Source organism: Kitasatospora sp. NPDC030952 (assembly GCF_055571335.1).
Map to the genome: position 1 here is coordinate 1 of NZ_JBVIFM010000024.1, position 56,291 is coordinate 56,291.

The window sequence follows — 56,291 nt, forward strand, 5'->3', positions numbered from 1 at the left end:
TCCCCGCTCGCGATGGTCGCGATCCGGGAGCCCTCGACGGCGAGGCGCCCGCCCTCGACGACGCCGCCGGGCAGGACGAGCCGGGCGCCGGACAGCGTGATGCGGTCGGTGGCGATCGCGGCCTCCTCGAAGAATGCTCATACGTGATCGAAGCTGGGCGATTATAAGCATGATTGAGCATGATGCATCAGTCCTGGTGCACGGATGAACGACTCGGCATCGTCTCCCGCCGGTCCCGCTGCCCGGACCCGGACCCGGACCCGACCCCGGACCCGGACTCGTATCCGACCCCGACCCCGGCCCCGGCCCCGAACTCGCCCGCCCGGCCGAGCAGGGCGAGGGCCTGCTCGGAGGCGGAACCGGCCGGGGCGGTGTGGACGACGAGCACCTGGCCCGGCGAGCGGGCGATCGACAGCATCTGCTGGGTCACCGCCAGGGTGCCGACCACCGGATGGTGCAGCTGGTGGGCGTCGGTGTCGCAGGGCGCCACCCGGTGGTCGGCCCACAGGGCGACGAACTCCGGGCTGTTCATGGTCAGTTCGCCGATCAGCTCGGCGAGCAGCCGGTCCTCCGGGTGCCGGCCGACGGCGGTGCGCAGGTTCCCGACCACGGTACGGGCCTTGCGCGGCCAGTCCGCGTACAGCTCCCGGGTGTGGGCGTCCAGGAACAGCATCCGGCTCAGGTTCGGTCGCCGCGCCGGGTCCTCCGGGCCGTGCCGGTCCAGGTGGCCGGCCAGCAGCGCGTGCCCGAGGGCGTTCCAGGCCAGCACGTCCGTACGGCGGCCGAGCACCAGCGCCGGGACGCCGGCCACGGCGCGCAGCAGGTCACGGGTCTCCTCCGCGAGATGCTCGGGACGGGGGCGGCGCATCCGGGGTGCGTGGCGGGCGGCGCCGGCGAGCCGGTCGAGGTGCTCGCGCTCATGGCCGCCGAGCAGGAGGGCGCGGGCGATCGCGTCCAGTACCTCGGCCGAGGCGCCGCGGGACAGCCCCTGTTCCAGCCGGGTGTAGTAGGAGACGCTGACGCCCGCCAGCTGGGCCACCTCCTCCCGGCGGAGCCCGGACACCCTTCTGCGGGGCCCGAGTTCGCGCAGGCCGACGTCCGCGGGCCGCAGCCGCGTCCGCCGGGCCCGGAGGAAGGTGCCGAGAGGTCCTGGTCCGTTCATCACCCCAGTATTCGGCGGGCGACCGGCTCCAGCCACACCCTGCGAGGGGTACGAACGGCCGGGTCTGGCCCCCGTCGGCCGGAGCGCCGAGGCTCGGTCCCAGTCGGCCGCCCGCCCCGGGGAGTGCCCCGGACCGCAGGACGGACCCCATGGATCGCAACCCGGAACAGCTCACCCTCGGCGACGTCACCGTCACCCGGGTCAAGGAGTACTACGGCCCGGCCGGGCTGACCCCCGGGCAGTTCTTCCCGGACAGCCCCGACGGCGCGTGGCAGCGGCACCGCGACTGGCTGGCGCCCGACTTCTGGGACCCGGCCACCGACCAGTGCCGCACCGCGATCCAGACCTGGCTGCTGCGCAGCGAGGGCCGTACGATCCTGGTCGACACCGGGGTGGGCAACCACAAGGAGCGGCCGCACGCGCCGGTGTGGCACCGGCTGGACACCGACTACCTCGACAACCTGGCCGCCGCCGGGGTGCGGCCCGAGGACGTCGACCTGGTCGTCAACACCCACCTGCACATCGACCACGTCGGCTGGAACACCCGCCTCGACGGCCGGGACTGGGTGCCGACCTTCCCCAACGCCGACTACCTGATGCCCCGCCGGGACTTCGAGTTCTGGGACCCGGCCAACGGACACCGGAGCGTGCTGGGCGAGGGGAACCGGAACGTCTTCGAGGACAGCGTCGCGCCGGTCCACCGCGCCGGGCAGGTGCGGCTCTGGGAGGGCGGCCACCGGATCGACCGGAACCTGCGGCTCGACCCGGCACCCGGGCACACCCCCGGATCGTCCGTGCTCACCCTGGACTCCGGCGGCGAACGGGCCCTGTTCGTCGGGGACTTGGTGCACACCGCGCTCCAACTCGCCGAGCCGGACACCAACTCCTGCTTCTGCGAGGACCCGGCCCAGTCCCGCGCCACCCGGCACCGGCTGCTCGGCCGCGCCGTCGACCAGCACGCGCTGGTGTTCCCGGCGCACTTCGGCGGCAGCGGCGCCGTGGAGGTCGCGCGCCGCGGGTCGCGGTTCGCGGTCAAGGAGTGGGCGGGCTTTCCCCGCATCGCCTGACGCACCCCGACACCCGTACCCCCGACACCCGTACCCCCGACACCCGTACACCCGCACCCACACATCGATGGACCAGCCGAGAGGGATCGAGTCCCATGCCCCGACAGACAGAACCGGTCGTCGTCACCCCGGCCGGAGCCGTGCGCGGCCTCCGGGACGGCGCCGGCGAGCGCTACCGCGCCGTCCCCTACGCGGCGGCACCGAGCGGCGCCGCCCGCTTCGCCCCGCCCGCCCCGCACCCGGGCTGGTCCGGCGTCCGCGACGCCACCCGGCCCTCGGCCACGGCCCCGCAGCCGGCCCGCGCCTTCGCCCGGCTGAACGTGAGTCCCTACTTCGGGCCGGGCTGGGTGCCCGGCGAGGAGTACCTCACCGCCGACGTCCACACCCCCGCCGCCGACGCCGGCCGGCGCCCGGTGATGGTCTACGTGCACGGCGGCGGCTTCATCACGGGCTCCAACCGCGCCGCCCTCTACGACGGCCGCGCCTTCGCCCGGGACGGCGTCGTCCTGGTGACGGTGAACTACCGCCTCGGCATCCCCGGGTTCCTCGACCTGCCGGACGCCCCCGCCAACCGCGGCCTGCTGGACGTGCTCGCCGCGCTGCGCTGGGTGCGCGACACGATCGCGGCCTTCGGCGGCGACCCCGGGAACGTCACCGTGTTCGGGGAGTCCGCGGGCGCCACGCTCACCTGCGCGCTACTGGCGGCGCCGGAGGCCCGGGGTCTGTTCCGGCGGGCGATCGTCCAGAGCGGCAGCGGTACCGGCGCGTTCACCCCGGAACAGGCCCGGCGGGTCACCGCCGCCGCGGCCGCCGCGCTGGGCGTCGACCCGACCGCCGAGGCCTTCGCCGCCGTCCCGGACGAGCGCTTCCTGGCCGTGCTGCCCGCCCTCACCGGCCTCGATCTGCGCACCGCCACCGCCCAGGATCCGCTGGCCGGACTCAGCCCGCTCGGCCTGGTCCTGCCCGTCCAGCCCGCGGACGCCCTCGCCGACGGCCCGGCCCGGCACGTCGACCTGCTGATCGGCACCAACGCCGAGGAGGCGAACCTCTACCTGGTGCCGCGGGGCGAGCTGGAGTCCACCACCGAGGAGGGGCTGCGCGCGGCCGCTGCCGGGCTGCTGGCGGAGCCGGACGCCGTCCTCGCCGCCCTGCGCACGCAACGGCCGCACGCCACCCCGGGCGAACTGCGCTCCGCCGTACTCGCCCACGCCCTGTTCGAGGCCGGGACGGAGCGCCTCGCCCGGGCCCACGCCCGGATCTCCGGCGGCCGCACCCACCGCTACTCCTTCGGCTACCGCTCGACCGCCCTGGACGGACGCCTCGGCGCGGCCCACACCATCGAGCTGCCCTTCGTCTTCGACCTGGCCGACGAGCCCTGGTTGCACGGCCCCGACGGCCTGCTCGGTCCGGCCCCCGCCCCGGCCGGGCTGGCCGCCCGGGTGCACGGCGCGTGGACGGCGTTCGCCCGGACCGGCGACCCGGGCTGGCCCGCCTACGACCCCGAGCACCCGGCGGCGGAACCCCTCGGCGGCTGAGCGCCGGCTGACCGGGCTGAGGGCCGGCCGCCGCGCCCCGCACTGCGCCCCGCACTGCGCCCCGCACTGCGCCCCGCACCCGCGCCTCGCACCCGCACGCGGCCCGGTCCTACCCTGGACGGCATGGGTGCGCTCGCGACGACTCCCGGCGGCACGGCGGCCGATGCGGCCGGCCTGGCGGTGCTGGTGCGGCTGCTGGCCGGGCGGGGGGTGGTGGTGCTCAGCGGGGCCGGGTTGTCGACGGAGTCCGGCATCCCGGACTACCGGGGCGAGACGGGCAGTCGGCGGCGCGGGGTGCCGATGACCTTCCAGGAGTTCACCGGGAGCGCGGCGGCCCGGCAGCGGTACTGGGCGCGCAGCCACGTCGGGTGGCGGGCGATCGCGGGGGTCGAGCCCAATGCCGGGCACCGGGCGGTGGAGCGGCTGCGGCGCTCGGGGCACGTGTCGGCGGTGATCACCCAGAACGTGGACGGCCTGCACCGCGCGGCCGGTACCCGGACGGCGGTGGAACTGCACGGCGGGCTGCACCGGGTGGTGTGCCTGGGGTGCCGCCGGACCGGCTCACGGATGGAGCTGGACCGGCGGCTGGAGGAGCTGAACGCCGGTTTCCGGGACGGCGCGGCACGGGTCAACCCGGACGGCGACGCCGAGTTGGCGCCGGAGCTGGTGGCGAGATTCCGGGTGGCCGCCTGTGCGGTGTGCGGGGGAGTGCTCAAGCCGGACGTGGTCTTCTTCGGCGAGAGCGTGCCGAAGCCGCGCGTCCAGCACTGCTTCGAACTCGTGGACGCGGCACAGGCGTTGGTGGTGCTGGGCTCCTCGCTCACGGTGCTGTCGGGGCTGCGGTTCGTCCGCCGGGCGGCCCGCGCGGGCACGCCGGTGGTGATCGTCAACCAGGGCGCGACCCGTGGTGACGAGCTGGCCGTGGCGCGGATCGGCCTGCCGCTGGGTGCGGTGCTGACGGAGGCGGCCCGGCTGGTCAGGGCCGACTGGCGAGGGCGTGCAGGGAGGCCTTGAGGGCGGCGGTGAACCGGTCCTGGGTGGCCTGGTCGACCAGGTCGAGGGAGAGGTAGGGGTTGAGGTCCTCCAGTTCGACCAGGAGGAGTCCGCCCTCGGGGGTGCGGCAGGCGTCCACCCGCTGGATGCCGTGCTCGACGGTGTTCCAGGCGATGAAGCGCTGGGCGAACTCCAGGTCGGCGGCGCTGGGTCGGTACGGTTCGAGGCGCCAGCGCTGCTCGGGGTCGGGGGCGTGCAGGGCGTACTGGAAGGCGTCGTCGACGAAGTAGAACGAGACCTCGTAGGTGAACGGGATCAGCGGCTGGACCAGGACGTCCTCGCCGTACGCGACGGTGTCGAGCTGCTCGCGCGGTACGGTCCGCAGGCCGATGGAGTCGGCGCCGAGCTTCGGCTTGACGACGTACTCGGGCACCACGGGCAGCCGGTGGAGGTCCTCGGCGCGGTCGACGGTGGGGATGACGGGGTACCCGGCGGCGGTGAGGTCGAGCAGGTACTGCTTGCCGGCCATGTCGGCGCGCCCGGTCAGCTGGGTGTACACCCGCGCTCCGCGCTCCAGCGCCCGGCTGCGGAACTCCTCGTACTCGGCGCGGTAGTTGAGCACCGGGCCGCTGTTGCGGACGAGCACCACGTCGAAGGCGTCCAGCAGCCGGACGGCGTCCAGCGGGTGGCAGAGGGCGATGTCGAAGTCCTCGCGCAGGAGGGTGGAGAGCCGGATGTCCTCGTCGCAGTAGCGCCGGCCCCGCGCCTGGTAGGCGAGGTCGGTGACGAACAGGACGCGGGGACGGGTGCTGGTCATGACTCTCCTGAAGATCATCTGAGCAGCTCAGCCTACTGTGCGCCCGCCGTGGCGGCTCCGCCGCCCCGGGGCGGGTCCTCAGGTCGGGCGCACAGGTCGGGCACACAGGGCGGGCGCACAGGTCGGGTCCTCAGGTCGAGTCCTCAGGGCGCGGGCCCGCGCCCGTGCGGCGGGCGTGCGGCGGCCGGGGGGTGCGGGGGTGGTCCCGGCCGTCCGGCCGCCGGGTGGGTGCCTCCGCGACGGGGAGGCGGGGCAGGGCGTACGGGTGCTGGTCGCGCAGGTAGCCGATGAGGTGCTCGCGCAGCCGGCAGCGGAGTTCGAAGGCGTCGCTGCCGTCGGCGGCCGTCGCCAGCACCCGGACCACGATGGTGGTGGGGGTGGTGTCGACCACCTGGAGCGCGCTGCCCTGGCCGTCCCACAGCTCGCTCTTGGCCAGGTAGTCCTCGAACTCCCCGCGCAGCAGCCCGATCGGCGCGTGGTGGTCGAGGTGGAGCAGCGCGGTGCCGGTGATCCGGCTGGAGCGGCGGGACCAGTTCTCGAACGGGCGCCCGACGAAGTAGGACATCGGCATCATCAGCCGCCGCTGGTCCCAGGTCTCGATCACCACGGTGGTCAGGGTGATCTCCTCGACCGTCCCCCACTCGCCGGCCACCACCACGACGTCGCCGATCCGGGCGAGGTCCCCGAAGGCCAGCTGCACCCCGGCGAACAGGTTGGCGAGGGTGCTCTGCGCCGCCACGCCCGCCACCACGCCGACCAGTCCGGCGGAGGCCAGCAGGCTGGTGCCGACCCCGCGTACCGCGGGGAAGGTCATCAACACGGCGCCCAGCGTCACCACGGCCACCACCGCCTGGCAGATCCGCCCGAGCAGACTGGCCTGGGTACGGGCCCGGCCCGCCCAGGCCGGCTCGCGGCGGTACACGGCCAGCCGGGCGGCGCCGTCCACCACGATCGCCACCAGCCGGCCGCACAGCCAGCCGCCGGCGGTGATCGCCAGGATCACCGCCAGGTGCCGCAGCCCGTCGCGGACGGCGGGCGGGGCGGCTATCCACGGCTGGGCGGCGGAGAGCAGCAGGCAGGCGGTCAGCGCCAGCACCGGGTGGCGGCAGCGGCGCAGCACGTCCGGAACGTCGCCGGCGCCGCCCCACGGGACGGACAGCCGTCGGGCCACCAGCTGGACGGCCCGGTCGAGGCCGAAGGTGAGGAGGGCGGCCGCGACGCCGACGACGGCGAGGCGGAGCAGGCTCCACCACATGTCCTGCCGTCTCCTTTCCGCTTTCCGCTACGGGGGGTCGGGGGCCGGGGGCCGTCGAGGTGCTAGTCGGGCGGCTCGACCGGGTGGGGCCGGCCCGGGTGCGGGGTGGCCGGCTCGGGAACCGGTCCGGGGGCGGGCCGCGGGGCCGGCGGGGGCACCGGCGAGCCGGGCGGTGGCGGCGGGTCGGGCACCAGGGGCGGGCCGGACGGCTGGGCCGGGCGCGGCGGCGCCGGGGGCTCCGGGGCCGGGGGCGGCAGGCCGGGCTGGGCGGGGGCGGTGGTCATCGGGGAGCAATCCTCTCGGTGCGGTGCGGTGCGGTGCAGTTCGGTGCGCTGCGGTGCGGTGCGCTGCGGTGCGGTTCGGCGCGTGGTGCGGTTTCGCGTGCTGAGGTGACGCGGTGCGCGGTCACGCGGCCAGCAGTTCCTTCAGGCCGCGGTCCCAGTCGATCCGGTCGTGTTCCTGCCCCGGCGGGACGAGCCGCGTGGTGGCGGCCAGGAAGTCGGCGACCTCCTCGGTGGAGGCGGCGAGCAGGGCCACGCCCTCCTCGCCGGCGAGGGCTATCAGCACGCTGGTGTCGTCGAACGGCGTGACGTGGACGTCCCCCTCGCCGGCGGGCCCGTGCAGGCCGGCGAGCAGCAGGTCGCGGGAGAGCGACCACACCGCGTTCGGCTGGTAGGAGGTGAAGTCCAGCTCCGTCGCGTGGGGTTCGTCGGCGCGGTAGGACCAGTGGACGTCCAGGTCCCGGCTGCGTTCGTCGCCGGTCATCAGTCGCATGGTGATCCGGGTGGTGAGACGTTCCATGGAAGGGTTCCCCTTTCCCGGGTTCCTTCGGGCGGGGTCGGCCGCGGTCGTCCCCGCCCGTCCGTCTGTGCTGCCTCTGTGGTGCTTGTCGCTCTGTGCTGCCTGTCGGTCTGTCGGGTCCGGTCTCCCGGCGCGTCCTCCGGCTGCCCGGTCAGAGGATCCGGCCGCCGTAGAACGGGTCGTAGTAGGGCCCGAAGCGTCCGCGGGTGTCGGCCTCCTGGTCGTCCCCGCCGTCGTCGAGGTCGGGGCTGTGCTTGATCTCGTCCCTGGTCCGGTCGACGTAGACCTTGCGTTCGGCGATCTCGATGCGGGTCACGGTGCCGGCCGGGAGCAGGACCCGGCGGCCGAAGATCCACGGCCCGGTGTCGACGACCAGGTACTGCTCGTCGACCTCCTCGGACAGCTTGTCGACCTTGCCGATCGCGCCGTCGGTGGCCTCGACGTGGAAGCCGACGAGGTCGGTGCCGGCGGTGTGCCCGGCGGTCGTGCGGAACTCCCAGATGTTGTGGCGCTCGGTCATGACTGCCTCCGTTCGTCTCGTCCGTTCGTCTCGTCTGCTCGTTCGGTTCGTTCGTCTCGTCTGTTCTGCTCCGGTAACGGCTCGGCTGCCCCCGATGCCGGGGTTCATGCCCCCGGATCGGCGTCCGCTCCGCCGTTCCGCTCGACGTGGTGCTTGAAGTCGTTGAGGTCGTCGATGACCCGGCGGTCCACGAAGCCGAGCGCCTCGGCGAGGTGCGCCCAGAGCCCGTGGGGTTCGACCTCCAGCTGGAGCATCACCCGGGTGGTGCCGTCGTCGACGTGATGGAAGGTCACCACGCCGCTGTGCCGCACCGGGCCGCCCGCGCCGTCCCAGGCGACCCGCTCGTCCTCCACCACCTCCGTGGTCACGGCCCGGAACTCCCGTCGGCCGCCCGCGGTTTCGACCACCCAGCTGCTGTGGCCGCGGCTGGAGACGTCCACGCTGACCACGCCGCGCATGAACTGCGGGAAGTCCTCGCAGTGCACCCAGTGCCGGTAGACCTCGCCGAGCGGCGCGGCTATCTCGACCGATTCCTCGATCCGTCCCATCGTCCGGTTCTCCTTCTCCTCCTCGGCTCCGTCGTCCTGTACCGGCTTCGGGTGCCCCGATCCCGGCCCGGCATGCACGGCATGCACGACGTACGGCGGACGCGAGGCGGAAGGCGGCACCACGCCGCCGTCGGGGTCGTTCGTTCACGTAACCCTCACAAGGAGAACCGGCATGGAACCGACCACGGCGGGTACCCGGGGACGGACCGTACGCCGAGGGGAAAGGACCGACATGGCCACGACCAGTGACGAACTCCTCCACCGCGTGACAGCCCCGGCTCCGGACGAGGCCTCGACGGTCGACGCGTCCGGCGCCCACCGGGCCGCCGTCCAGGGGCACCAGGGACAGCACGAACAGCAGGGACGCCAGGGACAGCAGGGACAGCAGGAACAGCAGGGACAGCAGGAACAGCAGGGACAGCAAGAACGCCAGGGGCTCCCGGGACACCCGGGGCACCCCGAGTTTCCGGAACTCGCCGGCATCGAGGACCCGCGGCAGGTCGCACCCGGTGACGCGCGCGAGCTGACCCGGGTGCTGCTGGCCCGGCTCGCGACCCTGGAGGAGGGCACCCGCGCGTACTCGTACGTGCGGGCCACGCTGATCGAACTCAACCTGTCGCTGGTGCGGTTCGCGATCCGGCGGGTCGGCAACCGCCGGGAGCCCGACGAGGACCTGATGCAGGTCGGCTCGGTCGGCCTGATCAAGGCGATCGACCGCTTCGACCCCGACCACGGCGCGGAGTTCGTCACCTTCGCGCTGCCGACGATCCTGGGCGAGATCCGCCGGCACTTCCGCGACTCCACCTGGGCGGTGCACGTGCCGCGCCGCCTCCAGGAGCTGCGCATCACCCTCGCCAAGGCCCGCGACGTGCTGTTCCAGCGGCTGGGCCGCTCGCCCACCGTGCCCGAGCTGGCCGCACACCTCGACCTGACGGAGGAGGAGGTGATCGAGGGGCTCACGGCCGCCAACGGCCACATCGCCGGCTCCCTGGACGCCCCGGCGACCGACGGCGAGGAGGATCCGGGCCCGCTCGCCCAGCGGCTCGGCGCGGAGGATCCGCGGTTCGACACCCTGGAGAACCTGATCGTCCTCAAGCCGCTGATCGCCGCCCTGCCGGAACGCGACCGGCTGATCCTGTCCCTGCGCTTCGGCGAGGAACTCACCCAGTCCCAGATCGGCGCCCGTCTCGGCCTGTCCCAGATGCACGTCTCCCGTCTGCTCAGCCGCACCCTGAAGAGCCTGCGCGCGGACCTCACCGCCGGCTGACCCGGCCGCACGGCCACCAGGAGCACCCACGACACCACGCACGCCACCCGCGACACCGCGCACGTCACCCGCGGCCCGGGTCGCCGGGCCCACGGCCTGGCCCTGGGCCGGGTGGCGTGCGTAGGCTCGTGGAGCACACCCGTGGAGGGAACACGACGACGATGCCAGCCGAGAAGACGATGCCCGCAGAGAACGAGTCCGTGACCGTGCCGCCGACCACCGCCCCCGCCGACCCCTCCCGGACGGTCACCCCGCCCGGGCCCGACCTGGTCGTGCACACCTGGCACACCGACACCCGGGCCGCCGTCTGCGCGCTGGCGGGCGACCTCGACATCGAGACCCTGGCACCCGCCCGGGCCGCCCTCGACGAACTGGTGGAGCAGCGTCCGCCGTTGCTCGTCGTCGACCTCGCCCGGGTCGACTTCTGCGACTCCTCCGGACTGAACCTGCTGCTGCAGACCCGGATGTCGGCCGCCGAGGCGGAGGTCGTCTTCCGGCTCGCGGCGCCCTCCGGCACCGTCCAGCGGCTGCTGGAACTGACCTGCACCGACGCCGTGTTCGAGCTCCACCCGTCCGTGGACGCCGCCCTCGCCGCACCCCGGTGACCACCACGGTCGGCCCAGGACACGCATAATTCGGCAGTGGTCGGGAAACCGAGCAGACGAAGCGGAACAGAGCGCCGTCACCGAGCGCGCCGGAACCGAAGGGGATCCCGCACATGACGACGAGCCGGGCCACCCTGGACGGCGACCGGCCGGGCACCGGCCCCACCCTGCCGCCCGGCGGGCAGCGCCGGCGGCTGCACCTGGCGGGGTTGCCCAAGCCCGTCGCCCGCGCCCGGGCGTACACCGCGCAGGCCGTCGCCGACTGGTCCTGGCCGATGAGCGAGGCCGGCGCCGAGGACGACATCGTGCTGGTGGTCGCCGAACTGGTCGCCAACGCCATGCTGCACGCCGGCGGCCCGGTCGACCTCGTCCTGGACGCCTCCGAGGCCCGGTTGCGGATCGAGGTCAGTGACCGCTCGACCGACCTGCCCGAGCCGCGCCGCCCGCACCGCCCGGGCGTGCCGGGCGGGCACGGGCTGTTCATCGTCCAGAAGGCCGCCACCCGCTGGGGGGCGGTGCCGCACGACGACGGCAAGACGGTCTGGGTCGAGATCGACGCCCGGCCGGCGCGGCCCGGCCCATAGGGCGTGTCTGACAATTCCCGCCGGGCGCGCGGCGTCAGACACGCCCTGATGCCGATGGCAGGCCCGTGCCGTCGCGTCGAACCGCGTCGACCCGGGCAGCCGTTCCGGCGCCGCGCACGCCGCCTCGGCGGGCTGGACCTCGAATCGGATCTGGTCCCGGAGGGAGAGCAGTTGCAGACCGGCCCGCACCTGCTGGATCAGTTCGCCGGCGGAGTCGAGGTCGCCCCGCTGGAAGGCGAGCTTCAGCCCGCAGGCGCAGCGGGCCGGGGCCACGGGGCCGCGGACCTGGAGGGCGGGGCGGTTGAGCCCGTTGCTCAGTTCGACCAGCTCGCGCAGCGTCTCCAGCTGCCGCCGGAACTCGCCCACCGCCTCGTGGCTGCGCACCATTCGAAGTCAGGCCCCAGAACCCGGATCAGCCCCCGGGCGTCAGCTCCACCCGCCCGGGGACGGCGTGTTCGCCGAGCGGGCGCCAGTGGCGCCACTGCTCCCACCAGGCGTCCCCGCCCTCGATCAGCCCGACCACCTCGTCGGCGGCCGCGCGGACGGCTCGGGCCTGCTCCGGGGTGAAGCCGCCGGAGCGCACCCGCTCCTCGAAGTGGTCGACGTCCTTCCAGCGGTAGGCGGAGCCGTCGGCCGGGATCACCAGGTCGAGTTCCTGGTCGAGGGTGTCGAAGCCGCGCCCGGTGCGCCGCAGCGGCTCCTGGAAGTTGACGTACCAGTCGACGAGTTCGCCGCCCTGGTACCGGGCCCACACCGCGTAGCCGTCGCCGGGGCGCTGGAGCTGGAGGACGTCCTCGGACTGCCAGCTGTGGTCGAAGTGGACCCACGGGTGGAGGCCCCAGGAGAACTCGCCGCCGCCGAAGGTCAGCGGGGTGCCCCGGACCAGGTGGACGGCGAGTTGCCCGCCGTCGTCGGCGACCACCCGGACCGGGTAGACCAGCCACTCGCGGCCGTCCAGGATCTCCCGGCGGACGATCACCTCACCGCTGCGGAAACGTGCCGGCACGGGTCAGACCACCACCCGGTAGTGGGTGGTCAGGCGGTGCTCGCCGTCCAGGGCGTGGAAGGCCAGGGCGTGGAAGGCCAGGGCGTCGACCGGGCGGGGCAGGGCCCGCAGGTGGTCCGTCACCCGGGTGGCGCGCCGGGTCGCCCGTTCACCGCCGTCCAGGTGCAGGTCGCTGACGTGGGCGAGCAGCAAGGTCATTCCTCTGCCTCTCCTGTGGATCACCGGCTGTGCCGCCACAGGCTATAGACCTCACGGGTGCGCGGGCGGCCCGACCCTGGGGCTAGGGAGCATTGCCCATGGTTGTTGATCCTTGCCAACCGCTCGGTCGGGCGGCCGGCGTCCTGCCTCGTGCCGGAGCCCGGACGCCCCGGTCGGAGCAGGACCGACGCACCGAAGCGAACGCGGGGATGCCGTGGAGGGCGCGGCGAAATCGGCTGTCGGGGGGTCGGAATCCCGGTACCATCTGCGGGTTCGAGCTGGGTGGGTGCGGGTGGAACACGGGGGACGGGCCATGGCGGGAACCATCACGTTGTGGGTGTTCGGGCTGCTCTGCTTCGTGGTGGCGTTCGCCAAGGAGGCCGCGAGCGGGGCGGGGATCAGCCTGCCGGGGCCGAAGAGCGGGGGCGCGCGGGTCGGGGTGGTCGCGGTCGGGGTGCTGGCGCTGATCCTCGGGACGGCGATCCGGCCCTCGGGCGGCGAGCCCGAGACTCCGGCGGCGAACCCGGCGGCGAACCCGGCGGCGAATCCGGTGTCGACCACGGCGGCGGCTGGGTCGACCGGTGTGGCGACCACCGCGGCGCCGAACCCGCCCGCGCCGTCCTCGACCGGCCCCGCCGTGGCCTGGAGCGGGCAGGTCGCCATCACCATGGAGGGCGGGGCCGACTTCGACCTCACCCCGCCGGGGCGTGCCCCCGGCTTCCCACACGGCATCTACGCGACCGAGTTCAGCGCGACCGCGGCCGTGCTGCGCGAGGAGATCCAGAGCGACCACGACAGCTTCGGCATCTGGACCGGACAGGCGCCGCCCTCCGGAGCCGCCTGTGCGGACTGGGCCGCGAGCCACCCGGGCAACTCGGCGCACGTGAGGGTCGGGTCGCTGGTCTGCCTGAAGACCCCTGGCGGCCGTACCGCCCTGATCAAGATCGACTCCATCGAAGCGGCGGACTACCAGGTCGAGGCCACGGTGACCGTCTGGTCCGGCTGAGGGTCCGGGAGCCCGAGGGGGCGGGGAAGCCCGAGGGTCATGAATGGGCAATGTCTGGCGGGCGCGCGGTGTGCTTGAGCGGGTGTCAGCGCTGAGCTGATCTAGATTGCCCGACCATGAGCGAAAATGTCGGATTCAGTCGTCGGTCGATGCTCAGGGCGATCCCGGCCGCCGTCCTGGTGGCGGCGTCCGACGGGATCCTCTCCCGGTGGTCCGCCGCGGCCGCGCCCGTCGCCTTCGCGCAGCCGGCCGTACGGACCGCGCGGCGGGTGGCCGGCCGTCCGGGGGCGGTGCTGGAGGAGACGCTCGACGTGCGGTTCACCGAGATCGACGTCCCCGGCCACGGGACGGTCCGCACCCGCACCTACAACGGGACGATCCCCGGCCCGACCCTGCGGGTGGGCGCCGGGGACACCCTGCGGCTGACCCAGGTCAACGGCCTGCCGCCGAACGCGCCCCACAGCGGGGACCACAACCGGCCGCACGGCTTCAACAGCTTCAACCTGCACACCCACGGCCTGCACGTCGACCCGACCGGGGACGCCGACAACGTGCTCCGGGTGTTCGCGCCGCGCACCGCCGAGGAGGTCGAGGCCGACGCCCCGGAGCCGCGGTACCTGACGACCATCGACATCCCGGCCGACCACCCGGCCGGCACCTTCTGGTACCACCCGCACCTGCACGGGGCCACCTCCACCCACCTCGTCGGCGGGATGGCCGGGGTGCTGATCGTCCAGGGCGACGTCGACGAGGTGCCCGAGATCGCGGCCGCCGCGGACCTCGTGGTCTGCGTCAACGAACTCCGGCTCAAGGACGGCGAAGTCCCCGCCTTCGACGCCGGCAACGCGCTCGCCGCCGTGCCGCCGGTGCTGACCGTCAACGGCGCGGTCAACCCCACCGTCACCCTGCGGCCGGGCGAGGTGCAGCGCTGGCGGCTGGTCTGCGCCACCGCCTTCACCGCGCTGGCGCTGCGGCTCACCGGGGACGGGCCGGACCAGACCCTCCACCAGATCGCCCAGGACGGCGTGACCTTCCCCGCCGTGGTCGCCACCGACACCGTCCGGCTGGCCATGGGCAACCGGGCCGACGTCCTGGTCCGGGGCGGCGACCCCGGCAGCTACCTGCTGCGGGCCGACGGGGTGGCCGATCCGCTGCTGACGGTCCAGGTGGCGGGCGAGCCCGTCGACCCGCCGATGGAGCTGCCCACCGACCTGCCGGCCGGCAAACCCTTCCTGGACGAGAGCGACCTCACCGACCCGGACGCGGACCGCGAGGTGGTCTTCCACGTCGACCCCAACGTCTTCACCGGCCCGTTCGCCAACGCCTTCCGGATGCTGGGCAGCCACCCGACCCCCGCGGCCGACCCGGACGGCGACCTCACCCGGGACCGGGCCTACGGCCTGTTCGATCCCGGCTTCGTCAACCACACCCTGGAGCTGGACACCGTCGAGCGCTGGACGCTGCGCACCGACGAGACCAACCGGGCCTTCCACCACCCCTTCCACCTGCACACCAACCACGTCCAGGTGACCCACCGCAACGGCGAGCGGCTGGACCCGCCGGTCTGGCAGGACACCGTGGACCTGGCGGGCGGCCGGCCCGGGGACACCGTCACCTTCCTGGTCCGGTACCAGGACTTCACCGGCCGGGTGGTCGCCCACTGCCACCAGCTCCAGCACGAGGACCTCGGCATGATGCAGGTCGTCGACTACGTCGAGGCGAGACGGCCCGGGCGCTGAGACCGGGATGCCCCGCCACCGGTCGGCGGCGGAGCACCCGGCGAGGCACTGACGGGTCAGCGGTGGGCCACCGGCGGGTCAGCGCCCGGAGCGGGCCGGAGCAGAATGCGCAGGGCCGGCCGGGGCCGGGACGGCGGCCCGGCGGGCGTGCAGCACGGCGCCGCCCAGCGGGAGCGGGGAGTGGCCCAGCAGGTGCAGCCCGGCGTCGGCGAGCAGCCGGGCGTAGTGGTCGGCGCGGCGCTCCCGGCCGCCGGTGTTGCACATCATGTGGACGTCCCACGCGGTGGCCAGCGAGGCCGAGCCGTCGTCGGGCAGCAGCCGTTCGACGATCAGCAGGTCGGCGTGGGCGGGCATGGCGCGGGCGCAGTGGCGCAGGATCCCGGCACAGCGCTCGTCGTCCCAGTCGTGCAGCACCCGGGACAGCACGTAGACGTCCGCGTCCGCGGGGACGTCCGCGAAGTCGCCCGTCACGTAGTCGCAGCGCTCGCCGAGGCCGGCGGCGTCGAGTCGGCGGCGGGCCGCCGCCACGGCGTGCGGGCGTTCCAGCAGGGTCCCGCGCAGCGTCGGGTGGGCGGACAGCAGTCGGCCGAGCAGTTCGCCGTTGCCGCCCGCGATGTCCACGAGGGTGCCGGCGCCGGCGGCGGCCGCCGTGACGACCGGGTGGGCCGGGAGCGGGTCGAACATCCGGGCGCCGGCGGCCATGGACTGGTCGAAGAGCTCGGCGAGTTCGGGGTCGCGGGCGAAGTGGTCGAAGTGGTTCTCGCCGAAGAGGTGGTCGAAGGCGGCCCGGCCGGTGCGCACGGTGTGCTCCAGCTCGCCGAAGGAGCGGTAGAACGGCCCGCCGTACATCAGCGCCAGCGGCCGCATCGAGCCGGGGGCGTCGGCGCGCAGCAGGGCGCCCGTGCCGGTGAGCCGGTAGCCGTCCTGGTCCTCGGTGACGACGCCCAGCATGGTGAGGTAGCGCAGCAGGGTCGTCAGGCTCTGCGGGTGGGCGTCGAGCGCGGCGGCGAGGTCGGCCGCGGTGGTGCCGGTCCGGCTGCCCAGGGCGTCGGGCAGCCCCATCCGGGCGCTGACCGCCAGGGCCTGGGTGGTCCAGGCGCCGGTCAGCTGCTGCAGCAGGGTCTCGGCGGAGTGCTGGGCCGGGTCCTGGCCCAGGTGGTCGGCGAGCACCGCGCGGTGGTCGCCGTGGGCGTGCAGCTCCACCCGGCGGTAGCCGGTGCGGGCACCGGCGGGGGCGGTGAAGTAGAGGACGGTGGAGTCCTCGTGGGGGTTGTGGCCGCCGCCGTCGGGGGTGGCGCCGTGCCGGGCGAACAGTGCGCACAGGCCGCGCAGCGCCAGCGGGTCCGGGTCGGAGACCTCGAAGGCGAGGTGCGCCTCGTGGTCGTGGGCGCGTTCGTGGTCGGCGAGGTCGGCGAGGTCCGAGCCGGGCGGCACGGTGAGGGCGAACACCTCGACGGTCCGCTCGCCGTCCGGGCCGGGCACCGGCGGGCGCAGGATGGTGACGTCGAGGTCGGCCTCGGCCCGGCCGTGGCGGCGGGCCAGCCGGCCGCGGACCACCACGCTGGGCTGCGGGGGTGCGTCGAAGTCCAGTCCGCAGGCGGCGAGTTGGGCGCGGAGCGTGGCGGCGTCCGGGGGCAGGACGAGCAGTGCGGCGTGGGAGAAGCGGCAGCGCTCGATCAGGGCCCGGCGTTCCGGGCCGTCCAGGCCGGGCAGCAGCAGCGGGAGCAGGCCGGCGGTGTCGTGCTCCCTGACGAAGTCGGCCGTGGCGCGCAGGCGGTCGGTGTCGTCCGGGGGTGTCGCGGTCATGGGGCGGGAGTCCTCGTTCCGGTGGGCGGGACGGTTCAGGTGACGGTCAGATGCCGACGTAGTTCTCGGCGAACCAGTCCTGGTGGGTGCGCGAGGTGCGCAGGGATTCGACGCGTGAGCGCCGCATGGATTCGTGGAAGAACGATTCCTCGCCCGGTCCGGTGGGCGAGTGCAGGAACTGGATCATCCAGTGGGCGAAGTCCTGGGCCCGCCATATGTGGGCGAGGCAGCGCGCGGAGTAGCCGTCGAGCGCCCGGGAGTCGCCGTGGGCGAGGTCGTCGATCAGGGCCTCGGCGAGGAGCTCGGCCTCCAGGACGGCGAGGTTGGCGCCCTTGGCGGCGGCGGGGGCGGGCAGGCTCGCGGCGTCCCCGGCGAGCAGCAGCGAGCCGTGCCGCAGCGGCTCGATCACGTCGGACTCCAGGTCGATGACGGAGCGTTGGACGATCCGGCCGTGGTGCAGCGGTCCGTGTTCGGCGCTGCGCAACCGCAGGTCGAGCTCGGCCCGGATCCGCTCCTCCGGCCAGGCGTCGGCGGGGGCGCCGCGCTCGTACTGGAGGTAGTAGCGGGTGATGTCGGCGGTGCGGGCCATGTGGCCGGCGAAGCCGGCGGGGTGCATCGCGTAGCCGACGGCGTCCATGCTCGGGGGCGCCTCGGCGAGCAGGCCGAGCCAGGTGACGCCGTGGTCGCGGTGGTAGCGGCGGGTGCCGGCGGGCAGGGAGCGGCGGGCGGCGCCGTGGCGGCCGTCGCAGCCGGCCACGTACCGGGCCGACCACCGGCCGGGGCGGCCCTCGGCGTCCCGGACGGTCACGGTGGGGCGGGGGCCGGTGGCCTCCTGGACGGCCTCGGCCTCGGTCTCGAAGGCGATCCGCCCGCCCGCCTCCAGGTAGTGGGTCAACAGGTCGGTGACCAGGTCCTGTTGGGGGTAGACGGTGTGCTGCTCGCGGCGGCCGAGGGCGCCGTAGTCGAGCCGGAAGCTGCCGTCCTCGGTGCGGAACTCGCAGGTGCCGTGCGGCCGGCCGTTCCGGTGCAGGCCCTCGGCGAGGCCGTGGCGGTCCAGCACCCGGACGGTGTTGGCGGCGAGGAAGCCGGCCCGGGCCCTGGTCCGGACGTGGGCGCGGTCGGCGCGTTCGAGGACGACGCAGTCGATCCCGGCGGCGTGCAGGAGGTTGGCGAGGGTGAGTCCGGCCGGTCCGGCGCCGAGGACGACGACGTCGGCGGTTTCCTGCACTGTTCGGCTTGTCTGACGTTCGATCACAGAACGGTGAGCTTAGCCATCGCCGGATACATCGACGGGCCGGAATAGCTCGGATCGGTGAATAGCGTGATGATCTTCGGCCTCGACGGGTGCCGCCGGTCGCGGGTGGGTCCAGCCGCAGGTGGGGGTGGCGGACGCCCGGCCGTGGCGGGGGAGCGGGCTGTCGGTCGGTGGAGGGGCTGCTCGAAGATGATCGAGGCTGCGCACTGTTGCGCACTGCGTGAGGGCTGGACTATAAATCGATCATCTTCACGCACATTCGTGCAGTCCCGCGCAGGAGGACCTGATGGCCCACGTCGACGAAGAGATCGCCAGCCAGCCCGAGTGCTGGCAGCGCGCCCTGGAACTGACCCCGCGCCACCTGCCCGAGCCCGGCGAGCGGGTGGCCGTCCTCGGCTGCGGCACCTCGCTCTACATCGCCCAGGCCTACGCGGCGCTCCGCGAGACCCTCGGACTCGGCGAGACCGACGCCTTCGCGGCCTCCGAGTTCCCGGCCGGGCGCCGCTACGACCGGGTGGTCGCGCTCTCCCGCTCCGGCACCACCACCGAGGTGCTCGACGCCCTCGCCGCGCTGGGCACGACCGAGACGGTGGCGATCACCGCCGACCCGGGCACCCCGATCGGCGCCGCCGCCCGCCACCTGGTGGCACTGGAGTTCGCCGACGAGCGGTCCGTCGTCCAGACCAGGTTCGCCACCACCGCCCTCGCGCTGCTGCGCGCCCACCTCGGCGCCGCGCCGGCCGACCTGCCCGCCCAGGCCCGTACGGCGATCGACGCCCCGCTGCCGCCGGGGGCCCTGGCGGCGCGGCAGTTCACCTTCCTCGGGACGGGCTGGAGCCACGGGGTGGCGAACGAGGCCGCGCTCAAGGTCCGGGAGGCCTCCGGCTCCTGGACCGAGTCCTACCCGGCCATGGAGTACCGCCACGGCCCGATCAGCGTCAGCGGCCCCGAGGGCCTGGTGTGGTTCCTCGGCACCCCGCCCGCCGGCCTGGTCCGGGAGGCCGAGGCGACCGGCGCGGCGGTCAGCGTGCCGCGGCTGGACCCACTGGCCGAGCTGGTCCGGGTCCAGCGGCTGGCCGTCGGCCTCGCCGTCCGGCGCGGCCTCGACCCGGACCGGCCGCGCCACCTCACCCGCTCGATCGTGCTGGACCGGCCGTGAACCGCCGATCGGCCGTGAACCGCCCCGGCCCGGACGGCCGCAGGTGACCCACCCCCAGTCGGCACAGCCCCAAGGAGAACCGTGACCCTCGTCGGAACCGGAGAGATCGTCGGGCCCGCGCTGCGCGGCGGCCACGGCGTCGGAGCGTTCAACGTCATCCAGCTGGAGCACGCCGAGGCGATCGTCGCCGGGGCGGAGGCCGCCGGAGCGCCGGTGGTGCTGCAGCTCAGCCAGAACGCGGTGCGCTACCACGGCGGCCTGGCGCCGATCGGCACCGCGACGCTGGCGGTGGCCCGGGCCGCCGCCGTACCGGTGGCCGTCCACCTGGACCACGCCACTGACCGGCCGCTGGTGGAGCAGGCGCTCCGGCTGGGCTTCGGCTCGGTGATGTTCGACGCGTCGGTGCTGCCGTATGGGCAGAACGTGCGCGCCACCGCCGAGGTGGCCCGGGTGTGCCACGACGCGGGGGTGTGGGTGGAGGCCGAGTTGGGCGAGGTCGGCGGCAAGGACGGCGTGCACGCCCCCGGCGCCCGGACGGATCCGGCGGAGGCCGCCGGCTTCGTGGCGCACACCGGCGTCGACGCGCTGGCGGTGGCCGTCGGCACCTCGCACGCCATGCTGACCCGCACCGCCGCGCTGGACCTCGGCCTGATCGCCGCGCTGCGGGCGGCCGTGCCGGTGCCGCTGGTGCTGCACGGCTCCTCGGGGGTCGCGGACGACGCGCTGGCGGCGGCCGTCGCCCACGGCATGACGAAGATCAACATCGCCACCCACCTCAACAAGGCCTTCACCGAGGCGGTCCGCCGCCGCCTCGCCGCCGACCCCGCGCTGGTCGACACCCGGGCCTACCTGGGCGACGGCCGCGAGGCGGTGGCCCGGGAGGTGGCCCGGCTGCTCGGCGTGCTGACCGCGCCGCGGCCGGCCGACCCTGCCACCGTGGCCCCCGAGGACGAGCAGTGTGCTGCGCGGCCGTGCTCGTAACCGTCCGACAGGGCGGGGCTCCGAGCCCAGGTGCACAGCGGGATCGGCCCTGCCGGGCGGGGGTGCCGGGCAGCGCCCGGGGAAGGGCGCGCTCCCCCCGGCGGCCTACCCGGGCTGAACTACACTCCGTCCATGCTCAAAGCTGATCGCGCCGCCAGGATCGTGTCGCACATCGCCGAGGCGGGGAGCGCGGACGTGCGGACGCTCTCCGAACTGCTCGGGGTGTCGGACGCGACCGTGCGCCGGGACCTCCAGGAACTGCAGGACCAGGGGCTGCTCCAGCGCACCCGCGGCGGCGCGGTGACCGGGGCGGTCAACCTGGAGATCCCGCTGCGGCACCGGGGCGACCAGCAGCAGGAGGAGAAGCGCCGGATCGCCCGGGCCGCCGCCGAACTGGTGCCGGACGGCGCGGTGGTCGGCCTGACCGGCGGCACCACCACCACCGAGCTGGCCAGGGTGCTGGCCGAGCGCGGCAACCTCACCGTGGTCACCAACGCCGTCAACATCGCCGCCGAGCTGATCGTCCGCCCCGAGGTCCGGCTGGTCGTGATCGGCGGCCTGGCCCGCTCGGCCAGCTACGAACTGGTCGGTCCGGCCGCCGAGCGGATGCTCGACCAGTACCACCTGGACCTCGCCTTCATCGGCGTGGACGGCCTGACCGTCCAGCAGGGCTGCACCACCCACGACGAGATGGAGGCCCAGACCGACCGGGCCTTCCTGCGCAGCAGCGCCCACACCGTGGTGCTCGCCGACCGCACCAAGGTCGGCCGGGTCACCTTCGCCTCGATCTGCCCGCTCACCGACGTCCACGACCTGGTGACCGACGCGGGGCTCCCGGACGCCCAGGAGCAGGCGATCGCCGAGGCCGGCGTCCGGGTGCGGCGGGCCTGACCCGCCGGGGCCGTCCGGGGCCGTCCGGGTCCCCCCGGGTCCGTCCCGGGACGGCGGTGGGACGCGGCAGGGACGGCGAAGCGTGGTGGACGGGATCGCGGCGCTCCTAGCGTGGCAGCCGTCCGGTCCGCCGCAGCGCGGACCCCTGCCGAGTTCGAGGAGTACCCATGGCCATCCACGCCCTGGTCAAGCGCGCCGCCGCGGTGGCGGCCGCTGCCGCCGCTCTGATGACCGTGTCCGGCACCGCCAGCGCCAACACCAACGCCGGGTACGTCGGCCCGGGCCAGGCCAACAACTGGACGGCCGTCCAGTGCGTCCAGCACGACATCAACGTGTTCATCGAGGCCCGCGGCGGCTGGTACCCGAAGCTCAAGGAAGACGGCTACTGGGGCCCGAACACCGACAACGCGATCCGCTGGTTCCAGAACTCCCTGATCAGCTACACCAAGAGCGCCGACGGCATCGTCGGCCCGCTCACCGGGGACATGGTGCTCGCCTACGGCGACGACCAGTGGGACGGCAAGTGCCGGGCCGCGCTGCCCACCACCTCCTGACCGGACGCCCGCCCCGGAACGCCGCACCCCTGCCACCCCTGCCACCCCTGCCCCCGTGCCGTCAGCAGGCCCGGGGGCAGGGGTCCATCCGCCGCCGCCAGCTCCCCGAAGGACCAGGTAGTCCCGTATGAACGCCGTTGACCCCGCCTCCGCCCCGGTCGGCCCCGGCCGCCGCACCTTCCTGGCCGGCGCCTTCGCCGTCGGCACCGGCGCCCTGCTCGGCTCCGCCCTGACCACCGGGGTGGCGAGTGCCGCCACCGGGCCGGTGATCGCCGACACCGGCGCCTGGGGAGCCCGGCCGGCCAGCAGCCCGCTCAACTTCGTGGCGGGGGCGCCGGACAAGGTGATCGTCCACCACACCGCGACGCCCAACGTGACGGACTACTCCCAGGCCGCCGCGTTCTCGCTGGCCCGCTCGATGCAGACCTACCAGATGGACAGCGAGCACTGGATCGACACCGGTCAGCACTTCACTGTCAGCCGCGGCGCCTACATCATGGAGGGCCGGCACAGCAGCCTGGCCACCCTGCGCAGCGGCACCCAGCACGTCGAGGGCGCCCACTGCACCGCGCAGAACACCGTGGCGATCGGCATCGAGAACGAGGGCACCTACTCCACCGTCGACCCGCGCAGCCAGCAGTACGCCGCGCTGATCGACCTGATCACCTACATCTGCCAGCAGTACGGGCTGCGCGCCTACCAGGTCTACGGCCATCGGGACTTCAACAACACCGAGTGCCCCGGCGACCGCCTCTACGCGCTGATCCCGCAGATCCGCCGGGACGTCGCCGCGCGGATCGGCGGGGACCCGACCGGCCCGGTCTGGCCGGTGCTCAGCAGCGGCGCCTCGGGCGAGAACGTGAAGACGCTGCAGTACCTGCTGGTGCAGCGCGGCCAGTCGCTGACCGTGGACGGCGCCTACGGGCCCGCCACCCAGGCCGCCGTCACGGCCTTCCAGAACACCACCCACGCCTCGGCCGACGGCGTGGCCGGCAACCAGACCTGGAGCCAGGCCGTGGCGCCGCTGGCCCGCGGCGCCTCGGGCAGCGCGGTGCAGGGCGTGCAGAGCCAGCTGGTGGCGCACGGCATCCAGGTCAGCGTGGACGGTGCGTTCGGCCCGGGCACCCAGGCCGGGGTGACGTCCTTCCAGTCCTCGGCCGGGCTGCCGGCCGACGGCGTGGTGGACGCCCGCACCTGGAGCCGGCTGCTCGGCTGACCTCCGCCCCGGTGACCGGCCCCGTCCGTACGGACAGCGGGGTCGGTCACCGGCGCTTCCGGCACCCCGCAGGGCCGTCCCAGCCCGTCCCAGCCCGTCCCAGCCCGTCTCAGGCCCGTCCCAGGGCCGTCCCAGGCCCGTCCCGAGCCGCTCGCACCGCCGTCCCCGGCGTCCCGGGAGTGCCCGGGACGTCCCCGGTGCCGCCGATCTCCTGGCGGGACGGCCGACCGCCCCCCGAGAGTGGGCGGCACCGCCTGATCACCCGACAGGCACCGGAGGGGATGGGAAGACCGTGAAGAAAACCTCGGCCCTGCGCGCACTCGCCGCGGCCGTACTGGCCTTCGTCGCACTGGCCCTGCTGCCCGCGCAGGCTCAGGCGCTCGACACCACCACCTGGGTCCAGCGCAACCTGGTGGGCATCGGCTACCTGGCGAGCAGCGGCGTGGACGGCAACTACGGCCCGCAGACGACCGCCGCCGTCCGCAGCTTCCAGCACGACAACGGCCTCGACGAGGACGGCGTCTACGGCGCCCGCACCGAACTCGCCCTGCACAACAAGGTCGCCGAGGTCCAGCGGGTGGCCGGCTCGGGCGCGGACGGCGCCTACGGCTCCGGCACGACCGGCGCCGTCAGCAACTGGCAGCGCGCGCACAACCTGAGCAACGACGGCATCGCCGGCCCGGCCACCATGAACGCGATGGGCGTCGCGCGGACGGTGCAGATCACCGCCCAGTGGAAGTTCCCGAGCCACGGCTGGAGCGTGAGCGGCCAGTTCGGCTGCCTGGACGAGATCTACGTCCACGAGAGCGGCTGGAAGGTCTACGCCACCAACCCGTCGTCCGGGGCGTACGGCATCCCGCAGTCCCTGCCGGGCGACAAGATGGCGAGCGCCGGCTCCGACTGGCAGTACAACCCGGCCACCCAGCTCCAGTGGGGCCTGGACTACATCGCGAGCCGCTACGGCGACCCGTGCTCGGCCTGGAGCTTCTGGCAGTCCCACAACTGGTACTGACCGGCCCTCACCGGCCCCGGCCGGCCCTGACGGGCCCCCTGCACCGCCCTGTTCGACGTCTTCCCGTGCCGACTCCTCGAAGGAGCACGTTGTGAACAACTCTTCCCTCGACCGCCGCGCCCTCCTGCGCTACGGCACCGGCGCCGTGGCCGCCGCCGGGCTCGCCGCGGTCGCCAACATCGGGTTCGCCCGCCCCGCGGCCGCCTACGGCTGGTCCGGCAACCTCAGCCAGGGTTCCTCCGGTTCGGCCGTGGTCGAGCTGCAGATCCGCGTCGCGGGCTGGGCGGCGGACTCCGCCTCGCAGACCTACGTGTCCGTGGACGGCTCCTTCGGCCCCGGCACCGCGGCCGCGGTGCGCCGGTTCCAGGCCGCGTACGGGCTGAGCGCGGACGGCGTGGCCGGCCCGCAGACCTTCGGCGTGCTCAACTCGCTGGAGAAGTCGGACGGTTCCACCGCCCACTTCAACTGGTCGGAGTTCACCAGCCACGACGGCTCGGGCTTCGGCGGCGGCAACGTCGGTGCCGACGAGGTCAAGGAGAACGTCCGCCGCACCATGTACAAGCTGGAGGCCCTGCGGAAGAAGGCCGGTGACCGCGCGGTCACCATCAACTCCGGGTTCCGCAGCACCTCGTACAACGCCTCGGTGGGCGGGGCGAGCAACTCCATGCACACCTACGGCGTGGCGGCCGACACCGCGGTCTCCGGCCTGTCGACGCTCGACGTCTACCGGATCGCCGAGACCTGCGGCTTCTCCGGCCTGGAGACCCACACCGTCTCCTGGCAGCACGTGGACAGCCGGATCGAGCACTCCAACTACGGCTCCGGCTTCTGGTGGTGGCAGGACGGCGTGGCGTAACGGCGAGCGCCCCCACGACAGCGGCACCGCGCCCTCCCCACGGGGCGCGGTGCCGCTGTCCTTGTTCTCGTGCTGCTGCTGTGTACCGGCTACCGCGGTCGGTCAGACCTCGCGGCGCAGGCCCCGGCGGCCGGTGGCGACCAGCACCCCGCCCGCCCCGAGCGCCAGCGAGACCAGGGCCAACCCCTTCAGCAGGGTCGCCTCCCGGCGGTGCGGGCACTCGGCGTGGGCTTCCTCGGTCGGCCCGCGGTCGGCCGACCCCTTCTCGCCCGGCCCGCCCTCGGGCGAGCCGCCCTGGAGCGGCCCGTCCTCCGTGGGCCCGTCGGCCGGGTCGGTGCCGGGCGCCTCGCCACCGGGCGCGGGGGTGCCCGGAGTGAGGAACGTGACGCGGCGGCTCTCGGCGAGGTGCCAGAGCTCCAGCAGGTGCTCGACATCGCCCCCGCAGACGGACGCGATGCTCAGCACCGCGTCCCGCGGGGGGAACTGCTTCCCGTTCACCCAGCGCTCCCACGAGGACTTCGCGTAGTGGGTGCGCTCGCTGAGCCGGACATAGGTGAGACCGGACAGGTTCTTCAACGACTGCAGCTCGTCGGCGAGCTGATCGGCAGGTGACGGTGATGTGATCTCGGACGCGTGGTGGCGGCCCATGAGGTTCTCCCCGAACTTCCTCTGAGATGACCGTTGTTGTGCATGGATCCCGTTGCGCCGGGGTGCGCTCGTCTGCTCTGACGGCTACGAGGTCTTTGCCCGGACCAGACCCGGCGTTGACCTCGGGGCTACCCGGTGCGGCCAACTCTGCGCGATCGTGCACCGATCTTCGACCGTCTCCGTTGGTTCTGAGACGATGCGCCGCGCCCCCAGGCCACTGACCTGGGAGTTGAGACGCCGAAGTGGAGACGGTTGAGACGATCGGGCGGGCGCGATGGGAAACTGGCGAGGGCGGGAGCCGGAACGCGATTAAACTGATCATCCTAAAGAAGATCAGTTCATGCCTGCCGTCGACCCGCCAGAGGTGCCCCCCCACGATGAGTCAGCCCTGGAAACCGCTCCCTGACGACCTCTCGGAGCCCGCTCGGCGTCTGGCCGAGGAGCTGCGAGCGGTCAAGGACGCGCACCGGATCTCGTTCGCCGAACTCGGCAAGCGGACCTACCTCAGCAAGGCCTCCTGGGAACGCTGGCTCAACGGCAAGCGTCTGATCACCTCCCAGGCGCTGGACGGCCTGATCGCCGCGGTGGACTGCGACGCCGAACTGCTGACCTCCCTACTGCGGCAGGCCGAGGCCGCCCGCGAAGCGAACGAGCCGACCGGGGCCGCGCCCGCCGCCCTGCCCGTACCGGCCGCCGACTCCGCCGCCCTGCCCGTACCGGCCGCCGACTCGGCCGCCGTGCCCGCGGCCGCCGCCAAGGCCGTCCCGGTGCCTGTCCCGCTTCCCGTCCCCGTCCCCGTCGCGGCGCCCGCGACCGTGCGTGGTGCCGGGTGGCGCCGGACACCGACCCTGGTCCTCGCCGCCGTCGCCGCGGTCGCGGTGCTCGTGCTGCTCGCGGGCCTCTACCTGCACGGCCGGGGCGGCGACAGCGCCGCCGCGGCGGCGACCGCCGGGCGTCCGGCCGCCACCGCGACCCAGGCCGTGGCGAGCACGACCGCGCCGGCGCACCCGCTCTGCCAGGGCCTCGGCTGCGCCGGCAAGGACCCGGCGGCCATGGGGTGCGAGGCCGACGACCGCACCCTGCTGACCGGCAACATCGGCAAGGTCGTGCTGTACGTCCACTACAGCCCTCGCTGCCGGGCCGCCTGGGCCGGGATCACCGACGGTGCCCCCGGGGACACCGCCACCATCACCACCGGCATCGGCGGGCAGGAGACCGCCCTGATCCACTGGGGCTTCGACAACTACTCGATGATGGTGGACGCCGGCGCGCCCGACACCACCCTGCGGGTGTGCGGCCACCAGCCGGACGGCGACGGCTGCACCGGACTGGTCACCGACCCGGCCACCCGGGCGGACGTCCTGGTCCCGTCCACCCCGACCCCGGTGAGCGGCGCCCCGACCCCGGTGGCCGCCACCCCGACCGCGACGCCGGGCTCCTGAGCGGGCCCCGGCGGCCGGGCGGCGGCCGCCGGGGCGCTCCGGTGCCCGTCAGACGAAGTTCTTGTCGATCAGCATCTGCAACACGTTCACATGGAAGTCCGGGAAGTCCATCGGCACGATGCCGAACCGGGCGCGCTGCCCGGTACGGGCGCTCAGGTACGGGTAGACGGCACGGTCCATCAGGGTCTGCGAGCTGGTCTTGGGCCAGAAGCCGCCCGCATAGCTGAGGAAGTTCACGAACATCCTCGGGTGGCCCGGGTTGAGGAAGGCCTTGTCGAACTGGGCGACGATGTCCCGGCCCTTCTCGCCCAGCGGGTCGAGCCCGCCGATCTGCCAGACGTCCTGGGTGTCGAACCAGTCGTTCTGCCCGCTGGACCAGCCGATCAGGCCCCACGGGTTGGCGAAGTCGGCGAGCAGCACGACCTTGCCGCGGGCCGCGCCCAGGGTGGGCCAGCCGTAGAAGTGGAACAGGCCGCGGTAGCCCAGGTCGTCCAGGTAGTGGTTCACCCGCCGCTGGAACTCGGCGTCGTCCAGGGCCTGGCCGCCGGCGTGCTCGTTCTTCAACCGCATCAGGACGGTCTCGCCCGGGTGCGCCTGGAGGAAGGACCGGCACTGGTCCAGCACGTCCTGGAGCCGGAGGTGCTGGTAGGCGTCGGAGTGGTAGATCCCGAGCTCGTCGGGCGCCCCCTCCAGGCCGTTGCAGCGGATGTCGAGGAAGCGCACGCCCTCCTGCAACTGCTGGGGCAGGCCCCAGTTCTGGGTGTGCGACCACTCGGTGCCGTACCGGGGGTCCTGGCAGCAGGAGTCGTGGGTGCCGGGGACGGTGAGGTCGAGCAGGGAGAGGTTCCCGTCCAGCCGGCCCATCCAACCGTCCGTCGGCACCCCGCCCGGAGTGGTCGAGGTGCCCGCGGCCCAGGCCGCGGACGGCACTCCGAGCAGGCTCCCGACCGCGGCCGCACCGCCGGCCCCGACGCCCCACCTGAGAAGATCACGACGTGCGATGCCCATGGACCGGCTCCCTCTGCCCCGTGCGGCTCTGACGACTTGACCCGACACTCCTCGAACGGGGCCGCCGCGTCAACGGGTTCAGCGCGGAGCCGGCTCCCGCCCGTCCGGGCCGACCACCAGCCACCAGGCCGGCAGCTCGATCCGCTCGCCGTCCGGGGTGAACTCGGTCAGGGACAGCGGCAGTTCGCCGGAGGCCAGCACGGTCAGGCCGGCCGAGCGGAACAGCCCGTCGAAGGCCGCGTCGGCCACCTCGGCCGGGGCGAGGCCGTGGGCGAAGACCGGGCGCAGCTTCGGGGGCGGCCCGGCCGGATCCTTGGCCAGCCCCTGGAGCACGGCCTTGGCGGACTCGGCGAGTTCGACGACGAAGGCCCGGCCGCGCGACCCGAGCAGGGTCGCGACGGCCTCGGCGACCGGGCCGCGGTCGGCCGGGTCGCTCTGGTGGATCACCCCGCGCACGTACACGTCGGCATCGCCCAGGCGCTCGTGCAGGGCCCGGACGGCGGCCGGGTCGGTGGCGTCCAGCTGGGCGAACTCGGCCAGCTGCGACCGGTCCTGGCGCCGGGCCAGCCCGACGGCGGTCTCGGAGAGGTCGACCCCGACGGCCCGGGGGAAGTGCTCGGCGAGGAAGCGGGTCTGCCGGCCGTTGCCGCAGCCCAGGTCGACGACGGGTAGCCGGGGCTCGCTCAAGTAGGGCCTGAACAGGGCGAGGTGGCGCTCCGCGGTGCGGGCCGGATCGGCGTCCCAGATCACCGAGCCGGGCTCCTCGGGCGCCTCGCTCCAGAAGCCCTCCCAGGCGTTTCGGTACCGACTCGTCACGCTCATGGCTGGGACCTCCGGGTATCACGCACAGTGCCGGGGTCGTGTCTATCGGTCGCGGACGCGGGAGGGCAAGGACCTCGGGCCCGACCGCTCGCGTGGCGTCGGGCCCGAGGCTGCTGATGGCGGTCGCCTCAGCGGCCGGGGTGCCGGTCGGCCTCCGTGGCGGTCGTCCCGTCCGCGCGGGTGACGGGGTGCCGGTGGGCGTGCGGCCCGGCCGGGCGGGCGGTCGAGCGCGGTGCGCCCAGCGCCCCCAGCACGGAGCTGTCCAGCGGGCTGGCGGACAGCCGTTCCAGCACCCGCGCGCACGCGGCGCGCAGCCCCGGTCCCCGGTGGCGCACGTCGGGGACGACGGAATGGAACCCAGCGAGGACGGACATGCGGATCACCTCCGGAAGGACCTGCGGACCTGCAGGTACGTCCCTCAGCTTGCGCCGCTCCGGCCCGCGGGTGAACCCGGATTGACGAACTGCTGACGGGCCACTGACGGGCCTCTGACGGGCTGCTGGTGACCGCGCCCGAGCCGGCCTCAGACCCGGTGGGCGGCGACGTAGCGGGCCGGGTCCCGGCCGAACTCGCCGTGCCAGCGCCCCAGGCACTGCTCGGCGAAGGTGCGGCCGGTGGCGACGATCTCGTCCAGCGGGTCCAGGTAGCCGGGGACGTGCGGCGGTTCGAGGCCGGCCGCGACCCGGGCGGACAGTCCGGTGCGGGCCAGGCGCAGCAGTTCGGCGGCCAGCGGGCGGACGGGGTCGCCGCCGAGGCGGGTGGCCAGGCCCTGGACGGGCAGTTCGGCGAGCGCGGTGCGGTGCTGCGCCAGGGTGTAGTGGCCGAGCAGGTCCCAGGCGGCGGCGAGGGAGGCGGGGTGGTAGCTGAGGCCGGTCCACAGGGCGGGGACGGCGGCGGAGTAGGGGTGCGGCGGGCCGTCGGCGCCGCGCAGTTCGAGGGTGCCGCGGACCCGGGTGTCGGTCCAGAGCTGGTTCAGGTGGGCGGCCCAGTGGGCCGGGGTGGGCTTGCCGCCCTCCGGGTAGCCGTGCCGCAGGAGTTCGGCGAAGGTGCGGTCGGGCGCCGGGTGGTAGCGGCCGGCCGGGTCCCGGTAGTGGATCAGCGGGATGTCCAGGGCCCAGTCGATGACGTCGTCCACGGTGACGCCGGGCCGCAGCGCGGGCGGCAGCACGCCGCTGCGCTGCGGGTCCATCCGCAGCCAGGACCAGCAGCGGTGGGACAGCAGGCCCTCCGAACGCCCGGCCTGGAGGGGGGAGTTGACCAGTAGGGCGGAGACCACCGGTGCGGCGGCCGCCTGGGTGCGCAGCTTGCGGGTGAAGTCCTCGGGGGAGAGGTAGTCCAGGGTGACCTGGGTGGACAGCGACAGCGCCATGATGTTGCGGGCCCGGCTGCCCGCCTCGCCCAGCCCGGCGAAGTGCTCGCGCATCAGGGCGCCCCTGGTCATCGGCACCCACTCCATGTCCGCCGGGCGGTCGAACGGCAGGTAGCCGCCGGGCAGCAGGGCCAGGCCGAACCGGTCGGCCAGTTCGGCGAGTTGCTCCAGCGCGGCCCGCAGGTCGTCCACCGCCTTGCCGACGCCGGGGGCGGGCGCGGAGGAGTACTCGAGCTGGCCGCCGTGCTCCAGGGTGATCTGGCTGCCGTCCGGGCGCAGCACCCCGGTCAGCCGGCCGGTGTCCTCCTGCCGCTCACCGCCCCACCGGGCCAGCACCGCCTCCAGGACGGCCAGCACACCGCGCTCCCCGGAGTAGCGGGCGGCCAGTCCGGTGGCCGGGTCGACCAGGCCGCACTCCACCTCGATGCCGACCTGTTCGCGGCGGGCCGGGCGGAACGGGGCGCGCAGGTCCGCGCGGGTCAGCTCGTGGTCCGTCACGCGGTGCTCACCCGGGTGGCGATCCGGGGGTGGCCGGCGCGGTCGAGCAGGGCGCCCACGGCGTCCAGGGCGGACCGGGCGGCGCCCTGGCACCAGGCGTGGGCGCCGGACAGGTGCTCGCCGGCGAAGAAGATCCGCGGGTCGTCGGCGGGGTGCGGGGCGCCGAGCACGGTCAGGTAGCGGGTGTGCTCGCCGGGCGTCAGGTGGGCGAAGGCGCCGCCGCCCATGCCGGTCTGCACGTCCCAGTCGCAGTGCAGGATGTCGTCGACGTCCGCGGTGATGCCGGGGTGCAGCCGCTCCAGGCAGTCCAGTACGAGGGCGTCCCGGTCGGCCGGGGGCAGCGCGGTGAAGCGCCGGGCGTTGGCGCCCCACAGGTAGGCGCCGAGCAGGGCGGTCGGTTCGGACGAGCGCAGCGGGTCCCGGACGGCCCAGTGCGGACCGGGGCTGCCGTTGACGCCGTCCTCGGCCAGCACCGCGTTGTCCGAGGGGTACCAGCACTGCTGGATCGGCAGGTCGGTGAAGCTCCCGCCGCCGTGGATGCCGTCCTCCAGCTCCCACCGGCGCCGGGTCAGGTGCAGCACGGTCTTGGTGCTGCTGGCGTAGCTGATGCCGCGCACGGCGTGCCGCTGCGGGTGGGGCAGGCCGGGGCTGACGGTGATCCGGTCCAGGGCGGGCGCCGGGACGCAGCACACCACGTAGTCGGCGTGGTCGTGCAGCGGGGCGCCGAGCCGGGTGCCGCGGAGCCGGACGCCGTCCGGGGTGAGGGCGAGTTCGTCGATCCGGGCGGACAGCCGGACGCTGCCGGGGCGCAGGGCGTGGACGAAGGCGCGGATCAGCGCGTCCAGGCCGTCCACCAGCTCGACCTGCCCGCGGTGGAACAGGCCGAAGTAGTCGACCAGGACCTCCAGCAGCGAGGACTGCTCGTAGTGGGCGAGGCCGCTGGCGTGGCCGAAGAGGTCCCAGGCGTCCTGGGACAGGTGCTCGTGGACGAACTGCCAGAGCGAGACGGAGGCGGCCCGCTCCAGCGCCGGGTCGTCCCAGTGGCCGGCCAGCGTGCGGGCCTGCTGCTCGGTGGTGAAGGTGCTCCACACCGAGCCGAGCAGCCGGTCCAGCAGCGGCCCGGGGGCCTGCCGCTCGGCGGGGCGCAGCGCGTACGCGGGGAACAGCGAGGCCACGTCCTGCACCCGCGCCCGCCGGCCGCGCAGATGGTAGTAGGCGCGCGGGTTGGCGTTGACGAACGGGCGGGTCTGCAGGCGGAACCGGGAGACGTAGTGCAGCACGCAGTGGTGGTTGCCGGGGATGCGCATGGCGCCCAGGTCGACGTGGGTGCCGTCCCAGAAGCGGTGGGTGCGCACCCGCCCGCCGGGCCGGTTCGCCTGCTCGTAGACGACGACGTCGAAGCCGCGCCGCTGCAGCTCGTACGCGCTCACCAGGCCGGCCACACCGGCGCCGACGACGGCGATCCGGCCGCGGGCGCCGGCCACCGGGGCCAGCAGGGAGGGCGGGAACGCAAAGCTCGTATCAAACATCGACACCGCACCCCTCTGGCGACCGGGACTTCCGCCCCAGCCTCGGCCAGGCCCCGTTCGTGTGCCACTCGGCGGCGCCGGTGCGGGTGACGCGGCCCGGGTGCGCAGGGCCAATATTGTTACCGGGTGAACCGGGCCCCGGGGCCGACCGCACCCGGGTGTCCAGGGTGGACGGGCCTTCGCGCGGAGGGCCGAACGTGCCCTGACGTATTCCGCGGGCGGCGCGGAACAGCCCGACGAGGAACCGCACATCGGCGGCACCCACCACCACCTCCGGCCGGCCGGAGGCGCCCGCCCCCCGGCCGGCCCCGCGCTGTCGGTACACCTGGCTAGGCTCGGCTTCGGAGTGGACGAGGACAATGTGGTGGGTGCTGACGGGTGACGTCCGCAGGGCGGGGCTGAACCCCGCTCGGTGGGGGGCCCGTTGAGCGGGACGGGACAGGACGGGAGCACGGGATGGAAGCGGACGGGCCGGAGCTGCGGGCGTACGTCGCGGCACTGGTGCGGATGGGTGCGCCGGTGGTGCCGGGGCCGTCCGGGCTGGCGGTGCCGGCGGGCAGTGCGGACGAGGTGACGGCGGTCGCCCGGCGGTTGGCGCTGGTGGTGCTGCCGGAGCGGGGGTGCCGGCCGGAGCCGACGCCGGGGCTGCTGGGGCTGGCGCGGGCGCTGGTGGTGGACGAGCACCCGTCGGCGTCCGGGTGGACGGTGGCGGAGCGGGAGCGGCTGGCGGGGTGGGTCGCGGTGCTGATCGAGCACCGGGGCGAGGACGGGGTGGAGGAGTTGGTGCGGGCGCTGAACGGGGAGTGAGCGCGGCACTCGTCGACGGGTCGGGTGCCCGGCGGGCGGGCGTTGGCGGATCGTTGGCCGGTCCTTGGCGGCGCCCGGCAGTCTGCTGGAACCGCCACGGGGGATGTCCGGCGGAAGCCCTGCCATGTGCCCTTGCCCGACCTGAGAGGTAGCGCGTGTCGAAGCCGTCCGTCGCTCAGCCCACGTCCGTAGCCCAGCCGCCGGCCGGCCCCCCGGCCGACCCCGCGGCCACCCCGGAGCCGGCCCCGGCCCGGCCGACCCTCGACCCCGACACCCTGGCCGAGATCCACCGGCTGCACGGCGGCTACCTGCTGCGCGCCCTGCTGCGGGCCACCCGCGGCGACCACGGCAAGGCCGAGGACATCCTCCAGGAGACCCTGCTGCGCGCCTGGCAGAACCCGGCGGCCCTCGCGGCCGGCCCGGCACACAGCCGCCCCTGGCTGTTCACCGTCGCCCGGCGGATCGCCATCGACCACTACCGGATGGCCGCCGCCCGGGCCAAGGAGGTCATCGGCGAGCCGGTGGAGGACCGGCCGGTCGCCGACGACCCGTACGAGCAGGTGCTGGTCGCCCGGGACATCGCGCTGGCGCTGCGGCGGGTGCAGAAGCACCACCGGGAGGTGCTGGTCGAGCTGCACCTGAAGGACCGTTCGGTGCTGGAGGCCTCGGTCGAGCTGGGGGTGCCGCCGGGGACGGTCAAGTCCCGGAACTTCTACGCCGTCCGGGCGCTGCGGCCGGTCCTGGCGGCTGAGCACGGGTACGCGCCGGTCACGGGCTGAGCGTCCGGACCTCGTGGTGCGGGGCACCGTGCCGGTCGCCGTGCGGTTCTCCGGCGTCGGTGCCGGTGCCGGTGCCCCGCACGATGTCGGTGCCCGGCCCGGCGTCGGCGCGCAGGCTGAGGGAGGCCTCCAACCCGGCGGTGAACTCGCTGCGCCGGCCCGCCAACCGGTCGTGCCGGCGGAACCGCTCCAGCGCCGAGGCCAGCCGCGCGCGCACCTCCGGAGCGCGGCCCCGGGCCACCAGGTGGGCGGCGTAGGACTGCTCGGTGACGGCGTGCAGGTAGAGCAGCCCCGCCTCCTCGCAGGCGGCCAGCAGCCGGTGCCAGGCGAGGTCCGCGGTCTCGTCCCGGACGGTCGGCGGCAGCGACTGGGCCTCGGTCAGCAGCGACCACAGGTGCACCTGGGTGACCGGGCGGGGCGGCAGCAGCTCCCGAGCCTCCTGGGAGCGGAGCCGGGCGCCTGCCGGGTCGCCGGTCGCCAGACTCACCCAGCCCTGGTGGACCAGGGCGTCGACCAGCCGCTTCCGGTTGCCCGACTCGACGGCGAGCGCGGTCGCGTCCGCCGCCAGCCGCCGGGCCCCGGCGGAGTCCCCGAGCATCGCCGTGACCAGCCCCAGGGTGGCCAGCGCGCGCACGCGCGCCGAGGCCGCGGCGGGCCCCTCGGCGGACTCGGCGGCGGCCACCCCCCGACGGGCCGCCTCGGCGGCCTCGTGGCGGCGCTCCAGGGCGACCAGTGCCTGCGCCCGGCAGTTGTGCAGGAAGGCCGCCGCCACCGGGTCGGCGCAGCGCTCGGCCGCGGCCAGACCGGTGTCGGCGCGGGCCAGCCAGTCGGTGAAGCGGCTGGCGCCGTAGTAGAGCGAACCGGCGGTCAGGGCGAGCCGCCAGGCCCGGTCGGGGCGGGTGAGGGCGGTGGACTCGATCAGCGCCCGGACGGCGGGCTCCTCGGCGCGGAACCAGTCGAGCGCGCTGCGGATGTCCACGGCGGAAGGGACGGGCGGGACGGGCGGGGACGGCCGGTCGGGCCGGTCGGGCCGGTCGGGCCGGTCGGGCCGGAGTGGCTCGTCGGGCGCCGGGGTGTCCTCCTGGCCGGGGTCGAGGAGGCCGCCACAGTGCAGCAGCGCGGCCTGGTAGTGGTCCAGCAGACGGGTGCGGGCGTGCTCCCGGTCCTGTGCGGGCCGCTCGGCCAGCAGGTCGGCGGCGAACAGCCGGACCAGCTCGGTGCGCTGGTAGCGGCCCGGGGCGGCGCCGGTGAGCAGATGGCGGGAGGCCAGGTCGCCGAGGGCCCGGTGGGCGGTCGCGGCGTCGGTGCCGAGCAGTGCGGCGGCGGCCGGGCCGTCCACCGCGCGGCCGGGGTGGACGGCCAGCAGGGTGTGCAGCTCCGCTGCCTCGACGGGCAGTTGACGGTACGTCAGTAGAAGTTGCTGCCGCAGACCGGTGCCGCCGTCGATCTCCAGGGCGGCCAGGCGGGTCTGCTCGTCGGCGAGTTCGGCGACCAGTTCGGCGACCGTCCAGCTCGGGTGGGCGGCCAGCCGGGCGGCGGCGATCCGCAGGGCCAGCGGCAGGTGCTCGCAGAGCCGGACGAGTTCGGCGGCCGCCGCCGGATCGGCGGCCAGGCGTCCGGGCGTCAGCAGGTGCGCCAGCAGGGCCAGGGCGTCGTCCTCGGGCAGCGCGGTCAGCCGCAGCAGGGCGGCGTCGTCGGTGGCGACCAGCTTCTCCAGGGAGCCGCGGGCGGTCACCACGGCGGCGCAGTCCGGGCCCTCGGGCAGCAGCTCGACCAGCTGGTCGGGGTCGGCGGCGTCGTCCAGGACCACCAGCAGCCGGCGGCCCCTGGTGTGCTCGCGGTAGCGCGCGGCGCGGTCGGCCCGGTCGGCGGGGACGGCGTCCTCCGGAACGCCGAGGGCGCGCAGGAAGCGGCCGAGGACGGCCCCCGGGTCGGCCGGGCCGTCCGGGTCGAGGCCGCGCAGGTCCGCGTACAGCACGCCGTCCGGGAATCGGTCGACGGCCCGGTGGGCCCAGGCGGTGACCAGGGCGCTCTTGCCGGTGCCGGCCGGGCCGACCACCAGGGCCGGTCCGTCGGTGGCCCGGTCGGGGGCGCAGGCGCGGTCCAGCCACTGGGTCTCGGCCGTGCGACCGATCACGTCGACGCGTCGGCGGGGGAGTTGGTTCGGGGCCCGGTGGAGCGGTACGGCGGCCGGGGGAGCGGGGACCGGGGCGGCGGCCACCCGCACCGCCTCCGGATGGTCGTCCGCCAGCACCTCGGCGAAAGCGGCCCGCAGCGCCGGTCCGGGGCGGATGCCCAGCTCGCGGTCCAGCCGCAGCCTGGTCCGGTGGAAGGCGTTCAGCGCGTCCGCCGGCCGCCCGGCCTGGTGCAGGCAGCGCATCAGCAGCGCCACCAGCTCCTCGCGCAGCCCGTCCCGCCGCACGTTCTGCTCCAGCACCGCCACCGCCGCCGCCCCCGTGCCCTGCCGCAGCCGCAGCTCGGCCCAGCGGAGCAGGGCCGCGGTGGAGGACTGCTTCAGGTGGTCCACCGCGGCGGCCCGCAGCGGGGTGTCCGGGAGGTCCGCCAGGGCCTCGCCGCGCCACAGCTGCAGCGCCTCCTCCAGCAGCCCGATCGCCTCCCCGACGGCCCCGCGCCCGGCGAGCTCCCCGGCCAGCCCGGTCAGCCGGGCGAACCGCAGCGCGTCCACCTCCTCGGCCGGCCCGCTCAACAGGTAGCCGCAGGCCCGGGTGTGCAACTCGAACGGGGAGTCGGCCAGCACCTTGCGCACCGCCGCGACGTGCCCCTGCACCGCGGCCCGCGCACTGGCCGGCGGACGCTCGCCCCACAGCAGCTCGCAGAACTGGTCCATGGTCACCACCTGGCCCAGCCGCAACGCCGGCAGCGCCAGCACCGCCCGCCGCTGCGACCCCGCCAGGGTGGCCAGGCCGCCGGTCGCGACCTGCAACTCCACCGGCCCGAGCAGCCGAATCCGCACCAGTACTCCCACCTCGCCGCACCCGAGAACCGTCGGCGGCCTGCGGGGTGGAGAAGTGTAGTGCGCACACATGTCCTGCCCGTGCCCGGACGTCGGTCGTCGGTGGGGCCGCCGTGGATAGAGAGTCCGTAGGGGTGCGGGATGGTTGCCTGCGGGGGCGGAGCGGTGTGGCGGGGCGGGGCGGGCGGCGGTGCGGTGCTGGCGCTGCCGGCGGTGCGGGGCGGTGCGGCGGGGCCGGTTCGGTGTGGCGGTCGAGGGGATGGTGCGGTGCGCACGCGTGTGCGGCCCCGGGGTGGGCGTTCGCCGACGGTGGGCCCGCCGTGGACGGGGAGCGGGCCGGGGTGCGGTCCGAGGGGAGCTCGCCTGCGGGGGATCGGCGCGTCCCGGTAGCGTGCGGGCATGGACGAGACTCACGGGAGACACGTGAACGCCCGGTTCGAGCGGCTGGCCCAGCGGGTCCGCGACGAACTCGCCGCCGCCGGGCTGCCGGTGGTGGCCCCGGGCCTGGACACGGCGCTGGCCGTCGGCGCGGAGGTCCGGGTGAGCACCTGGAACCAGCACTTCGGCGAGGAGCCGGAGGTGCTGGTGAGCTGGCACACCAGCCCCCGGCTGCGGAGCCGGGCGGCGGACCCGGGGCGGGACGGGGAGCCGACCGGGGCGGCCCGGCAGGCCGACGGGATCCACACCGCGATGGCCGCGGCGGTGATCGCGATCCTGACCGCGGCCGGCTTCACCGCCCGGGAGCAGGGGGACGACTACGCGCCGTTCGACGTGCTGGTCCTCGACGGCCCGGACACCAGGACGCCGCCGGCCTGGTCCGACCCGGCGGAACACCCGCGGCGGACGGTCGGCGAGCCGGTCGTCTGAACCGCCCGGCCCCGGCCCGTCGTCTCCTCCTAGGGCGTGTCTGACAATTCGCGTCGCGCGCCCGGCGGGAATCGTCAGACACGCCCCAGGGCGTGCCCCGGCGTCGCGCCCCCGGCGGGAATCGTCAGACACGCCCTGAAGGCACCGTCACGGGCACTCGGGGAGTGATAGCCAGCAGCCGGGAGTACCGAGCCGGGAGTACCGGGGCGGGCCCGAGACCCGTGGCACGGGGGAAGGAAAGCATGGAGATCGAGCTGCTCGGACCGATGGCGGTCCGGCGGGCCGACGGCACCGAGATCACGCCCTCGGCGCCGAAGCGGCGCGCCCTGCTGGGGGCGCTGGCCACCCGGCTGAACCAACCGGTGGGCGCCGAGGAGCTGATCGAGCTGGTCTGGGACGGCGCCGCGCCGCCGACCGCGCGGGCCGCGCTGCAGGGCCATGTGGCCGCGCTGCGCCAGCAGTTGGACGATCCCCGGCTGATCCTGGGCACCCGCGGCGGCGGGTACGTCCTGGAGGGCGACGCGGACCGGGTGGACCTGGTGCGGTTCGGCGCGCTCTGCGACCGGGCCGGGCTCCTGCTGCCGGGGACCGTCGCCGGGGCCGGCCCGGACACCCCGGCCGTCCCGCTGCTGCGCGCGGCCCTCGACCTGTGGCGCGGGCCGGCGCTGGTCGACTGCGGGTCCGCCCTGCTGCGCGAGCGCACCCTCCCGTACCTGACCGACCTGCGGCTGCGCGCCCTGGACCGGCTGGCGCAGGAGCTGGTGCTGGCCGGTCACGGCGGTGAACTGGTCGCCGAGCTGACCGAGGCCGCCGACGCCCACCCCAGCCGGCAGCCGCTGGCCGCCCGGCTGGTCCAGTGTCTGGAGCAGGCCGGGCGCGGACCGGAGGCGCGGGCCCGCTACGACCACGCGGTGGCCCGGCTGTCCGGCCCGCCCGGGCCGGAACTACGGCTGGCCGGCGAGCAGTTGGCGCGTCACGCCGTGCCCGACCGGCGCTTCGTCGGCCGCGCCGCCGAACTCGCCCGGCTGCACGAGGCCCTGGGCGTGGCGGCCCGGACCGGCCGCCCGATCCTGGTCACCGGCCCGGCCGGGGTGGGCAAGTCCGGGCTGGTCCAGCACTGGGCGGCGCAGCGCTTCCCCGAGGGCGTGCTCCACGCCGACCTGCGCGGCACCCACCCGGACGGCCCGCGCGAGCCCGCCGACGTCCTGGCCGGCTTCCTCGCCGACCTCGGCGTCGACCCCGGGGCCGTCCCCGCCGATCCCGCCGAGCGCGCGGCCCGCTACCGCGAACTCCTCGCCGACCGCCGGATCCTGATCCTGCTGGACGACGCCGCCGACTACCGCCGGCTCGCCCCGCTGCTGCCCGGCCCGCCCGAGCCCGGCAGCACCGCCCTGGGCCCGGTCGCCGTCGTGACCAGCCGCAACCGGCTGCGCGAACTGCTGGTCCACGAGGACGCGCTCGCGCTCCCGCTCGGCCCGCTCGGCCCCGAGGACGCCCGTACGCTGCTCGCCCGCGCCCTCGGCCCCGACCGTCAGGCCACCGGCCCGGAGGCGGACGCCGAACTCGCCGAACTCGCCGAACACTGCGACCACCTGCCGCTGGCCCTGCGACTGGCCGCCGCCCGGCTGGCCGCCCGCCCGGACTGGTCACCGGCCGACCTCGCCGCCGAACTCGCCGACGAGCAGACCGGCCTGGCCGCCCTGGCGGGCGTCGGCACCGAACGCGGCCCGACCGGCGTCACCGCCGCCCTGGACCGCACCTACCGGGCCCTGCCGCCCGCCGCGGCCCGGCTGTTCACCCTGCTGGGGCTGCACCCCGGCGCGGAGATCGACACCGCCACCGCCGCCGCCCTCGCCGACCTGCGGCCCGCCGCCGCCCGCAGCCAGCTCACCGTGCTCGACGCCGTCCACCTGCTGGCCGAGACCACCCCAGGCCGCTACGCCCGCCGCGAGCTGGTCCGCCGCTACGCCGCCGGACAGGCCGCCGCACTGGACTGCACCGAGCGCTTCGGGGCGCTCGACCGGCTCATCGCCCACTACCTGCGACTCACCGACCCCTGGAGCGACGACGACGCGGCCGAGGCCGGCACCACCCGGCCACCGGCCTGGTTCCGCCGGGAGGAAAGCGCCCTGCGCGCCGTCGTACTCTGCGCCGAACAGTACGGCCGCACCGGCGCCGCTTGGCAACTCGCCCACCGGATCAGCCTGTTGCACGAACGGTCGGACGAGGCCGCCGACCGCGACCGGACGCACTGGCGGGCCGTCGCCGAGATCGGGCTGCGCGCCGCGCACGCCGACCGCGACGACGCCGCGCTCGCCCGGCTGGGCACCGACCTCGCCGTCCTGCACGTCCGCCGGGCGGCCCACCGCACCGCCCTGGAGCAGCTGGACGCGGCGGTCGCCGCCGCCGACCGGGCCGGGGACACCCTGCTGCGCCACCACTGCCGCGACCGGGTGGCGGCCGCCCTGGTACGGGCCGGGCAGTACGACCGGGCGCTGCCGCTGCTCACCGACCTGGTGACCGCCGCCCGCACCCCGACGGCCGGACACCTGCTGGTCCGCGCGCTGACCGGGCTCGCCGAGGCCCTGGTGCTGGTCGGCGCCCCGGAGAGGGCGCTCGCCCACGCCGACGAGGCGGTCCGCCTCGCCACGGCCGGCGGCCGTCCGGGCGGGGTGGCGGCGGTGCTCGCCACCCACGGCCGGGCCCGCGCCCTGCACGCCCTCGGCCGCCGGGACGCGGCACTGTCCTCGGCCCAGCTCGCCGTGGCCCTCGGCCGCACCGTCGGTGACGCCGCCGTGGAGGCCCGCTCGCACGGGCTGCTCGCCGACCTGCTGACCGAACTCGGCCGCAGTGTGGAGGGGGCGGAGGCCCGACAGCGGGAGCAACTGCTGGGGCGGGCCTGAGGGTCCGCTGGACGCTGCCCTGGCGGAAACGGGCGGGCGGAGGCGGACGGGCGGGGCGGGCGGAGGCGGGCGGGCGAGGTGCGCGCTCCGGGAGTGCCTGCCGGCTGGGCACCGACCGCGGTCCCGCGTGCACAACTGCCTTCTGTGCCGGGCGCGCAGGCGGAACTACCGGCGGTTCTGGTCGGCGGAACCGGACGCCGGGCGCCCATGTCCCGGGCGTCCCCGCAGGCGGGCGCCGGGTACGCGCACCACTTCCGCCGGGGCATACTTCTGCCTGAGGCGATCTGCCCGGCGTGTTGTCCGGCAGAACTGCGGCAGAACGGCGGCAGAGCGGCGTGCGTGCGGACCAGGGGCGGGGCGGGGAGATGGCGGTTGCGAGTGGAGCCGGGGAGTTCGGCCACCTGTTGGCCGGGTACCGGGTGGCGGTGGGCCTGACCCAGGAGGACCTGGCCGCCACGGCCGGGGTCAGCCTGCGCGCCCTCGGGGACATGGAACGCGGCCGCACCCGGGGCCCCCAGCGGCGCACCGTCCAGGCGCTGGCCGCCGCGCTGGGGCTGGACGGCCCGCAGACCGCCGCCCTGGAGCGGGCCGCGCAGTCCGGCCGCCCCCGGGGCGTGCGGCAGGTGCCGTCGCAGGGCGCGGCCGCACTCCCGGCCACCCCGGCGTCGGCCGCGCCGGCGTCGGCCACCCCCGTGTCGGCCACCCCGGCGTCGGCCGCGCCGGGAGCCGTACCGGAGACCGCCGGAGGCCCGAAGCCCCCCGCGGCCTCCGCACCACCGGCACTCCCCGCGTCCCCCGGTGCGCTCGCCCTGCCGCGCGACCTCGCCGACTTCACCGCCCGCGAGCACGCCCTCGCCGATCTCGCCGCGCTCACCGCCGACCGGCACCCCGTCCACCCCCGGGTGGTGCTGGTCAGTGGTCAGCCCGGTCTCGGCAAGACCGCCTTCGCCCTGCACGCCGCCCACTCCCTGGCCCCGGACTTCCCGGACGGCCAGCTCTCGCTCGACCTCGGCGGCACGTCCGCCACCCCGCTGCCCGCCCGGGAGGCGCTCGGCCAGGTGCTGCGGGCCCTCGGGGTGGCGGACGGCGCGGTGCCCGCCGGGACGGAGGAGCGGGCCGGGTTGTTCCGCGCCCTGGTGCGCGAGCGCCGGCTGGTCCTGGTGCTGGACAACGCCGTCGACGAGAGCCAGGTGCGTCCGCTGCTGCCCGGCTCGGGGCCGGCCGTGACCATCGTGACCAGCCGGCACGCCCTGCCCGGGCTGGAGGCGGTGCACCGGCTGCGGCTCGAGGTGCTCTCGCCGGTGGAGGCCGCCGCCCTGCTGGCCCGGATCGCCGGGCCCGAGCGGGTCGAGGCCGCCCCGGACGCCGCCGCCGAGCTGGCCCGGCTGTGCGGCTACCTGCCGCTGGCGCTGCGGATCGCCGGTCAGCGGCTGGTGGCCCGTCCGCAGCAGCCGGTGGCCCAGCTGGTGCGCCAGCTCGCCGCCGAGGAGAACCGGCTGGACCTGCTGGAGACGGGGGACCTGGCGGTCCGCCCGGCCTTCGAGCTGTCCTACCGCAGGCTGCCGGCCGAGTCCCAACGGGTGCTCCGGCGTTGCGCGTTGACGGCCGGCCAGGACTTCACGGCGGCCGTGCTGGCCCGCTACGCGGGGCTGTCGGCCACCCGTACCGAGCTGGTCCTGGAGCAGTTGGTCGACGCCGGTCTGGTGCAGCCGGCCACCCCGGAGCGCTACCGGCTGCACGACCTGGTGCGGCTGTACGCGGGCGAGCGGCTGGCCGCCGACGAGACGGCCGAGGCGGTGGCCGGGGCCCGTACGGAGGCCGGGAGCTGGCTGTTGCGCGAGGCGGCGGCCCACGGCCTGCGGTTCGACCCGGACCACGCGGCGGCCGAGGGCGCCGGAGCGGTCGGCGGCCCGCCGGTGGCGCTGACCGAGGCGGCGCGCTGGCTGGAGGACGAGCACCCGGAGTGGCTGGCGGCGCTGTACCGGGCGCAGCGGGAGGGCCGGCACCGGGAGGTGATCGACACCGCCGAGGCCATGCACTGGTTCTCCGACCGCCTGCTGAGCTGGGACCTCTGGGGCGAGGTGTTCCAGCTGTCGGTGGACTCGGCCCGGGCGAGCGGGGACCGGCGGGCCGAGGCGGTGCACGTGAACTACCTGGCCTGGACGTACGTCACCTGTCTGCACCGCTACCAGCGCGGCATCGAACTCGCCGGTGAGGGCCTGGAGTTGGCCCGGAGCCTGGGCGACCACGAGCAGCAGGGCTGGGCGCTCACCTACCTGGGCGCGGGGCTGCGACACCTCCAGCGCTACCGGGAGGCGAGCGAGAGCTACCAGCGGGCGGCGGAGGCCTTCGCCGAGGTCGACAACCGGGCCGCGCTGATCGGCCGGCTGGTGACCCTGCGCGGCGCGGCGACCTGCCTGCGCCTCCTCGGCCGGGCCGAGGAGGCGGTGGACTCCCGCCGTCGCGCGCTGGCGGGAGCGCTGGAGCTGGTGGAGCGCTGGTCCTCGCCGCTGATGCATCTGCTGGCGGCCATGACGGCGCACGAACTCGGCCAGGACCGGGCGGCGTTGAAGCGCTGGCCGGCCGCCGAGAAGGCCTACCGGCAGGCGCTGGTGCACTACGAGGCGATCGGACGCCCGGACAGCATGACCAAGACCCTGACCGAACTCGGCACCGCGCTGATCGAGCAGGGGCGGGCGGACGAGGCCCGGGAGATCCTCACCGAGGCGCTCACCGACCTCAGCGCGGACGGCCGCCGCGGCCGGGCCGCCCCGTAGCGGGGGCCCGGCCTCGGCGCACCGGTCAGATCCGGGTGTCCTCCACCACCGGCAGCCACCGGTCGTCCGGTCCGGCCTGGCCGCCCTGTCCGGCCTCGCCGTCGTGGCTGCCCTGGACACCCTGGACACCCTGGGCGTCCCGTGCCGCCGGGGCGAACGAGCGCGGCGCGGCGGCCGGCTTCTTGCCGCAGAAGGCCGGCTCCAGCGCGTTCATCAGACCCTGGGTGACCGAGCCGTTGTTGGAGGCGTTGGCGAAGACCACCACCGAGCGCCGCCCGTCCGGGGTGGTGAAGGACTGGGTCTGGTAACCCTGGACGATGCCGCCGTGCCCGTACACGTCCCCGCAGGTGAGCGAGATGCGGCGGAGCCCCAGCCCGTAGGAGATCTTGGCGGTCGGGGTGGGCAGGGCGGACTCCATCTGCCGCAGCGAGTCGTCGGAGACCAGGCCGCCGTTGCCGCCGGCCATCAGCGCGGTGAGGAAGCGGTCGAGGTCATCGGCGCTGGAGATGACGGCGCCGGCGCTCCACACCCAGGAGCCGGTCTGCTCGGTGGAGTCCAGCAGCGGCTTGGTGCGGTCGTCGTTGGTGAGGTAGCCGGTGATGTGGTGGCCCGCGATCCGCTGGTCGGGGACGACGAAGGAGGTCTGCTCCAGGTCGAGCGGTTCGATGATCCGCTCGCGCAGCACGTCGGCGTACGGCCGGCCGGTGAGGTGCTCGACGGCCATGCCCAGCAGCACGAAGTCGGTGTTGGAGTAGGAGTAGCGGCTGCCGGGGGTGTACTGCAGCCCGTGCTTGACGGACATCGCGACCATCTCGGCCGGGGTGTACACCTTGGTGCGGATCCGGGCCTCGAAGGCGGCCGTGGTCTCCTCGCCGGACTGCTCCAGCAGGTCGTTGGTGTGGTCGTAGATGCCCGCCCGGTGTTCCATCACCTGACGGCCGGTCATCGTCCAGCCGTCCGGCAGGGTGCCGGCCGGGAGGTAGTCGCGCAGCGGCTTGTCGAGGTCGATCCGGCCCTCCTCCGCCAGCTGCATCACGAGAACGGCGGTGAACATCTTGCTGTTGCTGCCGACCCGGAACCTCCACCCGGAGTTCATCGGCGTCCCGTTCAGGTCGGCCTTGCCGACGCTGAGGGACCGGGTCCGGTCGTCGTCGCCGTGGTCGCGGATCACCGCGAAGGCGCCGGGGGCGCCCGCGCCGGTGGTGGCCTGGAGCGCGCTGAGCACCCCGGCCGTGTCGGGGGTGGGCAGGGCCGGGTCGCTGCGGTCGGCGGCCAGGGCGGGGGTGGCTGCGGTCGCGGCCAGGACGGCAGCGGCGGCGGCCACCGCGAGGGGACGCAGAAGGCTGGTCTTCGCCATGTTCCTCGGCTCTCTCGTGAGCTGACGCGCTGTCGGGATCGCGTCGTACGAAGATCACTATCACCGGAAGGGGCGGATCGTGGCAATGTGAACGCGATTGCCCGCCTCATCCGTTCTCGGGGCGTCTCGCCGGCCGCACCGTTCGTTTCCCGGGCCGGGGGCAAGGTTTTACCTCCCGTCGTCTACCCGCGTTGACCGGCGCGCCCGCATCCTGTTCGAGCGCCCGTTCGTCGTGTCCACGTCGTGCGCCGCGCGTCCCCCGGTGCCCCCGCGCGCCGACCTCCCCTCACCGACCACGGAGTCCCCATGCCCCTGGCCACGTTCGCGCGCCGTGCCGGTGCGCTGCTGCTCGTCGGCGCCGGCCTGATATCCGCCTCCGGCACCGCCCACGCCGACACCGTCACCGGCACGTACTCGACGCTCGTCTTCCCGGACCAGGACCACAGCGCGGTCTACAGCCTCATCAACTCGGCCACCACGTCCGTCGACGTGACCATGTACGAGCTGCGCGACACCACGGCGGTGAACGCCCTGATCGCCCGTCAGCACGCCGGAGCGCGGGTCCGGGTGGTCCTGGACGGCAAGCACAGCTCGGTCAACGGCGCCGCCTACACCGCCCTGAAGGCCGGGGGCGTCGGAGTGACGTACTCCTCCTCGGCGTTCGTCTACACCCACCAGAAGACCGTCACCGTGGACGGCGCCAAGTCCCTGATCCTGACCGGGAACCTGGACTCCACCTACTACTCCAGCAGCCGCGACTACGGCGTCCTCGACACCGACGCCAACGACGTCGCCGCGATCGAGCAGGTCTTCGCCGCCGACTACGCCAAGACCTCGATCACCCCCTCCGACGGCGACAACCTGGTGTGGTCGCCCACCGACTCCCAGGACCGCCTGCTGGCGCTGATCAACGGCGCGCAGACCTCCCTGGACGTCGAGGAGCTGGAGTTCGGCGACCCGGCCCTGGTGGACGCCGTCACCGCCGCCGCCAACCGCGGCGTCACCGTCCGCGTCGTCGGCATGAACCCGAGCTCGTACGGCTCCTCCTTCGACGAGGTCACCGGGGCGGGCGCCAAGGTGGTCACCTACTCCTCGACCACCGGCCTGTACATCCACGCCAAGGCCATCGTCGCCGACTACGGCACCGCCACGGCCAAGGTGTTCGCCGGCTCGGAGAACTTCTCCGACAACTCGCTGAACAACAACCGCGAGCTGGGCCTGATCGTCTCCGACTCCGGGGTGCTCGACACGATCGAGTCGACCTTCGCCACCGACTTCGCCAACGGCACGGCCTACTAGGCCGGGTCGGCACTCCGGGTAGTTCCGTCACCTCCCGTCCGGGCGGCCCCGCAGCGGGGCCGCCCTCCACCCGAGGAAGCGTCATGACTTCGTCCGCGAAGCCCCTGAACGAGCCCCAGAACGAATCCCCGAACGAGCCCCTGAACGAGTCCCCGAACGACGGCTCCCGCCGCCGTTCCCGCCGCACCGCCACCGCGATCGGCTCGGCCGTCGCGCTGGTCGCGGCCTCCGCCGGACTGTGGGCGGCCACCGCCACCACCGCCCAGGCGGCCGGGCTGCCCACGCCGGACCACATCGTGGTCGTGGTGATGGAGAACCACGCCTACAGCCAGGTGATCGGCAGCAGCAGCGCGCCGTACCTCAACAACACCCTGAAGGCGGGCGGCGCCAACCTCACCCAGTCCTACGCGATCACCCACCCCAGCGAGCCGAACTACTACGCGCTGTTCTCCGGCTCCACCCAGGGCCGGGTCGACGACAGCTGCGTGACCGTCGGCGGGTTCCAGGCCCCGAACCTGGCCTCCGAGGTGCTCGCCGCCGGGAAGACCTGGGCGAGCTACAACGAGTCCCTGCCCAGCCAGGGCAGCACCACGTGCAGCAGCGGCAAGTACGCCCAGAAGCACAACCCCTGGTTCGGCTTCGGGAACGTGCCGGTCAACACCGCCAAGACCTTCGCCCAGTTCCCGACCGACTACACCACGCTGCCCAACGTGTCCTTCGTGGTGCCGAACCTCTGCAGCGACATGCACGACTGCTCGGTGAGCACCGGCGACACCTGGATCAAGAACAACCTCGGCGCCTACGCCACCTGGGCGCAGAGCCACAACAGTCTGCTGGTCGTCACCTTCGACGAGGACAACAGCCTGTCCGGGAACCGGATCCCGACCCTGCTCTACGGCGCCCACGTCACTCCGGGCAGCAGCAGCGCCACCACCTACAACCACTACAACGTGCTGCGCACCCTGGAGGACCTCTCCGGGGCGAGCGGGCACGCGGGCAACGCGGCCGGTGTGACGGATGTCACCGGCATCTGGAACTGACCCTCGGGGGGCCGCATCGGGCCGGACCGGCGACCGTTCCGCGGTCGCCGGTTCCGGCAGTCCGACCCCGGCCGGGGGCGTCCCGCCGTGGCGGCGTCCCCGGCGTCCCCGCTGCCCGGGGCGCCCCGGCGGCGCCCGCCGGTCAGCGCGCCGCAGGCCACGGCCCGTACCCGCACCGGCTCGGCGCTCCGTACGCCCCCGTCGGCCGGGCCTTCCCCGCCCCTCCGCCACCGCCCCGGGCGGCGCTTCCGCCGAGGTTTCGGCCACCGCCGAATCCGGAACGCCACGGCCCCCGAGGACGTTGACCCGCCCACGAGAGATCAGCACCCCGCCCGGCCGCCGGGCCGGCCGGGGACAGCGCGGTCCGACACCCACGGTCCGACCGGCCGGAGGGCGGGCCGTGGCACGGGGAGGAGTCGCGTGGTGCGGTACGGGATCCTGGGGCCCTTCGAGGTCCGGTTCGACGGCGTGACGGTGACGGTGCCGCGCCCGCGGCAGCGCGCCGGGCTGGCCCTGCTCCTGCTCAACGCCAACCGCCCGGTCGGCATCGAGCGGATGGTGGACGCCCTCTGGGGCGGGGCCCCGCCGCGCACGGCCCGCGCCCAGGTGCACACCGTGGTCTCCACCCTCCGCCGGGCCCTGCCGCCACCGGCCGCGCAGGCGCTCACCCTCGAACCGGTCGGCTACCGGCTGGCCGTGCGGGAGGAGGAGTTGGACGCGGCGCGGTTCGGCGTGGCGCTGGCCACCGCCCGGCGACTCGCCGAGGAGGGCCGGGTGGAGCAGGCGGTCGACCGCCTCCGGCAGGCGCTGGCGCTGTGGCGCGGTGAGGCCCTGAGCGGCATCGACACGCCGTTCGCCGCCTCGGCCCGGGCCCGGCTGGACGAAGAGCGGTTCGCCGCCCACGAGTTGCTGGCCGACCTGGAGCTGGCCCGGGGGCGGCACCGCGAGCTGGTGCCGGAACTCACCGCGTTGGCAGGGGAGTTCCCGGCCCGCGAGTCCATCGCCGAACGGGCCGCCGCCGCCCTCTACCGCTGCGGACGGCAGGCCGACGCGCTCGCCGTCGTCCGGGCCACCCGGCAGGTGCTGGCCGAGGAGTACGGCCTCGACCCCGGCGAGCGGCTGCTGGAGGTGGAGGGGGCGATCCTGCGGCACGACCTGCCCATGGGCCCGCCCGTGGACCCGTCGATGGACCTGTCGGTGGACCCGCCCGCCGACCGGCCCGCCGAGCTAGCCACGGAACCGTCCGCCGAGCTAGCCACGGAACCGGCCGCGGAGCCCGGCACGGGACCGGCGGCGGAGCCCTTCGCGGGGCTGCCGGAGCGGGTGCCGGCCCTGCCCGTCCCGGCCCAACTGCCCCAGGTCACCTCCGGTTTCGTCGGCCGCCGGGAGGAGATCGACCGCCTGTCCGAGCTGTCCGGGGCCGGCCCCGAGGCCAGCCGGATCGTGGCGCTGACCGGGCCGGCCGGCGTCGGGAAGACCTCCCTGGCGGTGCGCGTGGCCCAGGACCTCGCCGCCCACTACCCGGACGGCCAGCTCTTCGTCGACCTGCACGGCTACGACCGGGAGGAGCACGAGGCCCCGGCCAGGGTGCTGGAACGCCTGCTGCTCGCCCTCGGCGTCCCCGGCCCGCTGATCCCCCACGACGAGACCCTCCGGGAGGACCTCTACCGCTCGACGGTGGCCGGCCGCCGGCTGCTGGTGGTGCTGGACGACGCCCGCGACTTCGCGCACGTGCGCCCCCTGCTGCCGAGTTCGCCGCAGAGCTTCACCGTGGTCACCAGCCGGGGCAAACTCGGCGGCCTGGTCGCCACCACCGGCGCCGTACCGCTGCGGCTCGGAGTCCTGTCGCCGACCGACTCGGTCGAGGTGCTCGGCCGGATCGCCGGCCGGGACCGGGTCGCCGGGGCGCCGGACGCCGCCGGGGAACTCGCCCGGCTCTGCGGCGGACTGCCACTGGCCCTGCGGATCTCGGCCGTCCGGCTCGCCGAACGGCCCGAACTGCCGCTCTCCGGCCTCGCCGCGGAACTCACCCCCGAGGACGAGCGGCTCACCGCCCTCAGCCTGCCGGACGGCGAACTGACCGTCTCCCGGGTGCTGGAGCACACCTACCGCCGCCTCCGCCCGGATGCCGCCCGGCTGCTGCGGCTGCTCGGCCTGCACCCGGCCGAGTCGGTGACGGAGGCCGTCGCGGCCGCCCTGCTCGGCCCGGCCGACGCCCCGCTCGCCGCCTCCGGGACACCCGCCCGGCCGCTGCTGCGGATCCTGGAGTCGCTCCACCTCATCGAGCCCGCCGGGACGGGCGGGCGCTACCGGATGCACGACCTGGTCCGGCTGTACGGCCGTCAGCTCGCCGCCGAGGACGAGGCGGACTCGGCCGCCGCCCGGGACCGGATGTTCGACTGGTACCTCACCGTCGCCGACGCCGCCCAGCGGCTGATGGCCCCGGCCGCCCCCCACGTACCCGTCGAACCGCGCCACCGCTGGCAGGGCCCGCACCCCTTCGAGGGGGCGGCCGAGGCCCGGGACTGGTTCGAGGCGGAGGCCGGCACCCTGCTCGCCCTCACCCGGCTCGCCGCCTCGATCGACGATCACCGCACCACCTGGCAACTGGCCACCGTCCAGCAGACCCACCTGATCGGCAGCCACGGCCTGGACACCCTGGTGGAGACCCAGCAGCTCGGCGAGCGCGCGGCCGTCCTGGCGGGCCACGGCCCGGCCGCCGCGGCGCTCGCCGGCAGCCTGGGCATCGCGTTCGCGATCCGGCGGGACGAGCGCGCCCGCGAGTATCTGCTGCGGGCCGTCAGCGGGTTCCTCGCCCTGGGCGACCTGCGCCGCGCCGCCGCCACCCGGCTGTACCTCGGCGACCTGGACGGCGGGACCGCCCACCGGCTGTGCCTCACGGCGCTCGGCCGCCCGGTGGGCGAGGACGCGGAGCACCTCGAACGGGCCGTCCGGGAGCGGCTCGCCGAGTCGGCCTGACCCGATCCGCCCGGCCGGGCCGGCGGAAAGGCGCAGCTCGCGACGGGTGGGGCGGGCGGGTAGCGGATGGATAGCGGGCGAGTAGTGGGACCGCTGAGGATGGTGACCACGGCCCCACCGGACCAGACCCGGCGGGGAGCGCGACGGACCGATCGGGTCCGGCACATGACTCACCCACGAAGGAGACGATCATGCAGAACGAGAACATCGAGAACGTCGACATCCAGGTCGAGGACGAGGCCATCGAGGTCCGCATGCTCGACCGCATCGAGACCATCGGCTCCAAGGCCGTCGAGGGCTGATCCTCCGACGCGGAGCGACACCGAGTGCCGGCGGGGGGCGCCCCCCGCCGGCACCTCGGCGTCACCGGCCACCTCGGCTTTCACCGCACCTGGCACCGCACCTGGCACCCCACCTGGCACCCCACCTGGCACCGCCCGTACACCGAACTCCCGGGAAGAGCCGCTCTGATGAGACTTCCGAAGGTCAAGTTCGACCACCTGCCCTACCGCACCGACGACGGCTCGGTGCGGATCGGCGGCGAACTCTACGGCCTCGGCGCCGAGATCCGCGACCCGCACGGGTGGGTCTGGACGGCCCTCGGCCTGATGGACGGCACCCGTGCCGAGGAGCGCGTCATCGACGAACTGCGCGCCGAGCACCCCGGGTTGGCGCCCGCTCCGGCCGCCCGGATCGTCAGCGGACTGATCGCCACCGGCTACGTCGAGGACGCGGCCGGCGCCGACACCGACCGGCTGGACGCCGCCGAACAGGACCGCTACGCCAAGAACCAGGCCTTCTTCCGCCGGATCGACCTGCGGCCCCGGGAGAGCCAGTGGGACGCCCAACTGAAGCTCAAACGCGCCAGTGTGGTGGTGCTCGGCGTCGGCGGCACCGGCAGCCACGCCGCCTGGGCGCTGGCGGCCGCCGGGGTCGGCCGGGTGCACTGCGTCGACCCGGACCGGGTCGAACTCTCCAACCTGACCCGTCAGGTCCTCTACACCGAGGCCGATCTCGGCCGACCCAAGGCGGAGGTCGCCGCCGAGCGGCTGCGGGCCGTCAACTCCGGGATCGAGATCACCCACGACACCCGGACGGTGGACAGCCGGGCCGCGCTCGCCGAACTGGTCGCCGGCCACGATGCGCTGGCGTTGTGCGCGGACGAGCCCGACAGCGAGACCCTCCGCGGCTGGGCCTCGGAGGTCTGCGCGCAGACCGGGGTCCCGTGGGTCGGCGGCGGCTACAACGGCCCGTTCGTCTCGGTGGGCACCTTCACCCGGGAGGGCCCCTGCTTCCAGTGCGTCGCCGCCGGCGAGGAGGCCCGGCTGCCGGACGGACCGCCGCCCAGGCTCGGCGGCAAGGGCGTGCTCTCGGCCTCCGCCGGCATCTCCGGCAACCTCGTGGCCTACGAGGTGATCGCGCTGGTCTCCGGGGTGTCCCGGCTCGCCCCGGGCTACCTGCGGGCGATCAACCTGATCGCCCCCGACGACCAGCCGCTGATCCGCCACGAGCGCCGGCCCGACTGCCCCAACTGCCGTGGCTGACGGACTCCGTGACGACGGGCTCCGTGACGACGGGCTCCGAGACGACACCAGGGTGGTCTTCCACCCGCTCGGCATGCGCGAGGACGCCGGGGAGTGGATCGTCGGCCGGGCCGACACCGGCGACTTCGTGGCGCTGCCGCCCGCGGGAGTCCGGGCCATCCGGCTGCTCCAGTCCGGTCTGTCGGTGGCCGAGACAGCGGCCCGCATCCAGCGCGAGACCGGCCGCCGGCTGGCCGTCGCGCCCTTCGTCGCGTCGCTGACCGCGCTGGGCTTCGTCCGCTCGGTGGACGGCCGCGAGGTGGACTCCGCCCCGCCGGTGCGGCCCACCTTCCCGTGGATCCGCACCGAGCACGTCCGGTGGCTGCTCAGCCCGGTCGTCCCCGTCCTGCTGCTCGCGATCGCGGCGGCCGCCGCCGTCGTGCTGGCCGTCCGGCCCGAACTGCTGCCGAGCTGGCACGACCTGGTCTGGAGCGACCGGGGCACCCTCGTGCTCGCCGGGCAGGCCGCGCTCACCTGGGCGATGCTCTTCGTCCACGAGCTGTCGCATCTGCTCACCGCCCGCGCGGCCGGTGTCCCGGGGCGGATCCGGCTCGGCACCCGGCTGCAGTTCCTGGTGATGCAGACCGACGTCTCCGGGATCTGGCAGTGCACCCGGCGGGTCCGCTGCACCGTCTACCTCTCCGGCATGGTGCTGGACCTCGCCACCGCCGGCGGCTGCGTGCTGATCGAGGCCGGCACCGGTCCGAACCGGCTGCTGTCCCTGCTCGCGCTCAGCAAACTGCTCGCCGTGGCCGTCGAGTTGATGGTCTTCATGCGCACCGACGTCTACTTCCTGCTCCAGGACCTCCTCTCCTGCCGCAACCTCTACCAGGACGCGGCGGCCCACTGCCGCCACCTCGCGGCCCGCTGCCTGGGCCGGGCCCACCCCGACCCGCTGACCGCCCTGCGGGCACGGGAGCGGCGCATCGTCCGCGGCTACGCCGTCCTGATGGGTCTGGGCACCGTCGGCTCGCTGGTCCTCGCCTACCTGGTGTTCGCGAAGGTGACCCTGGTGCTGCTCACCCGGGCCCTGCACACCCTGGGCGGCCCGGCCGACCGGCTCTCCCTCGCCGACGCCGTCGCCACGGTCATCGCGCTGGTCACCACCCAGGGCCTGTGGGTACGCGCCTGGTGGCGCCGGCACGGCCCGAAGGTCCGCCCCGCGCTGCGGTCGCTGCTGCGGCGCCCGGGGAGTGCGGCGCAGACCCCGGGACGGACAGCCGGACCCTGACCGGCACTCGACCGGGGGCGCGCCCGGCTGGTATCGATAGGGGCGTGCGATTCGAACAGGTACCGATGCCGGACGAGGTGGGGGAGCGCCCCCGGGACGAGCGCGGGTACCCGGTGCCGGCGATCACGCCGTGGCAGGACGGGCAGCCGCAGTTCGCCCTGACCGACCACGGGCGAAGCGCCGACTGCGCGTTGGAGCGCCGCTGCTCGGTGTGCGGGGAGTTCATGCCGCGCGGACCGGTGTGGCGGGTGGTCGGCCCGGGGGAGAGCGCCGCGATCGCGGAGGCGCTCGCGGCCGGGCGCGGCTACCGCAACCTCGCGCCGACCATGGAGGGCCCGGGCCACCGCGCCTGCATGCTGTACGCGTCCATGGTGTGCCCCTACCTGGCCCGGCCCAACGCCCGCCGGAAGGTGACCGCCGAGGGCTCGGCGGACGGGCTGACCGCCGCCGCCGTCCGCGGTGCGGCGCGCGGCGGGACGGGGGCGGTGGTCGGGTTCGGTGACTACGAGTACGCCGTCACCGAGGACCGGGTGCTGTTCCGCTTCCTCGACGTGGTCGAGTTCCTGCCGCACGAGTCGGCCGACGAGCACCTCGCCGAACTGCGCGCCGAGCTGGCCCGCGCGGCCGGAACGTCCTCGGGCACCGCCTAGGACCGACTCGGGCCGACTCCGGGGCCGACTCGGGCCGCCTGGGACCGGCTCGACCGGCCCGGACCGGCCCTACGGCCGGTAGGAGGGCAGGCCCTTGATGGTGGAGACCTGGGTCGGCGCCGCCGAGCCGTCGGCCGGCACGGTGCTGATGCCGTCCGGGGTGCGGGCGGCGACGGTCTTGCCGTCGGGGGACCACGCGGGCTCGGTGTAGTCGGTGGTGGCCGAGGGGGTGAGGTCCTTCCCGGCCTCCTGCCCGAACTGGGAGGACCGGGTGAACAGGTGGTCGTGGCCGTTCACCGAGCGGACGAAGACCACCTCCTGGCCGTCCGGCGACAGCGCGGGCTGGGAGCCCTTGCCGAGGTCGCGGGTGTTCGGGCGGATGTAGTCGTCGTAGACGTACACCTCGTTCGCCGGGGTGTTCGCGTAGGCGATCCCGCCCTGCGGGCCACCCGCGTTCGCCCAGGTGTTGCCGGTCTTCGGCGGCTGCGGGATGCCGCTGTCGGAGCCGCCCTCGGAGCTGCTCGGGGTGAGTACCTGAGGGGTGCCGCCCTTGGCGGGCACGGTCTCCAACTGCAGCACGCCACCCTTGGCAGCGGCGAAGACGACGTTGTTGAAGCGCTCGGTCTCATTGGGCACCGAGTCCCCGCTGGGCCCCTTGATGGCGTGCTGCCAGGTCGGGTGGGACCAGGCCTCGCCGCTGGGGGCCTTGGCCAGGGTGGACTTGGCGCTGCCGTCCGGGTTGGCGGTGACCAGGTCGCCGTCGCCGTTGACGAAGACGACCTTCTTGCCGTCGGGGGACCACGCGAGGTCGCGCACCACCGTGCCGAAGTCGACGGTGGTGCCGTTCATCGCGACGGTCCTGGTGCCCGTGCTGATGCTGAGGTGGTTGGCCGCGGAGGTGCCGTTGACCTCCTTGACGCCCGGCGCGGGGCTGCCCGAGTGCGAGCCGCCGCCCGGCGCCGCCGTGCCCGGGGCCGCCGAGCCGGGAGCAGCCGTTCCGGTCGCGCCGGGGGCCGCGGAGCCGGGGTCGCTGTTGTCGGGGCCGCAGGCGGAGAGCAGGACGGCGCTCGCGGTGGTCATCAGGGCGATGGTGGCGGCGGTGCCGAATCTGTTGCGCACGGACATTGCAGGGTCCCCCTCGGATGGTGCTGTCGCTTTCGACAAAGAGGTTTCCAGCCCGAGGTCAGGACCGGGTGCGCGCTGTGTCACAGCCGTGGAACAAGCGCCACCGACGCGGCGTCAGTCGGCTTGTCCGGTAGGGCCGGAGTGCTCAGAGGCCGAGTTCGGTGAGGCCCGGGTGCCCGTCCGGACGGGGGCCGGCGGGCCAGTGGAGGAGGCGTTCGCCGGCGGTGATCGGCAGGTCGTTGATGCAGGCGAGGCGGCGGGCCATCAGGCCGTGCCGGTCGAACTCCCAGTTCTCGTTGCCGTAGGAGCGGTACCACTGGCCGCTGTCGTCGTGCCATTCGTAGGCGAAGCGGACCGCGATCCGGTCGCCGTCGTGCGCCCACAGCTCCTTGATCAGGCGGTAGTCGAGTTCGCGCCGCCACTTGCGGGTGAGGAAGGCGGCGATCTGCTCGCGCCCGGTGAGGAACTCGGCGCGGTTGCGCCAGCGGCTGTCGGGTGTGTACGCGAGGGCGACGCGCTGCGGGTCGCGGGTGTTCCAGGCGTCCTCGGCGGCCCGGACCTTGCGGTGGGCGGTCTCCTCGGTGAAGGGCGGCAGGGGAGGGCGCTGTTCGGGCATGGGGCATCTCCTCGGGAACGGGCATTCCGCCGGCGAGAACGATCGTTCTCACTTCAGTCGCTACCCTAGGAGAATCATCGTTCTCACGCAAAGGGCACGGCAGATGGAGCAGGTGGACCCACGGACCCGGATCCTCGACGCGGCCGAGGAGCTGTTCTACGGACAAGGCGTCCAGGCGGTCGGGATGGACGCCGTCCGGGCCGCCTCCGGGCTGACCATGCGCCGGGTCTACCAGCAGTTCCCGTCCAAGGACGAGCTGGTCGAGGCCTATCTGCGGCGCCGCGACGCGCGCTGGCGGGCGAGCCTGGCCGTCCACGTCGCGCGCACCGGCGGCACGCCCCGGGATCAGCTGCTCTCGGTGTTCGACTGGCTCGGCGGATGGTTCGCCGAGCCCGGCTTCCGCGGCTGCGCCTTCGTGAACGCCTTCGGCGAACTGGGCGCCGGCACCCCGGCCGTGGCCGCCGCCGCCCGGCACCACAAGGCGGAGTTCGCCGGGTACCTGGCCGGCCTGGCCGAGGCGGCCGGCGCCCCGCCCGCCACCGCCGCCCAGCTGGCCCTGCTCGCCGAGGGCGCGATCACCGTCGCGGCCGTGCACGGGGACCCGAGTGCCGCCGCCGACGCCCGGGAGGCCGCCCGGCTGCTCCTGGACGCGGCCCTGGCGGGCCGCGGCTGAGAGGGCTGACGGGGGTCGGGGCTGAAAGGGTTGGGGCGGAAAGGGTGGGGGCTGAGGGGGCCGGGGTCCGGGCCCACACTCCCGGACCCCGGGGCGACGCGGCTCAGCCGATGGTGTAGCCGGAGCCGTAGGCGGTGATGGTGAACGGGCCGTCCAGGACGTAGTTACCGGTGGCGGCGATCCGACGCAGGCACTCGACCCGGTCGACGGACTTGCGCCACTCGTCGGCGGTGGAGGAGTTCGCCGGGTTGTTCAGGTCGTCGATCCGGACGTCGAAGAAGGCGTCCAGCCAGGCGCGCTCACCGGCGGCCGAGGGCGATCCGACCTTGGCGGTGGTGCGCCCGATCAGCGCGGGCAGGGCGTCGTACTCGCTGCCGTTGCCGTGCTGGATGGAGGCGTCGTACAGCTCGGCGCGGGCCAGTGCGGTGGTGAGGCCGAGCCGGTCGGCCTGGTCCATGGCCGGGGTGAAGTAGCGCTGGTCG

Annotated in this window: 49 protein-coding genes and 1 pseudogene (1 of these 50 running past the window's edge); 28 read left to right on the forward strand and 22 right to left on the reverse strand. The window is 74.8% G+C overall.

From position 1 onward, the window contains the following. Positions 1-187: 187 nt before the first annotated feature. Positions 188-1,162 carry a helix-turn-helix domain-containing protein gene (locus tag ACZ47G_RS31865; RefSeq protein ID WP_465748656.1) on the reverse strand — a complete coding sequence of 325 codons (975 nt, stop codon included), beginning with the start codon at positions 1,160-1,162 and terminating at the stop codon, positions 188-190. Positions 1,163-1,311: 149 nt separating this feature from the next. Between ACZ47G_RS31865 and ACZ47G_RS31870 the strand changes: the two genes are divergently transcribed. The 3 genes from ACZ47G_RS31870 to ACZ47G_RS31880 all read left to right on the forward strand — a co-directional run bounded on the left by ACZ47G_RS31870 (position 1,312) and on the right by ACZ47G_RS31880 (position 4,778). Beyond that, positions 1,312-2,229 (forward strand): MBL fold metallo-hydrolase, encoded by a 918-nt coding sequence (locus tag ACZ47G_RS31870; RefSeq protein WP_465748658.1) that lies wholly within the window; start codon positions 1,312-1,314, stop codon positions 2,227-2,229. 95 nt (positions 2,230-2,324) lie between these two features. Further along, positions 2,325-3,764, forward strand: a complete 1,440-nt coding sequence (locus ACZ47G_RS31875) for a carboxylesterase/lipase family protein (protein ID WP_465748660.1) — start codon at positions 2,325-2,327, stop codon at positions 3,762-3,764. Positions 3,765-3,887: 123 nt separating this feature from the next. Then, on the forward strand, positions 3,888-4,778 hold the full coding sequence (locus tag ACZ47G_RS31880; protein WP_465748662.1) for an NAD-dependent protein deacetylase: 891 nt from the start codon (positions 3,888-3,890) through the stop codon (positions 4,776-4,778). Here ACZ47G_RS31880 and ACZ47G_RS31885 read toward each other — a convergent pair. From ACZ47G_RS31885 to ACZ47G_RS31910, 6 genes are all read right to left on the reverse strand, one after another. Next, positions 4,741-5,574 carry an ATP-grasp domain-containing protein gene (locus ACZ47G_RS31885; RefSeq protein ID WP_465748664.1) on the reverse strand — a complete coding sequence of 278 codons (834 nt, stop codon included), beginning with the start codon at positions 5,572-5,574 and terminating at the stop codon, positions 4,741-4,743. The two genes, ACZ47G_RS31880 and ACZ47G_RS31885, sit on opposite strands and share 38 nt — an antisense overlap. Positions 5,575-5,704: 130 nt before the next feature. Further along, the gene (locus ACZ47G_RS31890; protein ID WP_465748666.1) at positions 5,705-6,829 is read right to left on the reverse strand and encodes a mechanosensitive ion channel family protein; all 1,125 of its coding nucleotides are present in this window, start codon (positions 6,827-6,829) and stop codon (positions 5,705-5,707) included. A gap of 62 nt (positions 6,830-6,891) precedes the next feature. Beyond that, positions 6,892-7,113 carry a hypothetical protein gene (locus tag ACZ47G_RS31895; RefSeq protein WP_465748668.1) on the reverse strand — a complete coding sequence of 74 codons (222 nt, stop codon included), beginning with the start codon at positions 7,111-7,113 and terminating at the stop codon, positions 6,892-6,894. 121 nt (positions 7,114-7,234) lie between these two features. After that, positions 7,235-7,630: an SsgA family sporulation/cell division regulator gene (locus tag ACZ47G_RS31900; protein ID WP_465748670.1), complete on the reverse strand. Its 396-nt coding sequence runs from the start codon at positions 7,628-7,630 to the stop codon at positions 7,235-7,237. 151 nt (positions 7,631-7,781) lie between these two features. Beyond that, a complete protein-coding gene (locus ACZ47G_RS31905; RefSeq protein ID WP_465748672.1) occupies positions 7,782-8,150 on the reverse strand; it encodes a PRC-barrel domain-containing protein in 369 nt (122 codons plus the stop codon). A 104-nt stretch (positions 8,151-8,254) separates the two neighbouring features. After that, the gene (locus ACZ47G_RS31910) at positions 8,255-8,698 is read right to left on the reverse strand and encodes an SRPBCC family protein (protein WP_465748674.1); all 444 of its coding nucleotides are present in this window, start codon (positions 8,696-8,698) and stop codon (positions 8,255-8,257) included. 232 nt (positions 8,699-8,930) lie between these two features. Here ACZ47G_RS31910 and ACZ47G_RS31915 point away from each other — a divergent pair, with 232 nt between their 5' ends. From ACZ47G_RS31915 to ACZ47G_RS31925, 3 genes are all read left to right on the forward strand, one after another. Beyond that, positions 8,931-9,965, forward strand: coding sequence for an RNA polymerase sigma factor SigF (locus ACZ47G_RS31915; RefSeq protein WP_465748675.1), 1,035 nt, complete (start codon positions 8,931-8,933; stop codon positions 9,963-9,965). Between the two features lie 179 nt (positions 9,966-10,144). Continuing rightward, the gene (locus tag ACZ47G_RS31920; protein ID WP_465748677.1) at positions 10,145-10,570 is read left to right on the forward strand and encodes an STAS domain-containing protein; all 426 of its coding nucleotides are present in this window, start codon (positions 10,145-10,147) and stop codon (positions 10,568-10,570) included. A 113-nt stretch (positions 10,571-10,683) separates the two neighbouring features. After that, positions 10,684-11,154, forward strand: coding sequence for an ATP-binding protein (locus ACZ47G_RS31925; protein ID WP_465748679.1), 471 nt, complete (start codon positions 10,684-10,686; stop codon positions 11,152-11,154). Between the two features lie 412 nt (positions 11,155-11,566). On the opposite strand, the gene ACZ47G_RS31930 is transcribed toward ACZ47G_RS31925, so the two are convergent. Beyond that, on the reverse strand, positions 11,567-12,160 hold the full coding sequence (locus ACZ47G_RS31930) for a DUF402 domain-containing protein (protein WP_465748681.1): 594 nt from the start codon (positions 12,158-12,160) through the stop codon (positions 11,567-11,569). A 36-nt stretch (positions 12,161-12,196) separates the two neighbouring features. Then, positions 12,197-12,358 (reverse strand): annotated as a pseudogene (locus ACZ47G_RS31935) (phosphodiesterase); the annotation flags it as partial. Positions 12,359-12,671: 313 nt separating this feature from the next. Between ACZ47G_RS31935 and ACZ47G_RS31940 the strand changes: the two are divergent. Both ACZ47G_RS31940 and ACZ47G_RS31945 read left to right on the forward strand, forming a co-directional pair. Continuing rightward, positions 12,672-13,364 carry a hypothetical protein gene (locus tag ACZ47G_RS31940; RefSeq protein ID WP_465748683.1) on the forward strand — a complete coding sequence of 231 codons (693 nt, stop codon included), beginning with the start codon at positions 12,672-12,674 and terminating at the stop codon, positions 13,362-13,364. Between the two features lie 116 nt (positions 13,365-13,480). After that, the gene (locus tag ACZ47G_RS31945) at positions 13,481-15,103 is read left to right on the forward strand and encodes a multicopper oxidase family protein (protein ID WP_465748685.1); all 1,623 of its coding nucleotides are present in this window, start codon (positions 13,481-13,483) and stop codon (positions 15,101-15,103) included. Between the two features lie 78 nt (positions 15,104-15,181). On the opposite strand, the gene ACZ47G_RS31950 is transcribed toward ACZ47G_RS31945, so the two are convergent. Next, a complete protein-coding gene (locus ACZ47G_RS31950; protein WP_465748687.1) occupies positions 15,182-16,909 on the reverse strand; it encodes a methyltransferase in 1,728 nt (575 codons plus the stop codon). Positions 16,910-16,955: 46 nt separating this feature from the next. Next, the gene (locus ACZ47G_RS31955; RefSeq protein WP_465748689.1) at positions 16,956-18,137 is read right to left on the reverse strand and encodes a 4-hydroxybenzoate 3-monooxygenase; all 1,182 of its coding nucleotides are present in this window, start codon (positions 18,135-18,137) and stop codon (positions 16,956-16,958) included. Positions 18,138-18,450: 313 nt separating this feature from the next. Here ACZ47G_RS31955 and ACZ47G_RS31960 point away from each other — a divergent pair, with 313 nt between their 5' ends. From ACZ47G_RS31960 to ACZ47G_RS31990, 7 genes are all read left to right on the forward strand, one after another. After that, on the forward strand, positions 18,451-19,323 hold the full coding sequence (locus tag ACZ47G_RS31960; RefSeq protein ID WP_465748691.1) for an SIS domain-containing protein: 873 nt from the start codon (positions 18,451-18,453) through the stop codon (positions 19,321-19,323). Positions 19,324-19,404: 81 nt separating this feature from the next. Further along, positions 19,405-20,304, forward strand: coding sequence for a class II fructose-bisphosphate aldolase (locus ACZ47G_RS31965; protein WP_465748693.1), 900 nt, complete (start codon positions 19,405-19,407; stop codon positions 20,302-20,304). A 132-nt stretch (positions 20,305-20,436) separates the two neighbouring features. Next, positions 20,437-21,195 (forward strand): DeoR/GlpR family DNA-binding transcription regulator, encoded by a 759-nt coding sequence (locus ACZ47G_RS31970; RefSeq protein ID WP_465748695.1) that lies wholly within the window; start codon positions 20,437-20,439, stop codon positions 21,193-21,195. A 167-nt stretch (positions 21,196-21,362) separates the two neighbouring features. Then, complete coding sequence (locus ACZ47G_RS31975) at positions 21,363-21,749, forward strand: peptidoglycan-binding domain-containing protein (protein WP_465748697.1); 387 nt, start codon at positions 21,363-21,365, stop codon at positions 21,747-21,749. A gap of 127 nt (positions 21,750-21,876) precedes the next feature. Further along, entirely contained in the window at positions 21,877-22,965 is a 1,089-nt protein-coding gene (locus tag ACZ47G_RS31980; protein ID WP_465748699.1) for a peptidoglycan recognition protein family protein, read from the forward strand. 292 nt (positions 22,966-23,257) lie between these two features. Then, positions 23,258-23,977, forward strand: coding sequence for a peptidoglycan-binding domain-containing protein (locus ACZ47G_RS31985; RefSeq protein ID WP_465748701.1), 720 nt, complete (start codon positions 23,258-23,260; stop codon positions 23,975-23,977). Between the two features lie 91 nt (positions 23,978-24,068). Beyond that, a complete protein-coding gene (locus ACZ47G_RS31990; protein WP_465748703.1) occupies positions 24,069-24,833 on the forward strand; it encodes a D-Ala-D-Ala carboxypeptidase family metallohydrolase in 765 nt (254 codons plus the stop codon). Between the two features lie 102 nt (positions 24,834-24,935). Here ACZ47G_RS31990 and ACZ47G_RS31995 read toward each other — a convergent pair whose 3' ends face one another. After that, a complete protein-coding gene (locus tag ACZ47G_RS31995) occupies positions 24,936-25,481 on the reverse strand; it encodes a helix-turn-helix domain-containing protein (protein WP_465748705.1) in 546 nt (181 codons plus the stop codon). 377 nt (positions 25,482-25,858) lie between these two features. On the opposite strand from ACZ47G_RS31995, the gene ACZ47G_RS32000 reads away from it, so the two are divergent. Further along, complete coding sequence (locus ACZ47G_RS32000; RefSeq protein ID WP_465748707.1) at positions 25,859-26,923, forward strand: DUF2690 domain-containing protein; 1,065 nt, start codon at positions 25,859-25,861, stop codon at positions 26,921-26,923. A 48-nt stretch (positions 26,924-26,971) separates the two neighbouring features. Here ACZ47G_RS32000 and ACZ47G_RS32005 read toward each other — a convergent pair whose 3' ends face one another. The 5 genes from ACZ47G_RS32005 to ACZ47G_RS32025 form a co-directional block, all read right to left on the reverse strand. Next, positions 26,972-27,931: a phosphatidylinositol-specific phospholipase C gene (locus ACZ47G_RS32005; RefSeq protein ID WP_465748709.1), complete on the reverse strand. Its 960-nt coding sequence runs from the start codon at positions 27,929-27,931 to the stop codon at positions 26,972-26,974. A 78-nt stretch (positions 27,932-28,009) separates the two neighbouring features. Beyond that, complete coding sequence (locus ACZ47G_RS32010; RefSeq protein ID WP_465748711.1) at positions 28,010-28,753, reverse strand: class I SAM-dependent methyltransferase; 744 nt, start codon at positions 28,751-28,753, stop codon at positions 28,010-28,012. 128 nt (positions 28,754-28,881) lie between these two features. Continuing rightward, positions 28,882-29,127 (reverse strand): hypothetical protein, encoded by a 246-nt coding sequence (locus ACZ47G_RS32015; protein ID WP_465748713.1) that lies wholly within the window; start codon positions 29,125-29,127, stop codon positions 28,882-28,884. Between the two features lie 149 nt (positions 29,128-29,276). Beyond that, on the reverse strand, positions 29,277-30,620 hold the full coding sequence (locus ACZ47G_RS32020) for a glutamate-cysteine ligase family protein (protein WP_465748715.1): 1,344 nt from the start codon (positions 30,618-30,620) through the stop codon (positions 29,277-29,279). After that, the gene (locus ACZ47G_RS32025; protein ID WP_465748717.1) at positions 30,617-32,149 is read right to left on the reverse strand and encodes a flavin monoamine oxidase family protein; all 1,533 of its coding nucleotides are present in this window, start codon (positions 32,147-32,149) and stop codon (positions 30,617-30,619) included. Before ACZ47G_RS32025 ends, ACZ47G_RS32020 begins: the two co-directional genes overlap by 4 nt. Positions 32,150-32,605: 456 nt before the next feature. Here ACZ47G_RS32025 and ACZ47G_RS32030 point away from each other — a divergent pair, with 456 nt between their 5' ends. Then, entirely contained in the window at positions 32,606-32,956 is a 351-nt protein-coding gene (locus ACZ47G_RS32030) for a hypothetical protein (RefSeq protein ID WP_465748719.1), read from the forward strand. Positions 32,957-33,111: 155 nt separating this feature from the next. Beyond that, entirely contained in the window at positions 33,112-33,735 is a 624-nt protein-coding gene (locus tag ACZ47G_RS32035; RefSeq protein ID WP_465748720.1) for a sigma-70 family RNA polymerase sigma factor, read from the forward strand. Here ACZ47G_RS32035 and ACZ47G_RS32040 read toward each other — a convergent pair. Continuing rightward, positions 33,725-36,709: an AfsR/SARP family transcriptional regulator gene (locus ACZ47G_RS32040; protein ID WP_465748722.1), complete on the reverse strand. Its 2,985-nt coding sequence runs from the start codon at positions 36,707-36,709 to the stop codon at positions 33,725-33,727. The genes ACZ47G_RS32035 and ACZ47G_RS32040 overlap by 11 nt on opposite strands. A 399-nt stretch (positions 36,710-37,108) precedes the next feature. Between ACZ47G_RS32040 and ACZ47G_RS32045 the strand changes: the two genes are divergently transcribed. From ACZ47G_RS32045 to ACZ47G_RS32055, 3 genes are all read left to right on the forward strand, one after another. Continuing rightward, the gene (locus ACZ47G_RS32045) at positions 37,109-37,576 is read left to right on the forward strand and encodes a hypothetical protein (RefSeq protein ID WP_465748724.1); all 468 of its coding nucleotides are present in this window, start codon (positions 37,109-37,111) and stop codon (positions 37,574-37,576) included. 242 nt (positions 37,577-37,818) lie between these two features. After that, on the forward strand, positions 37,819-40,479 hold the full coding sequence (locus ACZ47G_RS32050) for an AfsR/SARP family transcriptional regulator (protein ID WP_465748726.1): 2,661 nt from the start codon (positions 37,819-37,821) through the stop codon (positions 40,477-40,479). Positions 40,480-40,844: 365 nt separating this feature from the next. Next, the gene (locus tag ACZ47G_RS32055; RefSeq protein ID WP_465748728.1) at positions 40,845-43,256 is read left to right on the forward strand and encodes an ATP-binding protein; all 2,412 of its coding nucleotides are present in this window, start codon (positions 40,845-40,847) and stop codon (positions 43,254-43,256) included. Positions 43,257-43,281: 25 nt separating this feature from the next. Here the strand turns inward: ACZ47G_RS32055 and ACZ47G_RS32060 are convergent, their stop codons facing one another. Further along, a complete protein-coding gene (locus ACZ47G_RS32060; RefSeq protein ID WP_465748730.1) occupies positions 43,282-44,613 on the reverse strand; it encodes a serine hydrolase domain-containing protein in 1,332 nt (443 codons plus the stop codon). Between the two features lie 306 nt (positions 44,614-44,919). Here ACZ47G_RS32060 and ACZ47G_RS32065 point away from each other — a divergent pair, with 306 nt between their 5' ends. The 6 genes from ACZ47G_RS32065 (at position 44,920) to ACZ47G_RS32090 (ending at position 53,395) form a co-directional block, all read left to right on the forward strand. Beyond that, a complete protein-coding gene (locus ACZ47G_RS32065; RefSeq protein WP_465748732.1) occupies positions 44,920-45,912 on the forward strand; it encodes a phospholipase D-like domain-containing protein in 993 nt (330 codons plus the stop codon). Between the two features lie 83 nt (positions 45,913-45,995). Continuing rightward, the gene (locus ACZ47G_RS32070; protein ID WP_465748734.1) at positions 45,996-46,952 is read left to right on the forward strand and encodes an alkaline phosphatase family protein; all 957 of its coding nucleotides are present in this window, start codon (positions 45,996-45,998) and stop codon (positions 46,950-46,952) included. A 423-nt stretch (positions 46,953-47,375) separates the two neighbouring features. Then, positions 47,376-49,931: an AfsR/SARP family transcriptional regulator gene (locus ACZ47G_RS32075; RefSeq protein WP_465748736.1), complete on the forward strand. Its 2,556-nt coding sequence runs from the start codon at positions 47,376-47,378 to the stop codon at positions 49,929-49,931. A 470-nt stretch (positions 49,932-50,401) separates the two neighbouring features. Further along, positions 50,402-51,475: a HesA/MoeB/ThiF family protein gene (locus ACZ47G_RS32080; protein ID WP_465748738.1), complete on the forward strand. Its 1,074-nt coding sequence runs from the start codon at positions 50,402-50,404 to the stop codon at positions 51,473-51,475. After that, the gene (locus tag ACZ47G_RS32085) at positions 51,468-52,745 is read left to right on the forward strand and encodes a hypothetical protein (protein WP_465748740.1); all 1,278 of its coding nucleotides are present in this window, start codon (positions 51,468-51,470) and stop codon (positions 52,743-52,745) included. The genes ACZ47G_RS32080 and ACZ47G_RS32085 overlap by 8 nt, the downstream gene beginning before the upstream one ends. A 44-nt stretch (positions 52,746-52,789) precedes the next feature. Next, the gene (locus tag ACZ47G_RS32090; RefSeq protein ID WP_465748742.1) at positions 52,790-53,395 is read left to right on the forward strand and encodes a hypothetical protein; all 606 of its coding nucleotides are present in this window, start codon (positions 52,790-52,792) and stop codon (positions 53,393-53,395) included. Positions 53,396-53,464: 69 nt separating this feature from the next. On the opposite strand, the gene ACZ47G_RS32095 is transcribed toward ACZ47G_RS32090, so the two are convergent. Both ACZ47G_RS32095 and ACZ47G_RS32100 read right to left on the reverse strand, forming a co-directional pair. After that, on the reverse strand, positions 53,465-54,514 hold the full coding sequence (locus tag ACZ47G_RS32095; RefSeq protein WP_465748744.1) for a TolB family protein: 1,050 nt from the start codon (positions 54,512-54,514) through the stop codon (positions 53,465-53,467). Positions 54,515-54,665: 151 nt separating this feature from the next. Continuing rightward, the gene (locus tag ACZ47G_RS32100) at positions 54,666-55,136 is read right to left on the reverse strand and encodes a nuclear transport factor 2 family protein (protein ID WP_465748746.1); all 471 of its coding nucleotides are present in this window, start codon (positions 55,134-55,136) and stop codon (positions 54,666-54,668) included. A gap of 103 nt (positions 55,137-55,239) precedes the next feature. On the opposite strand from ACZ47G_RS32100, the gene ACZ47G_RS32105 reads away from it, so the two are divergent. Next, entirely contained in the window at positions 55,240-55,809 is a 570-nt protein-coding gene (locus ACZ47G_RS32105; protein WP_465748748.1) for a TetR/AcrR family transcriptional regulator, read from the forward strand. A gap of 103 nt (positions 55,810-55,912) precedes the next feature. Here ACZ47G_RS32105 and ACZ47G_RS32110 read toward each other — a convergent pair whose 3' ends face one another. Beyond that, on the reverse strand, positions 55,913-56,291 hold the end of the coding sequence (locus ACZ47G_RS32110) for a chitosanase (protein WP_465748750.1). 521 nt of this gene lie beyond the right edge of the window; the window shows 379 of its 900 coding nt (coding positions 522-900); its start codon lies beyond the right edge, outside the window; the stop codon is at positions 55,913-55,915.

What these genes read in the sequence shown, in the direction of transcription:
- ACZ47G_RS32030 (WP_465748719.1), top strand. Translation starts at nt 32,606, where the DNA reads ATGGAAGCGGACGGGCCGGAGCTGCGGGCGTACGTCGCGGCACTGGTG.
- ACZ47G_RS32045 (WP_465748724.1), top strand. Translation starts at nt 37,109, where the DNA reads ATGGACGAGACTCACGGGAGACACGTGAACGCCCGGTTCGAGCGGCTG.
- ACZ47G_RS32055 (WP_465748728.1), top strand. Translation starts at nt 40,845, where the DNA reads ATGGCGGTTGCGAGTGGAGCCGGGGAGTTCGGCCACCTGTTGGCCGGG.
- ACZ47G_RS31980 (WP_465748699.1), top strand. Translation starts at nt 21,877, where the DNA reads ATGAACGCCGTTGACCCCGCCTCCGCCCCGGTCGGCCCCGGCCGCCGC.
- ACZ47G_RS31880 (WP_465748662.1), top strand. Translation starts at nt 3,888, where the DNA reads ATGGGTGCGCTCGCGACGACTCCCGGCGGCACGGCGGCCGATGCGGCC.
- ACZ47G_RS31885 (WP_465748664.1), bottom strand. Translation starts at nt 5,574, where the DNA reads ATGACCAGCACCCGTCCCCGCGTCCTGTTCGTCACCGACCTCGCCTAC.
- ACZ47G_RS31970 (WP_465748695.1), top strand. Translation starts at nt 20,437, where the DNA reads ATGCTCAAAGCTGATCGCGCCGCCAGGATCGTGTCGCACATCGCCGAG.
- ACZ47G_RS31975 (WP_465748697.1), top strand. Translation starts at nt 21,363, where the DNA reads ATGGCCATCCACGCCCTGGTCAAGCGCGCCGCCGCGGTGGCGGCCGCT.
- ACZ47G_RS32070 (WP_465748734.1), top strand. Translation starts at nt 45,996, where the DNA reads ATGACTTCGTCCGCGAAGCCCCTGAACGAGCCCCAGAACGAATCCCCG.
- ACZ47G_RS31910 (WP_465748674.1), bottom strand. Translation starts at nt 8,698, where the DNA reads ATGGGACGGATCGAGGAATCGGTCGAGATAGCCGCGCCGCTCGGCGAG.
- ACZ47G_RS31870 (WP_465748658.1), top strand. Translation starts at nt 1,312, where the DNA reads ATGGATCGCAACCCGGAACAGCTCACCCTCGGCGACGTCACCGTCACC.
- ACZ47G_RS32100 (WP_465748746.1), bottom strand. Translation starts at nt 55,136, where the DNA reads ATGCCCGAACAGCGCCCTCCCCTGCCGCCCTTCACCGAGGAGACCGCC.
- ACZ47G_RS31920 (WP_465748677.1), top strand. Translation starts at nt 10,145, where the DNA reads ATGCCCGCAGAGAACGAGTCCGTGACCGTGCCGCCGACCACCGCCCCC.
- ACZ47G_RS31960 (WP_465748691.1), top strand. Translation starts at nt 18,451, where the DNA reads ATGGCCCACGTCGACGAAGAGATCGCCAGCCAGCCCGAGTGCTGGCAG.
- ACZ47G_RS31950 (WP_465748687.1), bottom strand. Translation starts at nt 16,909, where the DNA reads ATGACCGCGACACCCCCGGACGACACCGACCGCCTGCGCGCCACGGCC.
- ACZ47G_RS31875 (WP_465748660.1), top strand. Translation starts at nt 2,325, where the DNA reads ATGCCCCGACAGACAGAACCGGTCGTCGTCACCCCGGCCGGAGCCGTG.
- ACZ47G_RS31865 (WP_465748656.1), bottom strand. Translation starts at nt 1,162, where the DNA reads ATGAACGGACCAGGACCTCTCGGCACCTTCCTCCGGGCCCGGCGGACG.
- ACZ47G_RS31925 (WP_465748679.1), top strand. Translation starts at nt 10,684, where the DNA reads ATGACGACGAGCCGGGCCACCCTGGACGGCGACCGGCCGGGCACCGGC.
- ACZ47G_RS32025 (WP_465748717.1), bottom strand. Translation starts at nt 32,149, where the DNA reads ATGTTTGATACGAGCTTTGCGTTCCCGCCCTCCCTGCTGGCCCCGGTG.
- ACZ47G_RS32080 (WP_465748738.1), top strand. Translation starts at nt 50,402, where the DNA reads ATGAGACTTCCGAAGGTCAAGTTCGACCACCTGCCCTACCGCACCGAC.
- ACZ47G_RS32065 (WP_465748732.1), top strand. Translation starts at nt 44,920, where the DNA reads ATGCCCCTGGCCACGTTCGCGCGCCGTGCCGGTGCGCTGCTGCTCGTC.
- ACZ47G_RS31915 (WP_465748675.1), top strand. Translation starts at nt 8,931, where the DNA reads ATGGCCACGACCAGTGACGAACTCCTCCACCGCGTGACAGCCCCGGCT.
- ACZ47G_RS32105 (WP_465748748.1), top strand. Translation starts at nt 55,240, where the DNA reads ATGGAGCAGGTGGACCCACGGACCCGGATCCTCGACGCGGCCGAGGAG.
- ACZ47G_RS31940 (WP_465748683.1), top strand. Translation starts at nt 12,672, where the DNA reads ATGGCGGGAACCATCACGTTGTGGGTGTTCGGGCTGCTCTGCTTCGTG.
- ACZ47G_RS31890 (WP_465748666.1), bottom strand. Translation starts at nt 6,829, where the DNA reads ATGTGGTGGAGCCTGCTCCGCCTCGCCGTCGTCGGCGTCGCGGCCGCC.
- ACZ47G_RS31905 (WP_465748672.1), bottom strand. Translation starts at nt 8,150, where the DNA reads ATGACCGAGCGCCACAACATCTGGGAGTTCCGCACGACCGCCGGGCAC.
- ACZ47G_RS31895 (WP_465748668.1), bottom strand. Translation starts at nt 7,113, where the DNA reads ATGACCACCGCCCCCGCCCAGCCCGGCCTGCCGCCCCCGGCCCCGGAG.
- ACZ47G_RS32015 (WP_465748713.1), bottom strand. Translation starts at nt 29,127, where the DNA reads ATGTCCGTCCTCGCTGGGTTCCATTCCGTCGTCCCCGACGTGCGCCAC.
- ACZ47G_RS32010 (WP_465748711.1), bottom strand. Translation starts at nt 28,753, where the DNA reads ATGAGCGTGACGAGTCGGTACCGAAACGCCTGGGAGGGCTTCTGGAGC.
- ACZ47G_RS32050 (WP_465748726.1), top strand. Translation starts at nt 37,819, where the DNA reads ATGGAGATCGAGCTGCTCGGACCGATGGCGGTCCGGCGGGCCGACGGC.
- ACZ47G_RS32000 (WP_465748707.1), top strand. Translation starts at nt 25,859, where the DNA reads ATGAGTCAGCCCTGGAAACCGCTCCCTGACGACCTCTCGGAGCCCGCT.
- ACZ47G_RS32060 (WP_465748730.1), bottom strand. Translation starts at nt 44,613, where the DNA reads ATGGCGAAGACCAGCCTTCTGCGTCCCCTCGCGGTGGCCGCCGCCGCT.
- ACZ47G_RS31945 (WP_465748685.1), top strand. Translation starts at nt 13,481, where the DNA reads ATGAGCGAAAATGTCGGATTCAGTCGTCGGTCGATGCTCAGGGCGATC.
- ACZ47G_RS31995 (WP_465748705.1), bottom strand. Translation starts at nt 25,481, where the DNA reads ATGGGCCGCCACCACGCGTCCGAGATCACATCACCGTCACCTGCCGAT.
- ACZ47G_RS32005 (WP_465748709.1), bottom strand. Translation starts at nt 27,931, where the DNA reads ATGGGCATCGCACGTCGTGATCTTCTCAGGTGGGGCGTCGGGGCCGGC.
- ACZ47G_RS31900 (WP_465748670.1), bottom strand. Translation starts at nt 7,630, where the DNA reads ATGGAACGTCTCACCACCCGGATCACCATGCGACTGATGACCGGCGAC.